Origin of the sequence: Pseudomonas sp. ES3-33 (assembly GCF_000952175.1) — a bacterium.
In the GTDB taxonomy this organism is placed as follows: domain Bacteria; phylum Pseudomonadota; class Gammaproteobacteria; order Pseudomonadales; family Pseudomonadaceae; genus Aquipseudomonas; species Aquipseudomonas gregormendelii.
The window spans coordinates 56,062-113,732 of the sequence record NZ_JZRI01000008.1 but is presented as its reverse complement, the minus strand read 5'-3'; the positions used below and the strand labels follow the sequence as shown (position 1 = coordinate 113,732).

The 57,671-nt window shown below is 58.5% G+C and carries 51 protein-coding genes and 2 pseudogenes (2 of these 53 only partly in view); 17 read left to right on the top strand and 36 right to left on the bottom strand.

The genetic code is table 11. The features are described from left to right. From UB23_RS01280 to UB23_RS27960, 3 genes and pseudogenes are all read right to left on the bottom strand, one after another. A protein-coding gene (locus tag UB23_RS01280) for a hypothetical protein (RefSeq protein WP_045057523.1) crosses the window boundary here: on the bottom strand, window positions 1-371 show its 5' end (the start). Its footprint begins 2,152 nt before the window's first position; the window shows 371 of its 2,523 coding nt (coding positions 1-371); it begins with the start codon at window positions 369-371; the stop codon falls past the left edge of the window. Beyond that, the gene (locus tag UB23_RS01275; protein ID WP_152644219.1) at window positions 368-2,995 is read right to left on the bottom strand and encodes a hypothetical protein; all 2,628 of its coding nucleotides are present in this window, start codon (window positions 2,993-2,995) and stop codon (window positions 368-370) included. The genes UB23_RS01280 and UB23_RS01275 overlap by 4 nt, the downstream gene beginning before the upstream one ends. Before the next feature lie 215 nt (window positions 2,996-3,210). Then, window positions 3,211-3,694, bottom strand: a pseudogene (locus UB23_RS27960) (nuclease-related domain-containing protein). 384 nt (window positions 3,695-4,078) lie between these two features. Here UB23_RS27960 and UB23_RS01260 point away from each other — a divergent pair. Both UB23_RS01260 and UB23_RS01255 read left to right on the top strand, forming a co-directional pair. Further along, the gene (locus UB23_RS01260) at window positions 4,079-6,979 is read left to right on the top strand and encodes an ATP-binding protein (protein WP_236695813.1); all 2,901 of its coding nucleotides are present in this window, start codon (window positions 4,079-4,081) and stop codon (window positions 6,977-6,979) included. 583 nt (window positions 6,980-7,562) lie between these two features. Then, a complete protein-coding gene (locus UB23_RS01255; protein ID WP_045057522.1) occupies window positions 7,563-7,817 on the top strand; it encodes a helix-turn-helix domain-containing protein in 255 nt (84 codons plus the stop codon). A gap of 45 nt (window positions 7,818-7,862) precedes the next feature. On the opposite strand, the gene UB23_RS29030 is transcribed toward UB23_RS01255, so the two are convergent. The 3 genes from UB23_RS29030 to UB23_RS01245 form a co-directional block, all read right to left on the bottom strand. Then, window positions 7,863-8,096: a hypothetical protein gene (locus tag UB23_RS29030; protein ID WP_152644218.1), complete on the bottom strand. Its 234-nt coding sequence runs from the start codon at window positions 8,094-8,096 to the stop codon at window positions 7,863-7,865. A gap of 2 nt (window positions 8,097-8,098) precedes the next feature. Next, window positions 8,099-9,319 carry an MFS transporter gene (locus UB23_RS28155; RefSeq protein ID WP_160298057.1) on the bottom strand — a complete coding sequence of 407 codons (1,221 nt, stop codon included), beginning with the start codon at window positions 9,317-9,319 and terminating at the stop codon, window positions 8,099-8,101. 226 nt (window positions 9,320-9,545) lie between these two features. Then, a complete protein-coding gene (locus UB23_RS01245) occupies window positions 9,546-10,283 on the bottom strand; it encodes a response regulator transcription factor (protein WP_236695812.1) in 738 nt (245 codons plus the stop codon). Window positions 10,284-10,687: 404 nt separating this feature from the next. Between UB23_RS01245 and UB23_RS01240 the strand changes: the two genes are divergently transcribed. Continuing rightward, a complete protein-coding gene (locus UB23_RS01240; RefSeq protein ID WP_052672955.1) occupies window positions 10,688-11,098 on the top strand; it encodes a hypothetical protein in 411 nt (136 codons plus the stop codon). A gap of 157 nt (window positions 11,099-11,255) precedes the next feature. Here UB23_RS01240 and UB23_RS01235 read toward each other — a convergent pair whose 3' ends face one another. The 10 genes from UB23_RS01235 to UB23_RS01190 all read right to left on the bottom strand — a co-directional run bounded on the left by UB23_RS01235 (window position 11,256) and on the right by UB23_RS01190 (window position 22,920). Continuing rightward, a complete protein-coding gene (locus UB23_RS01235) occupies window positions 11,256-13,688 on the bottom strand; it encodes an ATP-binding protein (RefSeq protein WP_236695811.1) in 2,433 nt (810 codons plus the stop codon). A gap of 112 nt (window positions 13,689-13,800) precedes the next feature. Then, window positions 13,801-14,799: a hypothetical protein gene (locus UB23_RS01230; protein ID WP_052672954.1), complete on the bottom strand. Its 999-nt coding sequence runs from the start codon at window positions 14,797-14,799 to the stop codon at window positions 13,801-13,803. 23 nt (window positions 14,800-14,822) lie between these two features. Continuing rightward, a complete protein-coding gene (locus UB23_RS01225) occupies window positions 14,823-15,308 on the bottom strand; it encodes a CS1 type fimbrial major subunit (protein ID WP_045057520.1) in 486 nt (161 codons plus the stop codon). Window positions 15,309-15,357: 49 nt separating this feature from the next. Beyond that, on the bottom strand, window positions 15,358-16,098 hold the full coding sequence (locus UB23_RS01220; protein WP_045057519.1) for a pilus assembly protein: 741 nt from the start codon (window positions 16,096-16,098) through the stop codon (window positions 15,358-15,360). Between the two features lie 38 nt (window positions 16,099-16,136). After that, window positions 16,137-17,282 (bottom strand): hypothetical protein, encoded by a 1,146-nt coding sequence (locus UB23_RS01215; RefSeq protein ID WP_236695810.1) that lies wholly within the window; start codon window positions 17,280-17,282, stop codon window positions 16,137-16,139. A 124-nt stretch (window positions 17,283-17,406) separates the two neighbouring features. Then, the gene (locus tag UB23_RS01210) at window positions 17,407-19,929 is read right to left on the bottom strand and encodes a TcfC E-set like domain-containing protein (RefSeq protein ID WP_045057517.1); all 2,523 of its coding nucleotides are present in this window, start codon (window positions 19,927-19,929) and stop codon (window positions 17,407-17,409) included. A gap of 109 nt (window positions 19,930-20,038) precedes the next feature. Then, the gene (locus UB23_RS01205; protein WP_052672953.1) at window positions 20,039-20,539 is read right to left on the bottom strand and encodes a CS1 type fimbrial major subunit; all 501 of its coding nucleotides are present in this window, start codon (window positions 20,537-20,539) and stop codon (window positions 20,039-20,041) included. Window positions 20,540-21,092: 553 nt separating this feature from the next. Next, entirely contained in the window at window positions 21,093-21,338 is a 246-nt protein-coding gene (locus UB23_RS30040; protein ID WP_269082863.1) for a YceK/YidQ family lipoprotein, read from the bottom strand. A 132-nt stretch (window positions 21,339-21,470) separates the two neighbouring features. After that, entirely contained in the window at window positions 21,471-21,941 is a 471-nt protein-coding gene (locus tag UB23_RS01195; protein WP_082069100.1) for a GNAT family N-acetyltransferase, read from the bottom strand. Between the two features lie 550 nt (window positions 21,942-22,491). Continuing rightward, window positions 22,492-22,920 carry a hypothetical protein gene (locus UB23_RS01190; protein ID WP_045057514.1) on the bottom strand — a complete coding sequence of 143 codons (429 nt, stop codon included), beginning with the start codon at window positions 22,918-22,920 and terminating at the stop codon, window positions 22,492-22,494. A 479-nt stretch (window positions 22,921-23,399) separates the two neighbouring features. Between UB23_RS01190 and UB23_RS01185 the strand changes: the two are divergent. After that, a pseudogene (locus tag UB23_RS01185) lies at window positions 23,400-24,460 on the top strand (PDDEXK nuclease domain-containing protein). A 66-nt stretch (window positions 24,461-24,526) separates the two neighbouring features. Here the strand turns inward: UB23_RS01185 and UB23_RS01180 are convergent. The 6 genes from UB23_RS01180 to UB23_RS01155 are packed head-to-tail and all read right to left on the bottom strand — an operon-like array spanning window position 24,527 to window position 34,695. After that, window positions 24,527-25,333 carry a YfaP family protein gene (locus tag UB23_RS01180; protein WP_045057513.1) on the bottom strand — a complete coding sequence of 269 codons (807 nt, stop codon included), beginning with the start codon at window positions 25,331-25,333 and terminating at the stop codon, window positions 24,527-24,529. 3 nt (window positions 25,334-25,336) lie between these two features. Beyond that, window positions 25,337-26,956 carry a DUF2300 domain-containing protein gene (locus UB23_RS01175; protein WP_045057512.1) on the bottom strand — a complete coding sequence of 540 codons (1,620 nt, stop codon included), beginning with the start codon at window positions 26,954-26,956 and terminating at the stop codon, window positions 25,337-25,339. Between the two features lies 1 nt (window position 26,957). Then, a complete protein-coding gene (locus UB23_RS01170; RefSeq protein WP_082069099.1) occupies window positions 26,958-31,523 on the bottom strand; it encodes an alpha-2-macroglobulin family protein in 4,566 nt (1,521 codons plus the stop codon). After that, entirely contained in the window at window positions 31,520-32,122 is a 603-nt protein-coding gene (locus UB23_RS01165) for a DUF1175 domain-containing protein (protein ID WP_177328520.1), read from the bottom strand. The genes UB23_RS01170 and UB23_RS01165 overlap by 4 nt, the downstream gene beginning before the upstream one ends. 32 nt (window positions 32,123-32,154) lie before the next feature. Continuing rightward, a complete protein-coding gene (locus UB23_RS01160) occupies window positions 32,155-33,852 on the bottom strand; it encodes a DUF2138 domain-containing protein (RefSeq protein WP_045057510.1) in 1,698 nt (565 codons plus the stop codon). A 51-nt stretch (window positions 33,853-33,903) separates the two neighbouring features. Next, window positions 33,904-34,695 (bottom strand): YfaP family protein, encoded by a 792-nt coding sequence (locus UB23_RS01155; protein WP_045057509.1) that lies wholly within the window; start codon window positions 34,693-34,695, stop codon window positions 33,904-33,906. 276 nt (window positions 34,696-34,971) lie between these two features. Here UB23_RS01155 and UB23_RS01145 point away from each other — a divergent pair, with 276 nt between their 5' ends. The 5 genes from UB23_RS01145 to UB23_RS01125 all read left to right on the top strand — a co-directional run bounded on the left by UB23_RS01145 (window position 34,972) and on the right by UB23_RS01125 (window position 41,391). Then, window positions 34,972-36,117, top strand: coding sequence for a Fic family protein (locus tag UB23_RS01145; RefSeq protein WP_045057507.1), 1,146 nt, complete (start codon window positions 34,972-34,974; stop codon window positions 36,115-36,117). Window positions 36,118-36,248: 131 nt separating this feature from the next. Beyond that, window positions 36,249-36,491, top strand: a complete 243-nt coding sequence (locus UB23_RS01140) for an exodeoxyribonuclease VII small subunit (RefSeq protein WP_003228627.1) — start codon at window positions 36,249-36,251, stop codon at window positions 36,489-36,491. Then, window positions 36,488-37,375, top strand: a complete 888-nt coding sequence (gene ispA / locus UB23_RS01135) for a (2E,6E)-farnesyl diphosphate synthase (RefSeq protein WP_045057506.1) — start codon at window positions 36,488-36,490, stop codon at window positions 37,373-37,375. Before UB23_RS01140 ends, ispA begins: the two co-directional genes overlap by 4 nt. A gap of 92 nt (window positions 37,376-37,467) precedes the next feature. Further along, window positions 37,468-39,366, top strand: a complete 1,899-nt coding sequence (gene dxs, locus UB23_RS01130) for a 1-deoxy-D-xylulose-5-phosphate synthase (RefSeq protein ID WP_045057505.1) — start codon at window positions 37,468-37,470, stop codon at window positions 39,364-39,366. Between the two features lie 141 nt (window positions 39,367-39,507). Then, complete coding sequence (locus tag UB23_RS01125; protein WP_045057504.1) at window positions 39,508-41,391, top strand: TonB-dependent receptor domain-containing protein; 1,884 nt, start codon at window positions 39,508-39,510, stop codon at window positions 41,389-41,391. Between the two features lie 125 nt (window positions 41,392-41,516). On the opposite strand, the gene UB23_RS01120 is transcribed toward UB23_RS01125, so the two are convergent. The 12 genes from UB23_RS01120 to nrdR form a co-directional block, all read right to left on the bottom strand. Further along, a complete protein-coding gene (locus UB23_RS01120; protein ID WP_045057503.1) occupies window positions 41,517-42,317 on the bottom strand; it encodes a cobalamin-binding protein in 801 nt (266 codons plus the stop codon). Continuing rightward, on the bottom strand, window positions 42,317-42,736 hold the full coding sequence (locus UB23_RS01115; protein ID WP_045057502.1) for a hypothetical protein: 420 nt from the start codon (window positions 42,734-42,736) through the stop codon (window positions 42,317-42,319). Before UB23_RS01115 ends, UB23_RS01120 begins: the two co-directional genes overlap by 1 nt. Beyond that, on the bottom strand, window positions 42,733-43,350 hold the full coding sequence (gene ribA, locus UB23_RS01110; RefSeq protein WP_045057501.1) for a GTP cyclohydrolase II: 618 nt from the start codon (window positions 43,348-43,350) through the stop codon (window positions 42,733-42,735). Before ribA ends, UB23_RS01115 begins: the two co-directional genes overlap by 4 nt. A 148-nt stretch (window positions 43,351-43,498) precedes the next feature. After that, the gene (locus UB23_RS01105) at window positions 43,499-44,224 is read right to left on the bottom strand and encodes a substrate-binding periplasmic protein (protein ID WP_045057500.1); all 726 of its coding nucleotides are present in this window, start codon (window positions 44,222-44,224) and stop codon (window positions 43,499-43,501) included. 23 nt (window positions 44,225-44,247) lie between these two features. Then, window positions 44,248-44,751, bottom strand: a complete 504-nt coding sequence (locus tag UB23_RS01100) for a phosphatidylglycerophosphatase A family protein (RefSeq protein WP_045057499.1) — start codon at window positions 44,749-44,751, stop codon at window positions 44,248-44,250. Next, the gene (gene thiL, locus UB23_RS01095; RefSeq protein ID WP_045057498.1) at window positions 44,748-45,713 is read right to left on the bottom strand and encodes a thiamine-phosphate kinase; all 966 of its coding nucleotides are present in this window, start codon (window positions 45,711-45,713) and stop codon (window positions 44,748-44,750) included. Before thiL ends, UB23_RS01100 begins: the two co-directional genes overlap by 4 nt. A gap of 18 nt (window positions 45,714-45,731) precedes the next feature. Further along, window positions 45,732-46,232, bottom strand: a complete 501-nt coding sequence (nusB, locus tag UB23_RS01090) for a transcription antitermination factor NusB (RefSeq protein WP_045057497.1) — start codon at window positions 46,230-46,232, stop codon at window positions 45,732-45,734. Then, a complete protein-coding gene (gene ribH / locus UB23_RS01085; protein ID WP_003185938.1) occupies window positions 46,229-46,705 on the bottom strand; it encodes a 6,7-dimethyl-8-ribityllumazine synthase in 477 nt (158 codons plus the stop codon). Before ribH ends, nusB begins: the two co-directional genes overlap by 4 nt. Window positions 46,706-46,796: 91 nt before the next feature. Next, on the bottom strand, window positions 46,797-47,888 hold the full coding sequence (ribBA, locus tag UB23_RS01080; protein WP_045057496.1) for a bifunctional 3,4-dihydroxy-2-butanone-4-phosphate synthase/GTP cyclohydrolase II: 1,092 nt from the start codon (window positions 47,886-47,888) through the stop codon (window positions 46,797-46,799). A 30-nt stretch (window positions 47,889-47,918) separates the two neighbouring features. Further along, a complete protein-coding gene (locus UB23_RS01075) occupies window positions 47,919-48,584 on the bottom strand; it encodes a riboflavin synthase (RefSeq protein WP_045057495.1) in 666 nt (221 codons plus the stop codon). A gap of 46 nt (window positions 48,585-48,630) precedes the next feature. Then, window positions 48,631-49,764, bottom strand: a complete 1,134-nt coding sequence (ribD, locus tag UB23_RS01070) for a bifunctional diaminohydroxyphosphoribosylaminopyrimidine deaminase/5-amino-6-(5-phosphoribosylamino)uracil reductase RibD (RefSeq protein ID WP_045057494.1) — start codon at window positions 49,762-49,764, stop codon at window positions 48,631-48,633. Further along, complete coding sequence (nrdR, locus tag UB23_RS01065) at window positions 49,761-50,225, bottom strand: transcriptional regulator NrdR (protein WP_003228656.1); 465 nt, start codon at window positions 50,223-50,225, stop codon at window positions 49,761-49,763. The genes ribD and nrdR overlap by 4 nt, the downstream gene beginning before the upstream one ends. A 128-nt stretch (window positions 50,226-50,353) precedes the next feature. Between nrdR and UB23_RS01060 the strand changes: the two genes are divergently transcribed. The 3 genes from UB23_RS01060 (at window position 50,354) to trxA (ending at window position 52,516) form a co-directional block, all read left to right on the top strand. Beyond that, entirely contained in the window at window positions 50,354-50,818 is a 465-nt protein-coding gene (locus UB23_RS01060; protein ID WP_045057533.1) for a YbaY family lipoprotein, read from the top strand. Beyond that, window positions 50,815-51,474 (top strand): class I SAM-dependent methyltransferase, encoded by a 660-nt coding sequence (locus tag UB23_RS01055; protein WP_045057493.1) that lies wholly within the window; start codon window positions 50,815-50,817, stop codon window positions 51,472-51,474. The genes UB23_RS01060 and UB23_RS01055 overlap by 4 nt, the downstream gene beginning before the upstream one ends. A 169-nt stretch (window positions 51,475-51,643) precedes the next feature. Next, a complete protein-coding gene (trxA, locus tag UB23_RS01050) occupies window positions 51,644-52,516 on the top strand; it encodes a thioredoxin (protein ID WP_045057492.1) in 873 nt (290 codons plus the stop codon). 95 nt (window positions 52,517-52,611) lie between these two features. Here the strand turns inward: trxA and UB23_RS01045 are convergent, their stop codons facing one another. Then, complete coding sequence (locus tag UB23_RS01045; RefSeq protein WP_045057491.1) at window positions 52,612-52,956, bottom strand: hypothetical protein; 345 nt, start codon at window positions 52,954-52,956, stop codon at window positions 52,612-52,614. Window positions 52,957-53,085: 129 nt separating this feature from the next. Here UB23_RS01045 and UB23_RS01040 point away from each other — a divergent pair, with 129 nt between their 5' ends. From UB23_RS01040 to UB23_RS01020, 5 genes are all read left to right on the top strand, one after another. After that, entirely contained in the window at window positions 53,086-53,688 is a 603-nt protein-coding gene (locus UB23_RS01040; RefSeq protein WP_045057490.1) for a DUF2796 domain-containing protein, read from the top strand. 138 nt (window positions 53,689-53,826) lie between these two features. Continuing rightward, on the top strand, window positions 53,827-54,537 hold the full coding sequence (locus UB23_RS01035) for an ABC transporter ATP-binding protein (RefSeq protein ID WP_045057489.1): 711 nt from the start codon (window positions 53,827-53,829) through the stop codon (window positions 54,535-54,537). Between the two features lies 1 nt (window position 54,538). After that, window positions 54,539-55,804 carry an ABC transporter permease gene (locus UB23_RS01030; protein ID WP_045057488.1) on the top strand — a complete coding sequence of 422 codons (1,266 nt, stop codon included), beginning with the start codon at window positions 54,539-54,541 and terminating at the stop codon, window positions 55,802-55,804. 11 nt (window positions 55,805-55,815) lie between these two features. Continuing rightward, window positions 55,816-56,334, top strand: coding sequence for a DUF3299 domain-containing protein (locus UB23_RS01025; RefSeq protein WP_045057487.1), 519 nt, complete (start codon window positions 55,816-55,818; stop codon window positions 56,332-56,334). Window positions 56,335-56,581: 247 nt separating this feature from the next. Continuing rightward, window positions 56,582-57,280, top strand: coding sequence for an OmpW/AlkL family protein (locus tag UB23_RS01020; protein ID WP_045057486.1), 699 nt, complete (start codon window positions 56,582-56,584; stop codon window positions 57,278-57,280). 94 nt (window positions 57,281-57,374) lie between these two features. Here the strand turns inward: UB23_RS01020 and UB23_RS01015 are convergent, their stop codons facing one another. Continuing rightward, window positions 57,375-57,671: the 3' end of an NAD-dependent epimerase/dehydratase family protein gene (locus UB23_RS01015; protein WP_045057485.1), read on the bottom strand. The gene runs 633 nt beyond the window's last position; 297 of the gene's 930 nt are visible here — the last part of the coding sequence; its start codon lies off the right edge, out of view — the gene reads right to left on this strand; the stop codon is at window positions 57,375-57,377.

Genomic DNA, 57,671 nt, shown 5'->3' with positions numbered 1-57,671 from the left:
TCAGCTGCTGCTTGGATTGGGAGCGAAGAAAGCCTGCTGGCAACGCCTTGCTGCCAGGAGCCGAATAGATCGCGATGGACACGCAACTCGCCATGCCGCAGGCTCAGGAACTCATCGACCAGGGCCTTGAGCGCATTGATTAGGACGCCATTTTCAGGCTGCTGCCCTGCCAGGAAGCGCCATGCCGAATCGAACACATGATCCGGAAAGCGTGCAGCCCAAGGCTGGTATGCGAGATAGGCGGGCTCCCGTAACTTAGACCAATCCAACTGCTGGGCGAAGGGCGTCTCCCAAGAGAGACGCAGGATCCTGTAGTCCGACAGCAGTAGCGTCGAGAGGAGCGAGCCGATGGAGGCGGCTTGGGCACTCATTCGTGAGTGGCCTCACCAGCACCACGAGATGCAGTTTGTCGGGACCGAGACTCGCCCGTTACGGAAACTTTCTGCATGAGCTCCTTAAGCTCTTTCGGGCACAACAAACCCTTGATCGCCGCTTCATTCATGTCATCAGGAAACAACGGTTTCAACGCTTGGGCATAATCCAGTTCAGTGTCCAGAAGCCCCAGGAGCAAGGGGCATGTCGCCATGATTGCGGTAAATGGGAAATCAACTCTTTGAGGTTTAGCTGAGTTGAGCTTGTCGACAAACCAGCTAGCCGAGGTTCGGGGGTTGTTCCTGTCGATCCTCGAAATAGTCTTCGACGCATCTGACGTATCAAGCAGGTGGTGTTCAGCCTCCTCGACCAAGAATGCGTTAATGACGCAGAGTGAAAAAATCTCCATCACCGTGTCGAATTTAGCACTGGGTTTCAGATCCTCGGCCGCGTTCTGCAGACTGAAGAAGAGTCGTGTCCAGACCTTGCCTAGAAAAATGCCTGAAGGCATGGTCTTCTTAAACAAATCACGCACGCTTTCGAGCCAAGTATTAATGCTCCTCCATAGGGCTTCTTGTTTCGCCCACTCATTCGACTCAGCCAGTGCGCGTTGCTTATCTTCGTCGTCCTCATCTTCCGGTGTAGCGTCGCCTTGGCGCGACCAACTGGGGCCAGAAACGGTTAAAGACGGATAAGCCCGCTCATAGACCGTCCGGGCTTCCAGATCACCCTGGTTATCTGCCGACAGCAATTTCTCGATGAGGCCGATTAACGTAAAGATGGACCCATAGGTACGCGGATTGGTAGCACTCACTACGTTGACCATGCTTAGCGCAAACACGGGCAAATGCGGAATCGCTGTATTATCAACAGCACGTTGGATCACGGCCCGAGCGATTAGCTCGCCCTTTCTCCCTTTCGTACCTCGACGCAGCCCCACAACACCGGGCAAAACGACACGGGGTTTGTAGTTCACGCTGTAGGGCATTGCGATGACTGCTGTCGCGCGCCGAGCCCAGTCAAGGCTGTCTTCTCTACGACCGATGCCCATGTAAGACTTGAATTGGTGGACGCGACCCAATGAAGACGTTGAGTCCTTATCGCTGAGGTGAGAGTTGGCAAGGTTGTAGAGCGACACACTGCCGGGCCCACGCAACAGATACCGAAGAGCTGTTCCCGGCTTGCCGGCGCAGAAATTCGGCACCTCCGCTGCCAGTGCAGCAAAACAAGCCTTGATGTCCTGTTCCGCCGACATTGGCCGGAGATATGGAGCGGTATCAATGTCCCCGTCCTCCAGTGAGAGGTCGAAAACGGCCAGCGTTAAAGCTGGCAACTCTTTTGCGGCAATCGCATCGGTATCGACGGAGAACTTATAGAGGCTTGTCAGCGCTAGGGCCTGTAAGGAGCGGCTGAGCTCACTGGTCAGATCAAATGACCAAACCCCTGACTTTAAGTCGGCAGAAGACGATATCTCCAGATGCGGTGCGCAACTGGATAGCACCTGTAAAACTGAACGCAGAGGTTGCTTGAGCAGGAATTCGGTATATGTGGACACGTCAGAGCTGGCTTTAACACGCAGACCGCGCTGCACTATTGCTTGGACTACATCCTCTACCGATATCTCGTTCTGGCCCCAAGCAGGATGGGTAGCGTGGCAATTATCAAGAAGCTTGATATTCCACAATGGCTTCAACTGCATGCGCCGCCGTATCGGGAAGAGTTTGAGCAAGTACTGCTCTTCCATATGGTCAATCATGCGTAGATATTGGCCCGAGCGGTCTCCTTGCTTTGAACTGCGCTGAAGGTCCAGAGCTGCCTCGGGTCTGCCTGCGACCGTTGTTGCGAAGTGTTGACGCACGAGCAGCGAATAGAGCTCCATGTCACCTGTTACCAGCACCATTAAACGGGGGGTATCTAAGTATTTTCGGATGCACTCCAGCAGATTAATTGCGTGCGTGGAGTCTGTGTCAGCATCGTCGAACCCGAGCATCAGCCCTTGCACACCGAGAATGCGACACGCAGTCTCGAATAGATGGTGCAACTTTGTTCTCAAGCTAGTGCTGTCGCTTGTGCGCTCTAGGCCCCAGTCGAGAAAGAGCTCCGGATCCAGATCGTTGAGCGGGTGGTATTCTTTTGCGAATAAGCTGAGGCCGCCGGCGACGCCCTTGAACGCTCGGCGCCATTCGTCCCGAAGCTGTTCATTATGCATTTGGCGCAGCTCCTTGAGGGCCTCCTCGACCCGCTTGTTGAGATGCTGCAGGATGACGAGCAGGATGATCTCGCTATGCTCGATGCGACTTGGATCTATCAGAGCGATGAATGCCATCTGACTTTTCAGGTCAACATCGGCCTTCATGGCAGCCTTTACTGAGCTCAAGAAGGTTGACTTGCCTGCGCCTCGGGAACCATCAAGAAACTGCGTCCAACCACTGCCGTATGGGTAGTCCTGCTTGAGTGACTCTGCAGGCCTCAAGGTGGCTAGGTGTTCATTCACTTGATCCCGGAGAAGTTCGTAGTGCCGGCGCTGGACAAGCTCGTTGGCCGAGAGCGCCTTTGCGCTATCTCCTTGATCAAGATGAATAAGCACATCAAAGCTTCTCGTTGCGGGCGTTGGCTGGTTCAAGTTGGTATCTCCCTTGGTTTGCATCGTAAACATCGTCGGGAGCGCCTTGTCGGGTGAGCGCGCTACTCGATGGTTCACACTACGAAATTGTTCGATTGTCCTGCCTTGGCCTTTAACTTTCAGCCCAAGCTGCACATTTCTGTCAGACCATATTCGAAAGTTGGTTAAAAGCTGAGCATCACTCTGCACTTGGGAAACACTCAACAGCCCCAGAACTACTGTCCACCTTCAACCAGTTTTCACGTTCCGGGGCACGAGCGCACTTCCGAGTTTCGGGCGTTTCCGACCGGCTGCTGGATTGCTAGGGCGTTTCAAGTTCGGTACATGCTCGCGGTGAGTAACGAGGAGTAGAGAGCGCCAGCCGGCTTGCATTGCATGCATGGGGGCGTCGACTTCGGCCACGCGGAATACCATCGACTGAAATGACTTGATGTAGCAGGTGAAGCCAATGCCCTCGGTGCCGTAATGCGAGAGTAGTACGTGGTCGATCTGCGTGGTGCTATCGGGCGTACTCAGGATGACGTTGTGCAGATGGCGGTAGGTCTGCGTATCCAACTGCCAATGTGCGAACAGACGCACCAGAAGTTCGTCGGCCTCCCCCTTGGCCCAAGGCGACTTGAGCGTGCCGTTTTGCAGCATCAGCGGAATAAACCAGCCAAGCGCACCCCAGAGCTTGGCGATGATGGGGGTGAAGTCCATTTCCTACCTTCAGCAGTCCTGAGAGATTCCGGATATTACCGAAAGTAAGTGTAAATGGACGAAATTAATGCGCGTCTAGCTTGGGCCTTTGCCGCTAATGCGTGCATCGCCCCTGTTTTCGAAGATAGATGTGAATGGCTGCCTTTGGCCGTTACCTACCGATGCGAACGGCTGTATGCGCTGGCCACGTCGAACGCCAATAGGTGGTCAAGTCGAATGCAAACGCCTGGTCAAGTGGGGTGCAATTCGTACCGCAGCCAGAATTTTAGGCAACTCCAGAAAAGTGGGTGAGTATTGAGGTTCCATTGGGTAAAAATTCTTGACGGTAAAGTGGCCAGCTTCCAAACCCGAAGGCTGAGCCCGGTTCGTTAGCGGACTGATTCAATGATCCGTATCGACGCGATCTGGCTGACCACCGAGCCCACGGACATGCGCGCCCGCACCGACACTGCTCTGGCCAGAGTCGTGGCCATTGTCGGTGCAACGCAGCTGCACTTTGCTTACCCGTGGCGGGACTCAACGTATCATCGAACCCGGCCACTCAAATTGGCCAAAGGATCGAAGTCAACCAAGGACAATACAATGACATCCGCATTCCCCACCCTCGATGAAGCTCAAGAAAAACGAATTGCTGCTGTTCATGGCGGCTTTCTCTATCAACATCTGTTCGCGGTCGGCTGCATGCTTAAGGCTCAAGCCGCGAACGTCGTTCAAGTGGTAATCGAGCGCGATGAGGATGTTGAAATTGTCCTATCAAACTGCCGCGTCTATGTTCAGATCAAGACACGTAGCAATCCACTCATACCCAGTGACATAGACACCGCCTTCGAACGATTTGAGAAGCTTCGCCTCGAACACACGGAAGGTCGGCGTCAAGGTAAAGCTCTTTTCGTAGTCGCCTCGAACCAACCGCCGGGGCCTAAATTGACACGCAGCATAGCAACAGGTGACATAGCTGACGACGTACAGTTTTTGTATCCCGGCCAACCGGCACCTCAGGAACTGACATGCTTGCCAGAGTGCTGGAAAGACCTTAAGGACGCGGTTGAAGGGTGCACCAAGCTGGCTTCGCAAGTACCTCATGCGATGCTGATCCCTGACTCGCTGGTTTGGAAGTTGGCCGGCCGAGTATTGGCAGCTGCTACAGGCAGCAAAGCTCTCGGTGGATACGCTTTTGATTCGGAAATCTTGCCAGAGTTGTTTGAGCAGTTGCTGACACAACTGCAAGGTTTCCCTGCCCCGCTGCCTGGGTACCGACCACAGATTGATGAGCCTGCGTTCATCAGTGACCACCGTATACGGATCGTTTGCGGCTTCTCGGGGGCAGGTAAAACGTCTTGGTGCGCGCATACAGCAATGCACAGCCCAGAACGCTGCATTTACTTCAATGCCAGTGAGACTGCTGGCGCCGCGGTAACCAGCTCTTTAGTACGTGAGATAGGAGGAAGCCTCACCGATCGGCCTCATGAAATCAGGGAAATGTTTGCTCCCGGTGCATCCGGTGTGGATGGGCTGAATGCCCTTGATCGCTATCTCCAAGCACAAGGCATGCGGCCGATTGTCGTGATCGATAACGCTCACGAAATCCCAGCGAAGGATTTGCTGACGGTTTTCGCCAACACTGCGAATCTGCGCTTCATCATCCTGTGCCAACCTACGGGATCAACTCAGGAAATCGAACAGCTCAGTGGCGTACGAAGAGAGGTACTCCTGGGGTGGGATCTGGACACCTTGGCATCAGAGGCAGCCCAACTGGGCGCTTACGGCAACGTCGCAACGATGGAACGGCTGCGACAAATGACAGGAGGGCTGCCTCTTTACCTTCAGAGTGCATCTAGGCTCGCAGCCCAGGATTATGGCGGTGATCTCGATAGCCTCTGCGATGCTCTGGACGATCAAAGCACCCTCGACACCACTGCGCAGCAGATCATCCTTACGCGCGTGTTCGCAGGTCTACCAGAGGCAAGTCAGCAAGTAGTTTCTTTTTTGAGCATGGTGGACGTTGTCATCACGACCGCCGAACTGAACACCCTCATGCGTGACTATAAGCAGATGACCCCGCGTGAGGTTGCAGGCGCGATCCGTAGCCTTCGACCATTGGGTATTTTGGAAGTCTTTGGTAGCCAAGAGCTAAAGATTCACGACGCCATGCGGATCGTTGGAGCTAGCTGTTTGCTTGAGGCGCCTGAAGATACTGTCATCCGAGCAAAAACGGTACTGAAGGATTTCTTGCACGATTCGCTGGTTAATGAACAGAATCGCCACCGATTTTCCTTATACGTTCGTACCTTGGTTGACGTTGGTGAAACCGAAATCATCATCGATCTGGCAGGCGAAGAAATGTTCCAGGAAATGGGATTGGGAGAAATTTTCGGGGCGTCGTTGGAGGCAGCCTCGTCGTCACTCGACCTCTCTGCGGAGTCACGTTTTTGGGCACTGGACGCTCTTATTTTCATGATTCGGCCACCAAGCGACCCTCACAAGATCTTAGGATACCTCGCATGCATGGCTCAGTTGATGTCGGAAAATCAGCTATCAGATAGGGCAGTCATGTCGTATCACCAAAAAAATATGTCGTGGCACGGCTTTCAGAAAAACGTCAGTGGCGTCTACGAATCGATCGAACGAGCCAAACAAAGCCCGCTGCTATCCGCAGGACATCTGAGGATACTTTACTACAATGCTGCGGTCGCGCTCTGGCGGTCGGGTGAGAATTCTAAATCCGAGGCAATAGTGTCAAAGGTCATCCAAGAGTACCTAGACCTGCTGGGTATCAGCGAGACTTGGATCTTGGGACGGGCTGCGGACAAAGTCGCCCATTTTTTTGAACAGTCCTCAGCTGATTCGGACGACGTTAAACACCTCGCAGATGCCTTTGAAATGAAGTCCATTCTCATGAAAGAGCGTCGTACAAACCCAATTACATTCCGCCTTTTTGCTTTCAAACTCTACATCTGTATCAGTGCCTACAGTTCGGCCGTCAGGCTTGGACTTGATGCAGCACAGGACATGCTGGATCGACATGATTTTGATGCTGCTAGAGGAATGCTCGCTGACACAGTTCTTCCGCTTATACGCCACGCTAAACTCCTCGACGAACTCAACAGCGCCAGGAGTTTTTACGCGGTCATTTTGGCTTATTGTTCGCAATTCGACGCTGCCGAGCAGGAGATGGCCCGCATTGAGCCTTACCGTGGCGGGTTTACGGAAGCTCAAAGGGAGGAGTTCGACGGTCAGGATGCGCTCATCAAAGAGCTTCGCAACGCGAGCCTGCAGATACGCTGAAACGACTTTCACCTGCTGGAATATAGGGGCAATCGAGGTATCAAGCTGGGCGCACTCGGCAATGATCAGGGTCTTGAAGGGCTTGGAATAGGAGCGGCGTTCTGCGGCATTGGCGTCTGCTCAAAAGGGCCGAAAAGGATGCCCACTAAAATTGGGCGGACACCATCGCCTCAAGCGAAGGGGCCAGGCAGGTATGTTGCCCGGACGGTTACATTGATACTTAGCTATGTGAACGTTAAGCTCAGCGCTAGCTACTTCTGATGCGGCCCCTCAAAACCAACCACGCAAAGTCAGCCTGGGGGGACAAATGGGGGGACAGAAATATCAAGCCTTATAACACCCAGCAATTAAAGGCAAAAATCCAAAAACAAAGCCGCCCACAAGCCGGCTTTTTAATGCCTGAAATAAACCTGTCCGCTTTGGCATCCTTCCTGATTGCTCTTGTACTGGTCTACGCCACGACATGCTCCCAACGTCTGCGACGAAAACAGAATCCACCACAAAACTAGAACCGGTTAAACCCGTTTTGGGATAAACCTGAAAAAGGTTTATTTGATCTGTTGGTAAAAATCGGCAGACCCGCATGAAGACGATTCACACAGCACCGTATCAACACTTTCTCGCGCTTTTGGTCGAGGCACGGAAGACCTCGCAACTCACTCAGCAAGAGCTGTCCGAAAAGCTGGGCCGACCTCAGTCCTACGTATCGAAGTATGAGCGTGGAGAGCGCAGGCTCGACGTGATTGAATTTCTTGAGGTCTCCGTGAATCTGGGTGCTGACCCGCACCGCATCCTGACCGAGATAGAACAAATGCTAATCAGGAACCGCCATGCCTAGAGCGAGCGGCCACTACATGCGCGTACTTGCCACTGGACGCCCGATTTATGCCGGATTGGCTTTTACATTATGAAAATCAAGATCCAAACGAGCGTTGCCGCGCCCATCGGTGAAACCTGGAAGGCGTTCAATAATCCCGGGGATATCCTGCAATGGGACGCCACTGATGATTGGCGCACCACTCATGCAGCGAATGATCTGACGGTGGGGGGACAACTGTTGTTGCGTATTGAGGGTAATGACGCAAGCCTGGGTTTCTCTGTCGAACGACGGAGGCAAACTCACATCATTTGTGATTCTGCATTTTCGATGCGCTTCGACACACACTGGAAATAAATCGCCAATACTGCAGTGAGCAAAGTTAATGTAGAAGCCAAAATAAAAGGTGAGGCCCGACCAAACATTGAAATAAGCAGACTACCTAATATTGGGCCTAAGACGATACAGAGCATTTGCAGGCTTCTGAATGACGCTGAAACCCTTCCTAACTTTTCTGCTGGACAGAGATTTTGAAGTATGACATTAGAAGATATAATCAATAGCTCGTAGCCAAATCCATTTAGAAGCCAAGAGACCATAAAATAAGCAGGGTGGATAACAGGAGAGAAATACAAAATAATACATGCAGACAAGACCCCGGCACTAAAAAAAACCAACCCAAGAGTCCGCAACTTTATTTCATTAAACTTTATTATTTTAAATTTAACCGCAATGGCAGCACATACAGCACCCGCTGCGGTAGAGGATACTATTAAGGAAAAAACAATCGCTGGAAATTGAAGAGACGTTATGAGCGATGCAAGGTGAGGGTCGTAGCTAGCCAAAGCGAGAGATGTTAAGAGCGAGTAAAAAAAACCTATTTTTAACTGAAAGTCTAAGGATCGAAAGATTTTAACTCCGTTTATAAGGTCGATAAAAACTGATCTTATAGTAAGCACAGCATTTGGCAGAGTTGGCTGCAAGCTAGGCCATATAAATCTTAAAAAGGGCACAGCCGCAAGTAGAAGTGCGACTGAAACCAAAAATATTGATTGCACAGGCAGAAAAATAGTGAGTACTCCAGCGAGAAGTGGAGTGGATATTTTTGTAAGTTGATCAAGCAGGCTAGAGTAACTAAAGAAATCTGTTCGACAGTCCGCTGACACTAGCTGCTTAATTGATATCGCTAATGCTGGAAAATATAGCATATTAGCTAGACCTTTAAGCACGGCCATTATTACAAACCACTCGAAGCTAGGCGCGAGAAAAAATCCTAATGTAGTGAGAATCCGCAATGACATTCCCGAAAGAAAGCTGACTCTAATATGTATACGATCTAGAATAATGCCCGCTATGGGCCCCACGAATAGTGAAGCTGCACCCAAGGAGAAGGCTAGAATCGCAATTTCAGAGGGTGATGCCTGCCATAAATAAATAGGCACTAAAAAAATGAGAAAAAAATCAATCCACAGCGAAAGTGATGATAGGGCGCTTATAGTCAGAAGCGCTCTCACATTGTTCATTTTCATGCACCTTAACGGCTTCGCGCGATACGTCGATCGGCAATTCACCACTTAGTAAATACTAAGCCTATGAGGTAGCCCCTTAATCAATGACGCCTTCGCGTTCTCGCCCTGCCCATACCCCCCGCATTATGTACGTCATTTCGTCGTGTGCATTCAGACCTGTCAGTAAAAAGCGGTGGCCGCAGTGACAGGCCGGCACGCTGTAACACAATGACCCGCCGCACTACCAACCCTCAAACTGCGAACGCACCTTGAACAATTCGTTGTCATTGCGAATCCCGAGCTTTCTATAGGCAGAATGCTTTTGGGTGCTGATGGTCTTGACGCTGCGCGTGAATTTCTGGGCGATTTGCGTCACCGACAAGCCATCCAGGCAACAACGCAATACTTCCCGCTCACGAACCGAAAGCTCGCTGGATGTGATCAACGTGTTCAACCCCAAAGGGTTCGCCAGATCTTCCTGGCTCTCCTTGGCGATTGACACCTGATTGTCCCGCAGTTCGTTTTCCATCATGGGATGCAGGTAATCACGCCCGCTGGCGACACGACGAATCGCTATCAGCAACTGCTCCTTTGCCGTTTCCTTGCCCAGGAAACCCTTTGCACCGCAGCGCATCGCCATGGCCACCGTAGCCGGGGCGTGCAGTGCGGAAATCACCAGAAGGCTCACCTTGGGAAACTTGATCCGCAAGCCGCGAATCAGGTTTAGTCCGTCCACCTCGCCCGGACTCAGGGAATAGTCCATGAGGACCACATCCACCTCCTGTTGACTCAATGCGTCGATCAATTTCTGGCTCTGGGTAAAATACCCAAGCACAGTTATATCCCGCTCTTCCCTGACATTCTCGGAGATGCCTTGCAGAATAAGCGCATGGTCATCCAGCACCATAAGGCGAATGGGACGAAACAATGAAACCATGAAAAATTCCTTTGCCTCAGGACAAGCAAAATGGCCGCTCATGTCTTGAGCACAAGCCCATACGTTTCCCAAGGTTACTATGACTGGAACAAGCAGAGCCAAGAATACAGAGAACCAGCGCCCAAACAAAATAGGAATATTCCTAAATTTTTAGAGTTTCGGATTAATCCCATGGTGCGAAAAATGCTGGTATCGGCACGTTAATCATCCATACCAAAAATCAATCCACTTCGAACTCGAAAAAATCCCAACATGTAAAAACATCATCAACCCAACCGTCATTAATCATCCATACCAAAGACCCACCTTGGCGCCTGCAAAAAATTTTCAACATGTACAGTTGTTATATTCAGATACTTTACAGCAATTGACCCCAACCCTATCTCAACTTAGGTTTGCGTTGCCCTGTAAATTATTGGCAGGCACCACATTTCTGGAGGCACACTATGAACCCAAATAAAGTATTGCGAAATTCTGCCCTGCTGGCCGTACTAAGCATCAGCTGCACAGCATTCTCAGCCCATGCAGAAAATGAGTACTTTACCGCCTCGATCAGCAAAGAGGGAAAAGTACTCAGTCAGTCATCGGAATGGATCGATAGCGTAAAATACTTTTCCCAAAAAGATTGGTTTGCAAACTACGAAATTAATTTCAAGCCCGACACCTATAAAGAAGCACCCGCATTTTGCTCGGCATCCACGACTGCCAGCGAGGGCGAAGATGATCTGCTCTATGGGATAGCGAAACTGGGTGCAGCACCACGGCACGATCGCGTCACCGTAATCACATCATATATGGGTAAGGCAGGCCCTTCAGGCGATACCTCTCAAAGCTTTATGCTGATCTGCTTCAAATAAAACCCGAATGACAGGACGAATGACTTTCGCCCCGTCATTAGTGCAAGTCAACCTCCAGACCGCGCCCGCCAATCGAAGGCCTTGATCGCCCAGGGACAGGTACCCAAGGGCAACAGAGGGCGCCTATCGACAACACCGGTTTGCCGGCCACGGCGAATCACCCAATGTCAAAGCATGACAAAGAGTTAACTGTTGCTCGCAGGCGTTCGATTGCCGCCGCAATGCCCTGGGCGTCCCCTGCCTCTGCTGCCAGGTACTCGACCTCCTGCGCAGCAGCAGCCACATCGGTTACCCCGAGCATCATGGCGGCCCCGGAAATACGATGGGCCAGGCGGGCCACCTGAAACCAGTCACTGGCGCCAAGGGCCTGGAACATATACCCAAGGTCCATGCTGGAGGTCGCAATAAATGCCTGTTGCAAATCAACTTCAACGCCAGGCGGCTCGTCTGCATCGACCGTCGCCAGCGGCGTGACATCACACCACAGGTCAATGATTTGCCCCAGTTGGTCGATTCTCAATGGCTTGGCCAGTACGCCATCCATACCAGCCTCGAAACAAACACTCATGTGCTCGGGGCCGACCAGCGCCGAGATCGCTATGATCGGCACACGCTCCAGGGTCTCGACCTCCCGTCGACGAACACGCGCGGCAAATGCGTAGCCATCTATGTCTGGCAAATTGCAGTCCAGCAGGATGATGTCGAACGTCGAACGGGCGTGCAGGCTGAGCCCCAGTTCCCCGGTTTCTGCCTGCGTAACGCAGTGCCCCAGTGCCTGCAGCTGGCGCTTGATGACAAACTGGTTTTCCGGATGATCCTCTACCACCAGCACACTTAGCGCACGCCGCTCCCCCGTCGACAACGGAGCGGTATGCCCTTCGTGCATCGGGTTGTTCAAAGGCGGGACCAAGGGCGCACTCAACAGCACCTCTACCTGGGTACCACGCCCGAACTGACTCTCCAGTCGAATGGAGCCACCCATCAACTTCAGCAGGCTGGCGCAGATCGTAAGCCCCAAACCGGAACCGCCAAACTTGCGCGTGACGGATTCATCCACTTGGGAAAACGCCTGGAACAGCCGCAGCTGTTGGCGCCTGGTGATACCCATCCCGGTGTCCGACACCACTAAACGCAGCCGACCGGTTCCGCAGATAAGCGGGTCGACCGTCACTTCAGCCTCGACGCTGACCAAGCCCGCCTCGGTAAACTTGATCGCATTAGACAACAGATTGATCAGCACCTGACGTACCCGCTGGGCGTCGATGACCAGCCACAGTGGCGAATCCAGCCGCACCGACATGCTCAACCGCAGGCGTTTTTCCTGGGCCCGCGACTCGACGATACTCAACGCGTCCTGAATCAGAGCCTGCAAATCAGTCGGCAGACAGCGCAACTCCAGCTTGTCGGCTTCGAGCTTGGAAAAATCCAGCACATCGTCCAGCAGCCCCAGCAGGGAATTGGCGCTGGTGACGGCGACCTTGGCCAACAACGCGTCGTCAGGCGACAACTTGCTGCGCCCCAGCAACTCCACCGACGACAGGACGGCATTCATCGGCGTACGGATTTCATGGCTCATGACCGCAAGGAACATGGCCTTGTCGCGCTCGCTGCGCTCGGCACGGCGTCGAGCCCTGTACGCTCTCAACAACAGGAAAACGAAGGCGAGCAACAAGATGACGGCGAGTGCCAGCTCCCACACGTAGTAATGCAGCATCGTCGACCACGAAGGCAGCTTGTAATTGGTGGTGCTTACCCATTGCGCCAGCATCAGGTCGGTCTCCTTCGCGGTCAGCGAAGCCAGCGACTTGTCGATGATGGAGATCAACAACTGATCTCCAATGCGCGTACCAATCCTGACCACCGCGAGCATATCCGGAAGAGAACCCGCCACGTGCAGGGTATCGAAGTAGCGTTTCTGCAGGATCGGAATCAGTGCCGCTTCGATATCGACCGCCGCGTAGGCGTGGCCTATGGCGACCTGCTCCAGCGCTTGAGCAGGACTATCAACTACCACCAGGTCGATGTCGGGGTAACTCGCGCGCAAGCTTTGTTCGTAACTGCCCCCGCCCTTGACGGCAACCCGTTTACCGCTGAGTTGGCGCGGATCAAAGATAACCGGCGAACTCGCCTGGGTGACGATCAGGGTCGAGCCGACAAAGTACGGTTCGCTGTAAGCGATCCGTTGCCGCAGCTTCGGAGGCGCCAGCCATTCGGAAACAGCCGGAAGCAGATCGACACGTCCCTCAAGCAGTGCCTCGGTAGCACTCGCCCAGCCTACCGGCGGTGCCAGGCGAAACTCCAGCCCGGACACTCTGGCGACCGCCTTCATATACTCGGCGCTGAGCCCCCTGTAGACGCCGTCCCCCATGTATTCGATGGGACGCCACTCGGGGTCGATGCCAATGGTCAACACCGGATGCGCAGCTATCCAGGCCAGTTCCTGCTCGGTAAACAAGTCGCTGGACTGGCTCCAGGCCTCCCCCTGAAAACCGGCGATCATCAACACCAGTATCCGCAGGAAACCACGCAACAATCCCTTGCCCGACGCCTGTTCACCCTGGGCCCCTGGCATCTCAAGATTGCGCCGCATACCGGCCGCACCTGACCACTTCATCCATCATTCCCTGTCATAAAGACTCATACACCGCCATCAATAAGATCGATGGGTGGAACTTATTGTAAGACTCTTTAATTCGGACACTTCATGAAATATGTTTACGAAATCGTAATGAGTGCATGGTTGGAGTAGCGCCGCTTATGGAACAACGCGACGCGTTACCGAAATCACAAAACACCGACACCCGGAAAGGCCCGGTCGTTGAAAAATGAAAGGGCTGCGTTCTTTCTATTTCTTTCGGCACACGCTGCGTTTGTAACCAGCGCTGCCACCCCCCACGTGGGAGTAACTCAATGCGATTACCGCCAGGCGGAAGATCAATATCGACCTTCAGATCATGCTCCACCCTAAGAGTGAACTCAAACGTGATCTGTGAGTCGGACGGCAACATGATGTCACCCATATCGAAATCCTGATGCGGCCCCAAGGTGTAGCTGATGCGCCCAGTATAGGTGCCGTTGAACATCGTCTTCGCTTTGGGCAGACGCAACTCATAGCCAATGTCGAATTGATCGTAACTGAGGTCAGGAATCGGGTATCTGGCGCGTTTGGTACACGTTTCCGGAGACTGCATTTTCCAGAATATTTGGTATGAGGTCGCATCCCAGGAGTGCTGTCCAGTCATCTCGCAGGGCGCTGCGGCATAACCCCAACCCCCTCCGTACCACAACTTATTGTGAGCATCGAGCACCCCTGAAGAGCCGGGAACCAATTCAGTAACGCTTTGATTAAATCGCTGCTTCACGCCGACACCTGAAATTCTGACATCAATGGACGATACTTCATTATCCTCAACATTGGTCAGCTGCACCGTCTTCCACAGGGTGGGCGCGCTAAACATGGGGCCCTGGCGGACATCATGATCAGCCGCAATAGGCCCTCCAGAAAATTTAACAGGCAGCCTTATGCAGTTAGCCACCTCTGACCCGCAAGCGCTATCGAAAACCGAGGGCGTTTCATTAACCAACTTACCGGTCGCCCCATAGAATACCAAATTTATTTCTTTGGTCACGGCACTGACCGTTGGCGCCCAGACTAAAGAAATAAACACCGCCCAAAAAGAAACCTTAAATAAACTCTTCATAGATAGGTCGCTCAAAATCCCATTCAAGCGCCAGGAGCAGTGGCATTAAAAATCATATTAACGTTACCGTAGTAACTCCCCGGCTTGTACCCCCCAGCCGTCATCTGCGGGATAATTTCCAACTGCACCCGACTCCCCACCTTGGCATCCTGCGCCGAGACAACTTGTTTGTACGTTTGCGCATCAAGCTCTACCCCGTTGAACTTCACTTTCAACTGGATATTGTCCCGCGCATTACCATTGGATAAATACGGCGCACTCACCAACTTGGCGCTCACCGCACCGCCGTCATTAAGCACGTCAAACTCCTTGCGCAAACCGCCCAGGGTCGACCTGCGCACATCCCAGGGCAGTACCTGCTCCTGGTGCATCCAGCCGGGGTCGGTGGGGGTCACGTAGAACTGCAAGGTCGGGACGCGCACCGAGACCTCGAACTCGTGTTCCTGGCGGGCGGCCAGCGCAAAGGTGCTGGTCAACAGCAGCACGGCGGTGATCAGTGTCTTGAACATGGCAAATACCTGTGACTTCAGGGCACCTCGCCAATGCGAGGCGCCGGGATCAACCCTTGACCTCGATGGTCTTTTTCTTCTCGCCTTCAACCAGCTTGAAGCGGTATTCGCGACCGGCCTGTTTGTCGAACTTGAACTCGCGCCCGGCCAGGATGTGGTGCTTGGTCACCGGGTTGCAGTCCTGTTCACTCTTGCTTGAACAGTCCTTGAACTGATCGACGATCACCACGCTGTTGCCGTTATTGCGCAGCGTGTAATGGGTCTTGCTGTCGTCGACCTTGGTATCAAAGCGCGTGTGCTTGGGGCGCACGAAAAAGATCGTGCCGTAACCGGCGAGGATATTGACCCCGGCCGACAACTCCTTTTTGTACTCTTCGCGATCTTCACTCGACACCGCAAACTGGTCTTCCTGCTCCGGCACCACCGGGATAAAGCGCACGCGGAAGTAACGTTCCTGCTCACGCTCGCCCATATACAGCAAGCGGGTGCCTTGCATGCCATTGGCCGGCACGATCAGGCGCGCCGGGCTGGCCATCAGGCCATCGCGGGCCACCACATCGGCCTGGTTCTTGACCGGCACTTCCTGGGGCTTGCCCTCGGCGTCGTAGACGATTTCCAGGATATTGACCTTGACGAAGGCCGTGGCGTCGCCGCCGTTGAACACCCGCTTGAGGTAGGTGCTTTTTTCGCCGTCGAGGTAGTCGTAGACCACGCCGACATTGATTTGCGGGCCGGCGTGGGCAAGTAAAGGAAAACAGCAAAAACCAAATAGCATTATCAGGCGATTCATGAGTGAGCCTCGTTCGTTGTATAAAAACTAGAGATCAATTAAACCTCCGAATCCCAGATAACCGTAACGGTGCCTGAGTAGGTAGTACCCGGGTGGTTCGTGAGCATGTTTTTTACTTGCGCCCCCCTAACCTCAAAGTATAATTTTGCTGCACCCCGCACTACATAAAACCCGGGATAAAACACATTATCGGAATGATTCTTATAAAGCGCCCTTCGACTTATTGACAGCCCTTGATTATCGGTAAAACCACTTGGCAAACTAACCCTTACATCCAAAGGCACCTGATCATTGCGCTCATTTTTTAAACTACACAGCGAGGGATTATCCGCTGAACTCTCGCATGCCAGGTACATTTTGAAAGGTGAAAATGTCCATATATGGAATGTTTGATCCCGAAATAACTTACCCGGGAGCCGAGCGGGATTTTGCAACCACGCCTGCCAGCCCCCCTCAGGCAACAGTTCCACCCGATTACCACCCGGCGGAATTTCAACGTGCAGTACATGCCTTACATCCAACGTGAAATTCATCGTGAGCGTATCATCGCTTGGAATCATCACGTCGCCCATATCAAAATGACCACCGGGGCCGATTGTTAAATTTAACTGCCCGCCATATTTCCCCGAGGACATATCCAAAGGAGACGGCAGATCCAGCTCGTAGTTAATATCCAGATAGTTATAATTCATCCAGGGTATAGCGAATGCGGCCGTTTTAGCACAAACGCCTGCCACCGGTGTTTGCCAAAAAAAACCAAAGATGTATTCATTACTATAACCAACCCCACCATCACGGCATGGGCGCGGGGCGCCTTGCCAGCCCCTTTGCAACCACAGTTTCTGATGGGACTCACGAAAATCGCCACCACCCACTAAACCATTGACATCATCGGCCACATATTCTGAACCTATACCAGCGATTCGGATTTTTACAAACTTCGATTCCCCCGTTATTTTGTGGCGAATCTCAACAGCCTGCCAATCACTCGGCACTTTAAACATCGGCCCTCGGCGAACCGAATGCCGGACCACAATTTCAGCATTGGACTCAAACTTGATTGGCAACCTTAGGCATTGATTGCGAAACGCACACCAGCCACTGTTCGGCGTCGTATTTTTGAATTTATTCATGTACGGATTTGCAGGATCCGGTGCAAATTTTGCGGTGATATCGATCTGCATAGCCGAAGCCGGAATAACGAAACAGGTCAACCCACCACGCAATAACCAACGGCAAACTCTCGCAACAAAAGTACTTAAACTAGCCAATGGAAATACCCTTTAACAACACTCATGAGGAAAATCATCACCCAGCCTTCTCTGCTTTATAAGTCGCATCCGCCAGGGTCTCCGGCGAACAGCGCAAATCACCAATCATCAACACATCCTGCTCGGTCGGTTGCGCCGCCGGGTCGAGTCGGAACTGGCACAGCAACTGGTCGTTGTGGCGCACTTCCAGGGTCGGGGCGCTGGCGCTCATTTCCATCGAGAAGAAGCCATCGACTTCGGTGACGCCACGGCTGGCGTGGTTGATCACGTGGTGGCCCTTGAGCGGGTGGCCTTGCGGGTCGAGCAGCCGGCCAAGCACGGTCAGGGTCTTGCTGACGGTGATCTTGCGGTACTCAACGCCGCCCTTGTTCAGGTGATAGCGTGTACGCACCGGCTGGATGCTGGCGGCCGGCACGTTATTGCCTTCAAAATCGAAGCTGACCGTGCTGTTGCGGTAGGCGGTGATCGGCACGAAGTTGCGCCCCGGGTGCAACCGGATACTGCCGCCGCTGAGGTCGTCGGCGCGCAGGGCGATGTGTTCGAGGTCGGATTCGACGTCGATGATCATGCCGGCGCCATCGCCCCTGGACTGGCTGGTCATGACCATCTGCAGGCCGCTCATGGCGAAGGTGCTGTCCAGGTTCAGGCCGCCGGTGAAGTTGCCGTTATAGGACGAGCGCTGGGCAAAGGCATCGCCGCTGACCGCCTCGGTGAGGAAGCTCGCGGTGCCGGATACGCCGACGCCATAGGTATCGGTGCTGGCGGTGGCGGAGACGCTTTGCAGCAGGTGATCCTGCAGGGTCTTGCGATAGGTGACCGAGGCATTGTTGTCGCGGGCGCCGTCACGGGAGGTGCGCGAGCCGATACTGGCGCTGATCTGCTGGCCGGGGCCACCGAGGGCCAGGTTGAGGCTCAGGTCGACACCGCGATTGCGCTGGTTGCCGCTGCTGGAACTGCCCGGGCGGTCAAACAGCGACAGGCGCCAGTTGCCATCGCTGCCAAACAGGTAGGTGCGCTGGTTCCAGCCCACGTCCAGGCCGACGCCTTCGGTGTAGCCGTCGCTGTGGGAAATTCGCGCATTGAGCGAGCTTTTCTGGCTGACGCGGTGGTTGACCGACAGCGAGGAGTTGCTGGTCTGGCCGGTGAACACGTTGCGCTGGCGAATGCGCGTGCCGTCGGGCAGGGTTTCGTAGGTGTTGCGGGTGTCCAGCCAACTGCGGGTATGGCTGGCGATAATACTGCCGGTACCGTAGCTGTAGAGGCCTTGCAGATCGACGCCGGTGCCGTAGTCCTGGGTTTGATAGAGGTTGGCATAGAGGCTGACGCTGTCGGCCAGGCTCCAGTCGACCGAGGTGCCATATTGCAGGGTGTCGCGGACCTGGCGCCCGGACAGGCCGACCACCACCCGCGGGTGCAGCAGGTAGTTCAACGCGACACCGGCGGTCATGGCGTCGTTCTTGTCGTCTTCCCAGTTACTCAGCAGTTTGGTCTCGCGCCCGGCGAACAGGTTGTAGCGCCAGCGTTCGTCTGGGTTGCGCCAGTTGTTGGGCTTGTACACCAGCTCCTGGCTGGTCGAAGTGATCTGCCCGTCTTCGACCAGGCGCACTTCGACTTCATAGATACCGCCGGGCAGCGACCGGGTATCGAGGGTCTGCAAGCCGGCGGGCACCGGCTGGGTGTTGATCAACAGGCCGTCGCGGTAGATCTCCACCGAGCCCAGGCGATTGGCGGTGACATAGATCGGGTAGACGCTGGGGGTCGGGGTGTCGATGGCCAGGCTGTCAGAGCTGCCGTACATGACGCCCAGGGCGGTGTCCGGGCTGTTGCCGAAAGTCCGCGGCTGGCGGCTCAAGCCTTCGGAGGCGGGCGTGAAATAGCCCAGGCGCAGGAAGTTGCCCTGCAGCTCGCGCTGGCTGTAGAGCTCGTGCACCGAGTGATAGAGCTGGTCATCGCCGCCACCCATGCGCGCCAATTGCATGTTGAAGTTCTGGGTCCAGTTGCCCAGGCTGCTGCTGGCCTCCAGGCCGTAGCGCCCGCCCAGGTCCTGCTGCTGGCCGCCGTTGAGGTTCAACTGGTTGCGCACGATCAGGCCGGTACTGCCAGCGCGTGGCTGGTCGTAGAAACGCGGCGTCTCGCTGTCACGTTCGGCGCGCTCGGTGGCAATCGACACCAGCGAGTTTTCCAGGCTGTAGTGCACCGCGAGCATCTGCTCCGTGCAACTGCCGGCACAGGCCCCCAGCGGTACGCCCTGTTGCAGGTAGGCCGCCCAGGTGTCGCGCTCATTGGCCGGGACCCGACTGTCGGCGACGTCGGTAAAGTCCAGCAGGGTGATGCGATCATCGCGCGACAGCACGATCATCGCCTCACCGAGAAATTGTTGATCGACCTCGACGCGAACCGCCAGCGGCACATCGAAAAAGTGTTCCTCGAATTCACTGGGCAGACCCTTGGCCTGGGCCATTAAACTGCGAGGCGTAGTGCCGATGGCAGAGGGGGCCGCGAGTGCACCGGCACAGAAAAAAAGCGCAAGCGCCGCCGCGATGGGCGTCATCGGGAACATGCAGGGAATTCTCTTGGCGGAAAATAAAGTTAAAAAACGGGCTGGCGGAGCCAAGTGGCTCCCCAGCCGCGTAAGGCAGTCGTTAATCAAACGCTTAGTTAGCGGCGTCTCAAGGATTGGAGACGGCGGCGGGCTCGAAGATCAGCGCCACGGTGCCGGTGTAGTTGCCTTCGGGATGACGACCCGAGCCGGCGAGCGGCACTGGCTTGATTTCAAATGCTACTTGGCGGCCCGCCAAGGCATCTGCAGCGTTAACCACTTCGTCGCTGGTGGTTTTTACTTTAGTGCCGTGGACAAACACGTCGAGCTTGATCTTGTTGGAGCCGCTGATCAGCTCCGGCTCGGAGACCAGCTTGGCATTGATGCCGGCCGTGGTACTCAAGACCTCGAGGTTTTTGCTCCAGTCAATCAGTTGCTTGCGCTGGGCATCCCAGCGAATTTCCTGCACGGTGGTCCAGTCTTCGCTCGCTGGCGGACGGACATGGAAAGTCGGACCCGGCACATTGGCCTTGAGTTGAATAGTGATAGCCTCTTCCGTTGCGGCCATGGCCAGGGAAGAATTCATCAGTACAGCAACCGAGGAAAGGGTGAACGCAAGTTTTCTGAACATATTTCACTACCTGTGATTGAGAGAATCGCTAGTTAAGTCAAAACGATCCAGCCATGTAAAACGGGCACGTTAGATCCACGGAAAACTTCAAGATGTTCCAGATGGCAAACCACCACATATAAAAATTTCAGACCGTCGATATAACGAATATTCCCCATTGGCTGTTTGACCCCACAAAGATAAGCAGAGCGCACCAAGGCGCCTTTAGGAAAAGTCCTAGAAAGCAAATAATAAAAAATACCAATCTTTTACTTACAATCTATTCTGACAGACAAGTACTACACGCCCCCAAAATCTAGTACTTGTCTTATCCAAGATATGCCTATTATCCGCTTGCGCAGCGGCAAGATAGAGTAATTATTCAAATTAGAGTATTTGTACAAAATACCGACGTCGACCATATGATAATGGTGATTTGCAGCACCTTTCGGAATTAGGTTAAATCGCGCAGCGCGGTGAAATGACCAAGTCTGAACGAGACGCCTGCAGGCCCGATCAGACAGCGCAGCTGAGGCAGTGGCCTGCCGCGCCAACGTCGCCTGAGTCAAAAAAACTAATGGAGCTCAAGATTGCCGTGAGCAACCTGGTAATAAGCCGTATAAGGCAACAAGACAACATCAAATACGGCCGAAGCCATGATATCGAACAGTATAAAGGGCGTGTCATTGACATGTAGTCCACGCACACCGGCTTCAGCGCGCGGAGGGCCATTCAACACACATAAATCATAAACAAAGCCACTGAATACGCGAGGCAAGGCGGCACAATTGGTCTGTGACCACTTGAGCGTAGAGACCACTACAGGATCAGGAACAAAGACACTGTTGATAGTCCCGCACCCTGAGAGGCCAAACAGCAAACAACATAGGGATAAAAATCTCACGCGGACACCTGCACTATCATTGACGACATTTGATCAAGGCTTAAAAAGTCATAACATTTTACGCATGCTTTGGCTGGTCACCTGATAGCCCGACTCATCGTAAAGGCGCCGCGCACCCGCATTATCAAAGTAAACCTCCAGCGCAATCGAGCGCACGTCCAGGGTCACAAAAAAAGCTTCGATTTCCCGCATCGCCAATTTTGCATAGCCTTGGCGCCGGTAGGGTTCATGGATCACCAGGTCGAATATGAAACCTTCACGCCGTTCCTCTTCGACCACCCCAGCCCAGATGGCGCCTACGCACTCACCCAGGGCCCTGTCCTTGATATCGAACAGATAGTTGTCCGCAGTCAGCAAACCCTCGGGCAGCAACTGGGCAAAGGACGCCTCGGCCAGGGCCGGCGCCCGATCAATTTCCCACTCGCCGGTGCGCTGCATCTGCGCGGCGAAATCGGCAATGCTGTAAGCCTTGAAGCGCTCGAATGAAGCGGCGGACATGGGTTCCAGGACTATCATCATGTTGCTCCCAGGCAGAAACTCTTCAGTAGGAAAACAGGAGTGGCTACAGCCAAACACGATACACAACTAAAACAGAAGAAACCAATACAGCAAGTGATTACATATTACTTTATATTTACTGCCTCACCCCCGTAGAACATAACGAGTGCTATCGCAGAACATGACTTGCATCTATAAGATTATTCTTAACCCCGAACCTACACAGGATTTAAATGTGAATGATGCCCAAGCTGCCTACTGCACTGATAAGCATGTAGACGGCCGTTATCGCAGTAATGAATGGGTACATCAGAAAGACAATGGGTGGCAGTCAGGCTGCCTTCGCTGGCAAGCCAGCTCCCACAGGGATCGCACCCACGCTGAACGTATTCACGCCATCGCGGGAAACACAACTTACCCAAAACCTGTAGAAGCCAGCTTGCTGGCGATGGACTCAAGTACGCCGCATTCAGCCAGCCCACACGCGTTATCGTTAACGACCATCGCCAGCAAGCTGGCTCCTACAGGGGAACGCGTACAACAAGCCAACCTTTAGCCTGTCGGCAACGTGTCAGCGACTCGCCGCATCCAGCGTATAGCGCCCGGTGTTTTGGCGAACGTCCGGCTTGATGGGGCCGTTCTGCTGGCTGAAGACAAAAGTGCCACGCTGGTTGGATTCACACACCAGGGTCCATGTGTAGTTCACCGGCTCACCCTGATAAGTTTCTCGCATGACCAACTGCCCCAGGTCGCGCGCATGTTTACGGTAGACATATTCGCCTGTGGACACGATCGGCGTCCCGAGCACCTCAAGTTGATAACTTCCATCGTTGAGCGTTAACCGAACTTGATTACCGGCATTGGGATTACTCGGCGAATAAAGTGGATCGGCCACATTGATCATGGTCTGATTGACCAGTGAGTCCGGCATGTCACAGCTGGCATTGACCTGAGACGCCAGGCCGGCGAGCAATGATAGGGTTATGACGCGCGATAGCATCAGAGAATCTCCAAGCAAGTAGGGAACGTTTTTAGAACGATGGTAGAAAAAATGTGGCGAACATCTGGATGGTATTTTAATTTCCATGCAGCGTTGCGCACCGGCAAACCTGACGAGCATTAGCGTAAACATTCTTTATATCTATAGGATTTTGCTTACTTCTTGAGGTTTGCACGCGGCCGCGTCGCCAAAGGAATACTTTCAGCAACACTGCCGAAATCCCCTCACGGACAACTAAACCTTTTAACCAACGTCAACTTTCCCTCCGCCCGCATCGGCACCACAAACGCGCATTGAGCAATAATGGCCTGAAAGTAAGCATTTTCGCTTTCTTTTGAAGGAAACTTCCGAGAAAGCCCCAACTGCTTGCGCCTGACAATTGGGCTGACTAATCTTCGACCTTCACGACTGACCTCTAAACCGGCATAGCGGCACACGTGGCGAAGGCCGCGCCGAAAAAAATCATCAGGGAAAAACGCATGAGCGACCACCCCGCTAGCCTGAGCACGCCACCCGAAGGCTATGGTGATTGGCTGGCCGACCTCAAAGCCCGAATCCATCACGCCCAACAGCGCGCCACTCTGGCGGTGAACCGCGAACTGGTGCTGCTCTACTGGCAGATCGGTAAGGATATTTTGGCGCGTCAAGCGCAACAGGGCTGGGGTACCAAGGTGGTCGACCGTTTGGCTCAGGATCTGCGCGCTACCTTTCCTGATATGAAGGGGTTTTCTCCACGCAATCTCAAATACATGCGCGCGTTTGCCGAGGCGTGGCCAGACGCGGAATTTGTGCAACAAGCTGCTGCACAATTGCCTTGGGGTCACAATCTGATGTTGATAGACAAGCTTCACGACCCTAAACTCGCCGCTGGTATGCCGCACAAGCTATCGAGCACAATTGGTCGCGCAATATTTTGGTGATGCAGATCGAGACTGGTCTACTGGAGCGCAGCGGCAAGGCGGTCAGTAACTTCGATAGCCAGTTGCCCAAACCGCAATCCGACCTTGCCCGCGAATCACTGAAAGATCCTTACCGTTTAGACTTCCTGGGCCTGACGCTTGATGCCCAGGAGCGCGAGATCGAAAACGCGCTGATTAAACACGTCACCGACTTTTTACTGGAACTGGGGGCGGGTTTTGCCTTTGTAGGCAAGCAAGTGCTACTGGACGTAGGCGGTGACGAATTCTTTATCGACCTGTTGTTTTATCACCTCAAACTACGTTGCTATGTGGTGATCGAACTCAAGGCTGGCAAGTTCAAACCTGAACATCTGGGTCAGCTTGGTTTTTACTTGACTGCCGTGGATGCCCAACTCAAGCACCCGCTAGACGGCCCGACCATCGGTCTTCTGCTGTGCAAGAGCAAGAACAAGGTCGTGGCCGAATATGCCCTGCGTGATAACGCCCGCCCCATCGGCGTGGCCGAGTACCAATTAGTGGAATCCCTGCCGGCCGAGTTGCAAACCAGCCTGCCGAGCATCGAACAGATCGAGCGCGAGCTGGCGAGTGATGACTCATCCTCAGAGGACGATGTTCAATGAGGGAACAGACTTACAAATTTGATGGGCGCAACCGCCTGTAAACGCTGCGGTTGCACTATCCGAGCCTTACGGATAACTAAACCCCTTAACCAACGTCAACTCCCCCACCGCCCGCATCGGCACCACAAACGTCTGCATCTTCTCGTTCGGCGTCCCTTCCTCGGTAATCACCGTCACCTGCGCCGTCGTCAGCGGCTGCACGGCATCTTCCTGACCTTCGTCATCGCTGCGGTACCCGCCGCCGAAGTAATTCACGTAAACCAGGTATTGCCCCTTGATCGGTGCCGGCATGGCGAAGATTTCCGGGCCGTAGCCGGTGGTAACGTCGACGTCGAGCGCCGCGCCGTTCGGGACGGCGCGGTCGCCGTACCAGATGTGGGCGCCGTCCGGGGTGATGAGGTGCAGGTCCAGGTCGGTGTTGTCGCTGTCCCATGCCAGCAGCACCCGCAGCTTGGCCGGGGTGGCGCCGCCGCTGGTGTTGAGGAATTGAGTGCGGTGGCGCTGCTGGCCGTCGGGGCTGCGGACTTCGACGCTGTTGCTGCCGTTGGGGAATGAGAACGGGCGATCGAAGCGGCCGGCGTCGTCGATCTTCAGGGGCATGCTGACGCCGTTGACGATCAGGCGGCCTGGCTCGGTGGATTTGGGGGTGGCCTTGATCTGGCCGCTGATGCGGGCGGTGTTGGCCTGGCCGGCTGGCGTGTTGACCGACGAAGCCGGGTAGTTGACGGTCTGGCGGAAACGCTCGCCCTCCCCCTCGGGCGCGCCGGTGCGCCAGCCGCCGACGGGGGTGTCGAGTTTCACGGCGCTCTGGGCCGCCACCATTGTCGGCAACAGGCAGAGGAACAGGATGATCGGTGAATAACGGAGTTTCATGGCCTATTCCAGCAGCAGGTGACGGGCAAGCCCTTCGATGTAGGTTTCGTCCTGGCCGTTGGGATGTACTTCAAAGGCCAGGTGCAGGTATTCATGAGTCAGGTCGAGACGATCCTGCAGCGACAGCACGCCGCGCACATAGAGCCGCTGGCGTTCGCGGTCGACGTAGGGGCGGCCGAACGCCAGGCGGCAGACGGCGAAAGTGCTGACTTCGTTGTAGCCGACCTCGCTGTCCAGCCGCGCACGCCAGCCTCGCCGCTGTTTTTGCAGCCAGTCCTGGGCGGCGGGCAGGGCTTCACAGGACGCGACGGGGTTGTCCCAGCGGCTGAGGCTGGCGCGCGGGTAGGCGTGCAGCAGGATGGCGTCGTAGCGCTGGCCGGCGTTGGCTTGTTCGACGGCTTGTTGCCAGGAGAGCTTGTCCGGGCCGGGCTGGTCGGAGTGATAGGTGACGGTACTGCCGGCCAGGACCAGGTCGCTGGTCCACGCGGCGATGTTGCGCGATTCGGCGGTGGCCGGGCGTGGGGCGACACGTTGACGAGTGCTGCTGTCGTCGATGCTCAGGCAGTCGCCGCTGCGGGTGGCGTTTTGCAGCAGGTAGGTGCGGATCGCGATGGCCAGGGCTTTGGCAGCCTCAACAGGTTCGGACTTGGCTTCTCGTTGCAGGACACGGGCGACGTATTCTTCGCGGTCCAGGCGCGCAACGAGTTTGTCCTTGAGCAGAAACAGCTCACCGTCGCTGTGGATATCCAGCTGATTGCCATTAGCGAACTCAACGCGATAGTCGCCCTGCAATGGCCCATCGGCAACCACCCGATCCGCCGCCAGAACGCGCCCGATCGGATAGCGTGAAAACAGACCAACCTCAACGCAACGTCCCGCATCCAACGGCCAACCCACCGGCAACACTGCGGCCAGGGCCTGGCCATGTTTGCGCAGAACCATCTGACTGGTGCCGCGCCCACCGGCCCAGATCGGCGTGCCATCCACTGTCCATCCGGCAAAACCACCCTGGCGCGACGACGGATCCTGATCGCCCAGCCAGCTCCAGGTTTTCACCCGCAACCGGCCGCCGAGTTCACCGACGACATTGCCGTCCGCCGCGTTCAACACCACATCGAGCAACACCCGCCGCGCCTGATCCTGCGCGGGCATTACGGCCAGCATCCGCAGCAAGTCAACGACCGGAACCCGGGTCGAAGGCTGCAACGACGGCAAGTTCAGCAACCACTGCGGTGCCTGCCGTGCCTGCCAATACGTGCGCCATTCAGCGCCCGCAATGCCCAACCGCGCAGGCTCAAAGTACAGCCCGCAGGACTTCACCAACGCCTGATCACGCCCGATCTTGCCGCCAGCCGTGCAGCAATACACTTCTTCCTTCGACTGCCCGCGACATTCATAAGGTGATTCATGGGCGCCGGTATCCACCAGCCAGGCGTAGACAAATAGCTTCCACACACTGCCTAACGGCGTCTGCAGATCTGAAGGCAACGGCTCGCGGGAGATCAATTGCGTCCGGCTCAACGACAGCAAGTCACCTTTGAAGCCCAGCCGCAGCGGTTCGTCCTGCGCTGTCGCCAGCGCAGGGAGCAAACACAGCAGTAGCCAGACCAGAGGCCGGGTCATGTCAGTGGACCATGACCTGGCCAAGCGCCGGTTTCTGTTCCTCGGCCTGGTGCTGTGGCGCGTAGATCTGGGTGAACCGCACTGGCGGCAGGTTGAACTGGCCTTTCTGCGAGAAGCGCACCAGGTGACGCACGCGCAATTCGCCGCTCAAGGCATCCACCGGAATCGCGTAAGCCATTTGCCCCGGTTCGAAACGCGCCTTCTCCAGCGAAGTCGGTTCGGTGCCGGCCTTGCCCATCAACTTGATGCCCCAGGTGGTGCGCTCGACATCGGCGCCCGGTGGCAGCGGCACTTCGATCATGCCGTAGCGCAGCGGTTTCGACGCTTTGCTGGTGATGATCACTTCGTCCAGGTACAGGCTGTCGCTGGACAACGGCTTGCCGTTCACCGGCTCGAGCTTGAAGGTGAAGGCTTCGTCACCGGGCACCAGTCGTGACAAACGGCGGGTAACGGTCACGGCCAATGGATCGGCTGGCGGCTGCCGCGTCTGGAAACTCAGCGCGGCTTTTAACGGCCGCTCCTGTGTCCCGGACAACGTCAGCACTGTCGGCACCGGCGTAGCGCCCTGCCACGTCCAGTACAGCTCACCGGTAGCGCTATGCTGTTTCTTCCAGCCGTCTCCCGGTGCCAGCGCGATGGTGGGCGAGGCCTGTTCAATGCTGCGCGCCAGCCAGGTCAGCGCCAAAGCGCGTTCCAGGGTGGATTGTTGCGGCAGCAGGCGTTGCAGCAAGGCTTGCGCCTGGGTCTGATCGAAGGGTTGCAGCAACAGGTTCAATGCTTCGACAAAGGATTGTGAACTGACCTCCAGGCGCTGCCGGGAGTCCGCCAGCTGACGATTGAACGCCTCCGGCAGGCTGACCTTCAGCTGGTTGGCCAGGGACGCCGCCAGCACTCGAGCCACCGACAGGCCCAACGCCGAATCCGGATCGCCCATGACCAGGCTGTCTTGAGCGTCGTCGAGCATGTTCGCTGCCGGCCCCTCGCCTGCTTGTGTCAGGTCTTCCAGCAACCCGCTGAGCAAGGTGTTCACCGGCAATTGCATCTGCTTGGCGAAAGCCAGAATCAGCGCCCGCTGCAGCAGTGGCGTGTTCTTCGCTTGCTTGGCGTAAACCTCGAGCACCCGCTGCCAATGCTCCGGCGGCAGGGTCAGTTCCAGCGCTTTGCTGGCGTACCAGTCGGCGTAATAGGCATAAGCGGTAAGAAAGGCGTCCGGCTCCCCGTCCTGGCCCCACCAGGTGAAACTCGCCGAAGGACCGGCCATTTGCACCAGGCGCAGACGGCTGTTTTGCATGATCAGGCGCAAGCGATCGCGGACCTGAGGGTTCGACGACAGCGATGGATAGGCGATGCTCAATGGCAACAACTGGCTGGCGGTTTGCTCGACGCCGCCGTACGGATAACTCAACAAATCATCGAGCGCCGAGCGGAACAACGCCTGCGGACTGTCATCCAGGCGCAGGCGAATATCCGTCGCGTCCGCCGGCAAGGTCAGCGCTGTATCACCGCTGAGCGCATCCACGACCTGGCTCTGGGTGACCTGCCAACCTTCACCGGTCGCGGTCAGGCGCACGGCAAGGGCGTCGGCGGTTTTACCGTCCTGCACCAGTTCGGCGGTCCAGTCGCCACTCACAAGCGCAAACGCCGGCAACGCGATGTAGTTGATGCCGTTGTTCAGGGTCACCGGCACGCGCTGGTCGGCGCCGCCGTAATGAATCACCAGCTCAGCCTTGACCGGTTTTTCGGCCTGGCTGAAGGCGAACACACCGAGATCCGGTTTATCGCCGGTACGGAATCGGGCCGGGCCGCTCCACTTCAGGTACAGCGGTTTTTCCGAGCGCACGAATTGTTTCTTTTGCCCGACCTGCCCGTCATCAGCGATGGCCCGGGCGGTGATACGCCAGCGAGTCAGCGAGTCCGGCATCTTGAAGGTGAAACGGGTTTTGCCGCTGGCATCGGTCACCAATTCCGGCTGCCAGGCGGCCGTGTCGACGTCTTCACGACGCGGGCGCTCCAGCACTTTCACCCCGCGTTCGCTGCGGTTGGCTTTGCCCGGCGCGCCTGGGCTGCCGGGCAATGCCACGTCGTAGCTGATGAACGACAGGCTGGCGCTGGTACGCACGTTGTTGCGGCGCGGGTGGTAGAAGAACTGGTCGATGGTCGGCGCGACTTCCGGTTGCAGCGCGTAGATCATTTCATCGACGACGCTGACCGTCAGGTGCGCCGCAATTGGCTTGCCTGCGAACTGCGTGGACAGGTCAACCGCCACGGTATCGCCCGGCTGGTACGTCTCTTTATCGGTGGCAATCGCCACGTCGATTTGCGGCGTCACCACTTTGATCCCGGCGTTCTGGAAACTGTACTGACCGCCCTTGGTGTAGAGCACGGAGAATGTCAGGTTCGGTGCAAAGTTATCCTTCACCGGGATACGCGCGCGGTACTGGGTCTCGCTGAGTTTTTCCATCTTCAGCCAGTCACCGCCCCGGGACAGCAACGCGGTGGCCTCGACCTTGTCACGCTCCAGGGACAGCAGTGCATCGCTGACCGGTTCCGGGAAGGTGATCAAGGCGAGGGCTTCTTCGCCGGTCTTGTACTCGGGTTTATCGAGGACAATTTCCACAGTGCCCGGCACGGCTTTGACGCCCTCGCCGGTGACCGAATGACCGGTGGCGCCGACGACGCGGCCATGCGCATCCTTCAGCGTCAGGTTGTAGGTGCCCGGACGGTCGAAAGCGATAGTGAAGCCTTGGTCTTTGGCGCCGAGTTTGCCGTCGCCGGTGGTCTGGTCTTCCAGGCGCACCCAGCTGTAGCTGCTCGGGGTCACGGCTTTGCTTTGCTCGCCAGCACTTTCGTTGGCGTAGCCGAAGGCAACCTTGTCGCCGACTGCGCTGAAGCGCTGCGGTGCACGCAAGCTGAAACTTGCAGCACCACGGTCGATGAGGATTTCCTTGGTGGTCCTGACCCGATACGCCGCGCCATCGCTGGCGAACACCGTGAGCATGTAGCGGCTCGGTTTGTCGGCGGCCGGCAGGTCGAGGGTCGCGTTGCCCTTGGCATCGGTGGTCAGTTCGGTGCTGGTCAGCTCGATCGGGAACTGCCCGAGGTATTGCAGCTCGTTGTCGACCATCGACAACTGCTGGGCGCGCAGGCTCAGGGTCAACTTGGCGTTGGCCACCGGTTTGCCGTCCGGGTACAACAGCACGAGACTGCCCTTCACCGGCTCGCCCGTGCGGTAATCCTGCTTGGCCAGGTTCAGCGAGATTTCGAAGTGCGGCTTGATGTATTCGGCGACGCGAAAGGCACTGCTGTAGGCCTGATCCTTGTAGCTGAAACGCAATTCATAACCGCCCGCCACTGCGTTTTCCGGCAGCTGGAAACGACCCTGGGTACCGGATTTGGAGTCGAGCTTCAGAGCCAGCGATTGCAGCGCCGTGCCGGTGGCGTCAAGCACGGTCAAGTTGACGTCGGCAGCAGTCGGCGCCAGAGAATCCCGGGCGTTCTTGAACTCGCGGCCGACGATTTTCAGCGACACCCAATCCCCTGGCCGGTAAAGCGGCCGGTCGGTAAACGCATAGAGTTTGGTGTCGTAGATTTCGCTGTCGTAATAGAAGTTCTCGGAGACGAAAACACCGCCCTCCTCGTCCTCGCCGATCACGAACGAACGCTCAGGGCTGACGTGTTGCAGGCGCAGCAAACCGTCGGCGTCGGTAGCGCCGCTGCTCATCACGCCGAGACCATCGGTCCACAGCACGTTAACCTTCGGCACCGAGCTGCCTTCGTGTTTGCGCGCCGCCCAGACCACCAATTCATCACCGGCAATTTTGCTCACGGCCACGGTGTTGGAGACGAACACCATGGTGGTTGCGCGGTACTTGCCGATCAGCGCCTCCACCAGGTAAAGACCCGGCTTCAAATGACCCAGCGGGATGTAGACGTTGCCCGTAGCGACGCTGACAAAATCGCTGGAGGAACCGGCCAGGTTGACGCCTGGCGGCGGCTGGATCGGCTTGGCTTCCCACAGCGGATAGCGGAACTGGCTGACCACCGGCAAGCCCGGAATCAGGGCGAACTGCGGCTGGGCATCGTAGGGCGTGGGCGCAGCCATGGCGGCGCCCATCTTCAGCTCCGGTACTTGCTCGGTGACCTGTTTACGCGACTCGTAGGAAAACGCTCGCTGCATCACCCGACGGGACTTGCGATACCAGTTATCCCACAGGTACGCGAGGGTGTTCGACAGGCCTTCGCCCTTGAACTGGCCATCACTGACCACTCGGTGCAGGTTCTTCTGGCGCTTGAGAAAGTCCAGCGGCTTGTCGATGCGATACACCCGGATATCCGCGCCGCCATAGGGCTCCATGCGAAACCGGCGGTAATCGCGCCCGGGGGCTTCGAGCCGAACCACTGCGGGTTCGTCGCTGGCAAAACTGCTGTCGGCCAGCAGGAAAAAACTTTCGCCGGCCACCGGCGTGTAGCCACTTGGCTGGACGCTGTCTTCAGCATGAGCCACCGGGAAAGGCAGCATCACAACCAACAGCAAAGGCAGAAAGCGCAGCATGCGGGCACCGATCATTGGGAGAGAAAATTCAGTCGATAGACGCCGATGAAGTTGGGATTGGCTGCGTCGGGTATCCATCGGGTGTCCTTCCATGTCATGAGTTGCTGCAGGCTCGCGGAGCGCATGCCGTTGTCAGTCGGGGTGGTGGTGCCAGTGTGATAGGCAATGTGGCGGCCCATCCAGATCATCAGGTGCTGGTCGTCACCCTGATCAAAAAACATCAGGTCGCCGGGCCGGGCCTGAGCCACGTCACGGCCAACCAGATGACTGTTGAACTGGATCAGCTTGATCGCGTTGACGTAGGGCCCGACCTTGCCGCCACCTTGCTGCCACTGCCGGGCCAGGCCACGTTGCGCCTCACTCAGTTGCAATTCCGGCGGCAGGTAGCGATTGGACAGGCCATTGCTGCGCAGCCATTTGTCGTCATGCACCTTCAGGGCTTCGTTGGCGGCAAATCGAACCAGCCCGGCGCAGTCCTGCTGATACCAGCGGGGGCTTGGGCCCTGCACCAACTGTTCCTGGGCGATGCGTACGAACCAGGCGCGAAACACTTGGGATTGCTGTGGATCGAGCGAGGCCGCGTCGCTGGCGAACACGTGAGTGCCCAAGAGCATCGCCACCAGGCCAAGACTGCGGACAAGCAAGGTCACAGGGCTTTCCACTGCAGCGGCAGCCACTGCCAATGGCCGTTGGGCTCACTGCCTTCGGGCAAGGTCAGGGCGTATTTACCGTAGCCGCCCAGCGTGCGCAGTTTGGGCATCAGGTAAGTCTGGGCGGCGTTGTAAAACACCGGTTCCATGTCCTGTGGCAGGCTGTCGAGGGTTTCCTGCTGCATCAGTTGCGCCATGGCATCGGGGCCGAAATACACCGGCATCAACAGGTCTTTGGGCACCAGGTCGGCCATCGGCGGAAAACGCTTGTCGAGGGTGTCGAGGGCTTTGTCGACGAGTTTGTCGTCGAGGGAGAACAGCAGCGTCGAGCCATGGCGCGCCAGACTCACTCGCATGAACGCCTTGCCGGTGATCGCCGCCGGTTGCTCGGCCTCGCTGGCAGCATAGGGGCCGAAGTTGGAGCTGACCTGACGCTGCCACTGGCGGGTTTCACCCTGCTGTTTCTCCACCACAGGGAAAGCATGCTCATCGACCTTGCCTTCATAGGCACCGACCATCGAGCCGAACAAAGTGCCCAGGTCGCCGTCGAGTCTGGCGCTGTCATCATCGTCCAGGCTCGCCACCATCAACGGTGTGTACAGCCGCGAATCGGCGTACCAGCACAGGCCGGCAGCACCTGCCATGTGTCCGGTCAACGCCTCGGCCACCTTGTCGTCGGCGCCGAGCTTCACCAGTAAGGGTTGCTGTTGCTCGGCGGCCAGCGGCAAGGCCACACAGGCGCTGGCGCCCATGGGCATGGCCTGCCAGATCGGCTTGAAATCGAAGTCCGGCTGGTTGTCCAGTTCGTCCATGGCGAGGAAGCTGTGCCAGCCCTGGTCGTCCATGTCGAACCGCAGCCCGGCAAAGTTGGGGATGAATCGCTGGTAGCCCATGGCCAAAACACTGGAATTCACCGACAGCCGCTGTTTCACCTCCGGGGCTCGGGGTTGCAGGCCAAATGCTTCGGGGAACAGTTTTTCGCCATTGAGCAAGGCCGCGATGGCCTGGCTGGAAACGCCGCCCGGCTCTGGCGCTGCACCATCTTCGGGGTCTTGCAGGCGGACCGGATTGGACAGCACCACCAATTTGTCGCCATGAGAAGCGAATAGCAACGCCTTGGTAGCGTTATAGGTCAGCTGGTACAGCGCGACATCGTCGGCTCCGACTTTCACCTCAGCGACCTTGCTCAACTGCGTATCATCCAGCGCCACCTTGGCCAGCGGCTCCAGCACTTTGGCCAGGCCTCCACGATCCATCACCAGCAGAAAATCCTTCAGGCGACCATCTGCCCCGCGCCACAGTGCAATGTCTGCCGGCTGATCGAACAGCTGCTCGATGAGGCTGTCCTGTAATTTCAGGTCATGCTCGTAGATGATCCGCCGCAGGCTGCCGATCAAGCCCAGGCGATCGGCATGGGTCTCGTAATAGAAGACGAAATCCTCAGTCAGGGTTTCCTTGAGGAACGGCACGGCCAGCAGGTCTTTGGGCAACTGACTCAGGGAATGGGTTTCGAGCAGGCCGTCCGGCCGGCTCATCCCCAGCTTGTCGCTGGCCAGCAGCGCCATCGGCGCCTTGGGTTTGTACATGAACCAACCCATGGCGCCGGCCACGCCAGCCACTACGCACAGCCCGATCAACAGTGCCGGCCAGCGACGCGGGGGATTGGCTGACGCAGGTACAGTGTTATCGCTCATATTCACGCTCATGTTCCCGAGGCTCAGCTGTTCATCCGTGGAGCGGGATGCTTAATAGTTGAAAGTCTTGACCAGCAGCAGGTCACCAATCGCGCGCAGGGGCACGATGAAGGTTTCGCGTTTTTCGTTGACGGTGTTCTCGTTCAGCACCAGGTTGATTTGCGAGGTGATGACCTCGTTCTGGTTACTGGTCTCATCGAAGTTATAGCCGCCGCTACCGAAGTTGCCCCAATAGTTGACGTAAACCAGATAGGTGCCATGCATCGGCGCGGTCATGGTGAACATTTCCGGGCCGGGACCGTCCACCCCGTCCGGGTCCAGGCCGCCCCCGTTGGATAACGCCGGATGCGACCAGAACGCATGCTGGCCATCGGGTGTGACGATGTGCAGGTCGAGCTCGGCTTTCGGATCGTCCCAGCCCAGCACCACGCGAATCTGCGCCGGGGTGCGCAGGCTGTTGGCTTCATAGAATTGAACGCGCTTGAGGGATTTGCCTTCGGCACTGCGCACTTCTACACTATTGGAGCCGGCACCGAACGCATAGGGCCGGGCGAAGCGGCCCTGGTCGTCGGTGTACAGATTCAGGGGATTGCCGTTGACGGCCAGGGTATGCGGCCCGCGCTGGGTGCCGATGGCCTTGAGCTGGCCCTGGATCATGGTGCGATTGCGCTGCACGCCCCGGTCGATGGGTGGCGTCGGATAGGCAACCTGAGGATATTCACTGCGATCGAGCAAGCCGTTGTAGCGCCAGCCACCGACCGGTTCTGACAATTGCGCCGTCGGCTCGGCCAAGGCAGCGCAGGCCCAGCCCAGCAGCATCAGCAGTGAAAGAAAACAACGCATGTGACGCCTCCTGCCATGCATAACGAAACCTGGCACCCGATCCTCGGTGCGTTACAGATCCAAAAATTGCGTTTCGTCAGAATGACCCGCGAATATCGGGTCAAGGATGGCGCGAGGTTAGACAGTCGGGCAGTTTTTAACAATCAGGTCCGGTTGATTTGCAGTAGGAATCGCGACCAAGGGGTGGACGGTGAGCCGAATAAACGCCATATTCGGCTCATCATATGAGCCGAATAGACTCTCTAATCGGCTCACACATCTCAAAAGGACCGGATTATGGCCCTGAACTGGATCTGGCAGCAGCCGGATTGGCCTGACTTCAACTGGCAAACCGAACGCCTCGCACCTTTGCTGCGCGACTGCGTACAGGTGCAAGGACAGTTGATGGGCATGTCGAGCTCGGTGAGTCATTCGCTGAGCGCGCAGAGCGAACTGGATGCTTTGCTGCAAAACATCGTCACCTCTTCCGCCATTGAGGGTGAGCAACTGAATGTCGGGTCGGTACGGTCGTCGCTGGCGCGACGCTTGGGGCTGGAGTTGATCGACGGCAATAACGTGAGCCAGCGCAGTGAAGGCTTGGCGCAACTGATGCTTGATGCCACCCGGCATTTTGACCAGCCGCTGACATTGGCACGCCTTTTTGATTGGCACCAGTGGCTATTTCCCGAGCAGGACTCCAACCTGTCCGCCCGACCGATCCGTGTCGGCGCGTTACGCGGCGATGACCCGATGCAAGTGGTGTCAGGACGAATCGACAAGCCCACCGTGCACTTTGAAGCTCCGCCCAGGCTCGGTCTTGAACAGCATCTGCAGACTTTCCTGGCGTGGTTTGAAGCCAGCCGTAGCCAAGCGAATCTCGATCCACTACTGCGGGCGGGCATTGCGCACTTCTGGTTTGTCACTCTGCATCCCTTCGACGACGGTAACGGTCGGCTGACGCGAACGATCACCGATCTTGCGCTGGCCCAGGGTGAGGCGCAGGCCATTCGGTTTTATGCGATGTCAGCGAGCATTCTTGAAGACCGTTCGGGGTACTACCGGGTACTGGAAAACAGCCAGAAGGCGACGGTTGATATCACAGAGTGGCTGGAGTGGTTTCTGAAAACCCTGTTGCGCAGCTTGCGGCAGGCCATGGTGAGGATCGAATCGGTGCTGGGCAAGGCGCGGTTCTGGCAGGCGCACCGGGAGTCTGCACTGACGGTAGAACAAACCAAGGTATTGAACCGTTTGCTCGATGGTGGGGAGCACGGTTTCGAAGGCGGGATTAGCGCGGCGCAGTATCAGGCTGTGGCGAAGGTGTCCAAGGCGACTGCCACTCGTCACCTATCCGAACTGCTGGAGAGGGGTTATCTGAGGCGACTGCCCGGCGGCGGGCGTAACACTCGATATCAAATCAATTTTCCAGACCCTTCAACACAATGACCTGTTGAAACACACTCCTGTGGGAGTGTGTCAATGCCCCTGAAACAGGGCATAAAACCCCCGTTCATTTGCCCATAACCCCCATGTCTGCTAGTGTCGCGCCGGTTTAACGTCAACCGGAAATAGCCGCCATGGCCCGCAAAAAAGCTGCACTGGATTTCGAACAATCCCTCGCTGACCTGCAAACACTGGTCGAGCGACTGGAGAACGGCGAGTTGTCGCTGGAAGATTCGCTGACGGCTTTCGAGCAGGGCATCGGGCTGACTCGCGATTGCCAGGCGGCGCTGGCTCAGGCCGAGCAAAAGGTGCAGGTGCTGCTTGAGCGCGATGGCGAACTCGCCGAGGAACCCTTCGACGCGGAACAGCCGGAATGATTGCCGCCTATTCGGCCAACAGCCAGGCGCGTGTCAATGCGGCACTGGAGACCTTGTTCATCGCCCCAAGCCCCGAACTCGGGCGTTTGTACGAAGCCATGCGTTACAGCGTGATGAACGGCGGCAAACGCGTTCGCCCATTGCTGGCCTATGCCGCCTGCGAAGCACTGGGTGGCAAGGTCGAGCAGGCCAATGGTGCGGCCTGTGCGGTTGAGCTGATCCACGCCTACTCCCTGGTGCACGACGATTTGCCGGCCATGGACGACGACGATCTGCGTCGCGGCCAGCCGACTACGCACAAGAAATTCGATGAAGCGTGCGCCATTCTGGCCGGTGATGGCTTGCAGAGCCTGGCGTTCAGCGCCCTTCTCGATCCGCAGCTGAGCAGCGCCGATGCTGACATCCGCCTGCAGATGGTCAGCGCCCTGGCGTTGGCCGCAGGCCCGGCCGGCATGGTGGGTGGCCAGGCCATCGACCTCGGCTCGGTCGGCCTGAAGCTCGATCAGAAGGCGCTCGAATACATGCACCGGCACAAGACCGGCGCGTTGATCGAAGCCAGCGTCAAGCTTGGCGCCCTGGCCAGCGGTCGTGCCGAAAAGGACAAACTGAATTTCCTGCAGACTTATGCGCAGGCCATCGGCCTGGCGTTTCAGGTGCAGGACGACATTCTTGACGTCGAAAGTGATACCGCTACCCTGGGCAAACGCCAGGGCGCCGATATTGCGCGCGACAAACCGACCTATCCCGCCCTGCTCGGCCTCGACGCGGCCAAGGCTTACGCCCTGGAACTGCGCGATCAGGCCCTGCACGCCCTGCGACCGTTTGACGCGGCAGCGGAGCCGTTGCGCGACCTGGCCCGCTATATTGTCGAGCGCCGCAGCTGAAGGCGTATCCGCCAAGTTAAAACCAACGCGTGGGCAGGGGGCGATGCATCAGGTAAACTGCCGCATCTTCTATACCTATAACGATTCGCCTGATGCCCACGACGTTTCATGAGATTCCCCGCAAGCGCCCGACCACGCCCCTGCTCGACCGTGCCAACACGCCGGACGGCCTGCGCCGGTTAGGCGAAGCCGAGCTGGAAACCCTGGCCGATGAGTTGCGCCTGGAATTGCTCTATACGGTCGGACAGACCGGTGGGCATTTCGGTGCCGGCCTGGGCGTCATCGAGCTGACCATCGCGTTGCATTACGTATTCGACACCCCGGATGACCGGCTGGTGTGGGACGTGGGTCATCAGGCTTATCCGCACAAGATCCTCACCGGCCGCCGCGAGCGCATGGCCACCTTGCGCCAGAAGGACGGCGTTGCTGCGTTCCCGCGTCGCTCCGAAAGCGAGTACGACACCTTTGGCGTCGGCCACTCCAGCACCTCGATCAGTGCCGCGCTGGGCATGGCCATCGCCGCCCGCCTGCAGAACAGTGATCGCAAGGCGATCGCGGTGATCGGCGACGGCGCACTGACCGCCGGCATGGCCTTCGAAGCGCTGAACCACGCGCCGGAAGTGAACGCCGACATGCTGGTGATCCTCAACGACAACGACATGTCGATTTCGCGCAACGTCGGCGGCCTGTCGAATTACCTGGCGAAGATCCTGTCGAGCCGCACTTACGCGAGCATGCGTGAAGGCAGCAAGAAGGTCCTGTCGCGCCTGCCCGGTGCCTGGGAAATCGCTCGTCGTACTGAGGAATATGCCAAGGGCATGCTGGTCCCCGGTACGTTGTTCGAGGAATTGGGCTGGAACTACATCGGACCGATCGACGGCCACGACCTGCCGACCCTGATCGCGACCCTGCGCAACATGCGCGACCTCAAGGGCCCGCAGTTCCTGCACGTGGTCACCAAGAAAGGCAAAGGCTTCGCTCCGGCAGAAGTCGACCCGATCGGCTATCACGCAATCACCAAGCTGGAGCCGGTCGACGCACCGGCGGCGGCACCGAAGAAAGCCGGCGGCCCCAAGTATTCGGGCGTATTCGGCGAGTGGCTGTGCGACATGGCCGCCGAAGACCCGCGACTGGTCGGCATCACTCCGGCCATGAAGGAAGGCTCGGACCTGGTGGCGTTCAGCGAACGGTTCCCGGAGCGCTATTTCGACGTGGCGATTGCCGAACAGCACGCCGTGACCTTGGCGGCAGGCATGGCTTGCGAAGGTTCAAAACCAGTGGTGGCGATCTACTCGACCTTCCTGCAACGTGGCTACGACCAGCTCGTGCATGATGTGGCGGTGCAGAACCTCGACGTACTGTTTGCTATCGACCGTGCCGGCCTGGTGGGCGAAGACGGTCCGACCCACGCGGGCAGCTTCGACCTGTCGTTTCTGCGCTGCATCCCCGGCATGCTGGTGATGACACCGAGCGACGAAAACGAACTGCGCAAGATGCTCACCACCGGCCACCTGTACAACGGTCCGGCTGCAGTGCGCTACCCACGCGGCACTGGCCCGAATGCTGCGATAGAAAAAACCCTGGAGCCGATCGACATCGGCAAGGGCATCGTTCGCCGCCAGGGCAGCAAGGTCGCCCTGCTGGTGTTTGGCGTGCAACTGGCCGAAGCGTTAAAGGTCGCCGAGACGCTGGATGCAACCGTGGTCGACATGCGTTTCGTCAAGCCACTGGATGAAGCCCTGGTCCGTGAAATTGCCGGCCGTCACGACTTGCTGGTGACCGTCGAGGAAAACGCGATCATGGGCGGCGCTGGCGGCGCGGTCAGCGAATTTCTGGCTCGGGAAAATATCCTCAAGTCCATGCTGCACCTGGGCTTGCCGGACCTTTACGTCGAGCACGCGAAGCCGGCGCAGATGCTGGCTGAGTGTGGACTGGATGAGGCCGGGATCGAAGCTTCCATTCGCCAGCGCCTGCAGTTGTTCAATTTGTAACCACCCCGCGTAGGAGCTGCCGAAAGCTGAGATCCTTTGATCTTGCCCTTCGCCAGCTCCTGATCTGCCAAAACACAATCAAAAGATCGCAGCCTTCGGCAGCTCCTACAGGGCGTTGTGCCGCATCACCTCGGATCCTCCATGAAACTCTCCTCGCTCGCCCTGGCGCTGACCCTCCTGCCAGCCGGTCCGCTCCTGGCCGACACCTTTGAACGCGACCAGGCCCTGAAGCTTCCCGACGTGCTGATCAGCGCCAACCGCCAGGTCGAAGCGCGCAACGACAGCAGCGCCGCCAACACTGTGTTCACCCGCGAAGATATCGACCGCCTGCAACCGGCCAGTGTCACCGACCTGCTGCGGCGCGTGCCGGGGGTACAGGTCGGACAAACCGGCGGGCGCGGCAGCCTGCCGGGGATCTACATTCGCGGCACCCGGTCGGCGCAGAGCCTGGTGCTGGTGGATGGCCAGCGCATCGGCAACTCGACTTCCGGCGACAGCAACCTGCAGCACATCAACATCGAGCAGGTTGAGCGAGTGGAAGTGTTGCGTGGCTCCCGGTCGGTGATTTACGGCAGCGATGCCATTGGCGGGGTGATCCAGATTTTCCCCCGCCGCGGCGGCGAGCCGGGCCTGAAGGCGCGCCTGCACGCCGGCGTTGGCAGCAATCAGACCTGGGAACGCAGCCTTGGCTTGTCTGGCGGTGACGAGAAAACCCGTTTCGACCTCGGGGCCAGTCTCGATGAGACCGCCGGCATCGATCGCACCCACGAGTCATACCCCAGCGATGGCGACCATGATGAGTACCGTAACAAGTCGGTGAGCATGAGCCTCAGCCATGCGCTGACCGATGACATCGAAGTCGGCGCCAACCTGTTGGATAACCGCGGCAAAAGCGCGTTTGACAACCCGTTTGGCCGCTTCGACCTGGATACGTTTGAATCATTTCAACAGCAACCCTACAGCGACTTTGCCGTCAGCAGCTTCAGCAGCTACGTCGATGCCAGGGTCAACGACCGCTGGAAAACCCGGGTCGAACTGGGGCACAGCGAGAACCGCGAGAAGACGCTCGACAAGCTCAGCGACGAGCGCAGCGTCTTCAACACCTACCGCGACTCGGTGAACTGGCAGAACGACCTGACGCTCAATGACCGCAACAGCCTGATCCTTGGCGGCGACTGGTATGAAGACCGGATCAACAGCATCACGCCGTTCGATGAAGACAGTCGCTGGAATCGTGCTGCGTTCATTCAGCACCGCTACCAGGCGCAGAGTTTTTCCACGGAGCTGGGCTTGCGCCGGGACCAGAACCAGCAGTTTGGCGGCCAGAACAGCTGGAGTGGCACCTTTACCCTGCCGCTGAATCCGGACAATGACCTGTTGCTGAGCTACAGCGAAGGTTTCCGCGCACCGACCTTCAACGACCTGTATTACCCGGATTTCAGCAACCCGGATCTCAAGCCGGAAACCTCGAAGAGCTACGAACTGCAGTGGCGCAGCCAGTTAAGCGACACCAGTCGCCTGGAGGCGTCGCTGTATCGCACCGACCTGGAGGACGCGATCATTTTCGGCAGCAATTCACGCCCGCAGAACGTCGCATCGGCGCGAATCAACGGGTTCGAGGCTGCGTTGAAGCAGGAACTGTTCGGCTGGCAAGGCAACCTGGGCCTAGCGATCATTGATCCGCAGGATCGCGACACCGGCCATACCCTGGCCCGCCGCGCTCGACGCACCCTGAGCCTGGACCTGGATCGACAGTTTGACCGGCTGGGCGTCGGCGCCAGCTGGCAGGCCGTGAGCAGCAGTTACGACGACGAGACTAACCAGCAGCCCTTAGGTGGTTATGCGCTGCTGGGGTTGCGCAGCAGCTGGGAGTTGAATCGCGAGATCAGGCTTGAACTGAAGGTGGACAACCTGCTGGACAAGGGTTACAGCCGGGTGCTGTACAGCTATGACGGGAGTCAATACGGGTATCGCGAGGAAGGCCGGGCGTGGATGTTCGGGGTGAGCTGGACGCCGGAGCTCTGACCCAACGTTGCCTGGGCTGGCCTCATCGCGGGCAAGTCGAACCGTCGAACCGCCGCTCCCACAGGTTTCAGGTAAGGCACAAAACCTGTGGGAGCGTGGCTTGCCCGCGATGCAGGCGACTCGGTTTAGCGCTCCGGCGCAATTAGCCGACACAATGCGGCCGTCGCCTCGACCATCTGCCCGCTAGGCCGCTCCAGCCCCTTATCCACCACGCGCAACAACCGCCCGTGCGCCACGGCCGCGACCTGGGGCCAGGCCCTCCATGCCTCAAGCTGTGCCTGATCCCCGGCCAGAATGACCTCGGGATTGCGCTGCAGCACCGCCTCCACGCTCACCTGCGGCGCCGGCAGCTGCAGGTCGGCAAACACATTGCGCGCCCCACACACCTCAAGCGCATCACTGATGATCTGCCCGCCACCCACGGTATACATCGGTCGATCCCAGACCTGATAAAACACCCGCAACGGTTCATCCCTTCGGTATCGCTGGCGCAACTCAGCCAGGCGAGCTCGCAGACTTGCAGCCAGCGCCAGACCCCGCTCCGGTCGCCCGAGCTGGCGGGCTATCGCTTCGATCTGTGCCGCAAGTTGTTGCAGGTCATGCGGTTCGGCAACATAAGTGGGGATATTCAGGCGCTTGAGCTGTTCGCGCTGGGCCGGGCGGACGCTGCCGGGCCATAACAACAGCAAATCCGGCTTGAGACTGAGCAGGCGCTCCATGTCCAGCTGGCCGTAGCGGCCGACCGAAGCCAGATGATTCAGTGCAGCGGGGCGCTCGCCGGCATCCAGTACGCCCACGAGGAGATCTGCGGAATTCAACTCAACGACGATTTCAGTCAGGGATGGCGCCAGGCTGACAACCCGCTCGACCGCCGCAGCGTTGCCGCTCACGGCCAGCAGCAGTACCGCCAGCCAATTACGCCACATCAGCCAAGCTGACGCGGGATGCGGTAGAGGTAGAACAACACGGCGGTCGACAGCGCCAGCAGAAACAGCGGCACCGCTTCCAGGCCGACAAACACCGCCAGGGCGCCGATCCAGGCAGGCAAACCGGCGACCAGGAACGCCGTGCGGCGCTTGGCGGCCAGGGCGATCCAGGCGGCGGGCTCTTCAGGGGTATCGAGGGCTTTTTGCGTGGCGATCAGCGCGTGCTTGTAGGCACCGAAGAATTTCAGGCTGACAAACATCGAGGCGACGCCGGCAATGAACAAAGGCATCGCCAACACCGGCAGGATGGGCTCCATTTGGCCGAACACGCCGTTGATCACGAACAATGGCACCAGCGCCAGCGCCATGTATTGCCACCAGTTGACGGACAGTCGCCGCCGCACCTGACCTCGGGTCACGCCCGATCCGCCTCGCCCTGATGCTCGTTGCCCATCATGTGGTCGAGCTTGCTGGCCTTGGTGGCCAGGTACAGTTTGTTGTGCGGGTTATGCCCGGTGTGCAGCGGCACGCGCTCGGCGACCACGATGCCCATGTCGGTCAAGGCTTTGACCTTGCGTGGGTTGTTGGTCATCAGGCGCAGGGATTTCACTCCCAGATGTTCCAGCATCGGCAGGCACATGGCGTAGTCACGCTGGTCAGCGGCAAAGCCCAGGCGCTCGTTGGCTTCGACGGTGTCGGCGCCCCCGTCCTGCAGTTCATAGGCCCGGATCTTGTTCAGCAGGCCGATGCCGCGACCTTCCTGGCGCAGGTACAGCAATACGCCACGGCCTTCACGGGCGATGGCCTGCAAGGCTGCCTCAAGCTGCGAACCACAGTCGCAGCGCTGACTGAACAAGGCATCGCCGGTCAGGCATTCGGAGTGCAAGCGACCGAGTACCGGGGCACCGTCATCGAACTCACCCAGGCTCAGGACTACGTGCTCGCGCCCGTTCTCTTCGTCGAGGAAGCCGTGCATGGTGAATTGCGCAAAAGGCGTTGGCAGTTTGGAAGCGGCGACAAAAACGACAGGCACCGGTGTGCTCCTGATCTATAGGTACTGGAGATTCGCAGACGCGGCATTGTAACAGCAGGTTCCAGCGGACGCTTAGGCTGAATTATGGGGCATAACAATCAAAATGTTTGATCAACGGTCGTGCGATCAGCTCCTACAAGGCTGGACGTTAGAAGGGGTAGGGTTGCTTCCAGCGTTCGAAGATCGGTTTCAACTGGCCGTTCTTCACCAGCACTTCCATGCGCTGATCAAACAACGCCATCAGCCCGCGCGCCCTGGGGTTGTCGGCAAAGCACAGGTACAACGGCAACTCGGCGACATGGGTACGGCGAAACTGCGCAGGATCCTTGGCCCGGCTGACCACGTAATCCACCTCGGTGAGGGCATCGATGTAGTAGTCGGCACGGTTGTGCAGCAGCATCGACAGGATGCCGGTGCGCCGGACCACTTCGTTGTAGCGGCTGATATTGGGCAGGTAAAGTTGAAACTGGTAGCCACGCACCCAGGCCAGCCGGTAGTTGCCCAGGGTATCGGGGGTAGGCGCGGGATTACTGGCCAGCCCCAAGGCATAGATGTGATCGGTGTCGTAGCTCCACCGCGGATAAAGCAGGTCGCTGACTTCGTCACGATAGCCGCCGACACAGGCATCCACTTCACCGCGCTGGGCCAGGCCGATGGAGCGGGTATAGGGTTCGGTACGGATATCCAGCTTGACGCCCGCCGGCTCGAACACTTCGCGCAAGACTTCCCAGGCCAGGCCATGGCCATCGGCAGCGGTATAGTCTTCCCACTCTTCGCTGGCCAGATGAATCACCGAGGGTGGCGCCAGGTCACCCGCTTGCACCCACGAGCACAGCATCGCCAAAATCATTAACGCCAAACCACGCCGAGCCATTCCCTGTCCCCCTGGTCAGTCCCTCAAGCCAATAACCACACCAACCCCTGCATCGCCAGCCAGGCAAATACACCGGCCAGTACGTCATCAAGCATGATCCCGACGCCGCCATGCACGTGCCGGTCGATCCAGCGAATCGGCCACGGCTTGAGAATGTCGAAGAAGCGGAACACCAGGAAGCCCGCCAGTAACCAGTACCAGCCCTCCGGCACCAGCCACAGCGTGATCCACATTCCGACCATCTCGTCCCAGACGATACCTTCGTGGTCGTGCACGCGTAAATCGTCGGCCACCTTGCCGCACAGCCAGAAGCCGAACAGCATGGTGATGCCCAGCATCAGCCAGTAACCCCAATCGGGCAGCATCTGCCATAAGGGGATGAAAGGTAGCGCAACTAATGACCCCCAGGTGCCCGGCGCCTTTGGCAAGGTGCCCGAGCCAAAGCCGAAGGCCAGGAAATGCCATGGATTGCGCCAGACCGACGGCGGTACGAATTCCGCCGGAACCTGCTTGGGATGATCTGTCACGTTGTCTCCCGAAAATGTTGGTAGCCCCGGGTTTGCGGGGTGATGTCTCGTCCGTCGGCATCCAGCAGGGTCACGCCCTGACCACTGACTACACGTCCGACCACATGGATCGGCCAGCCGTCGGCCAACAGGCCGGGTAACTCGACGGACGGTAGGGTAAAGGCCAGCACGTAATCGTCGCCACCGCTCAAGGCCGCCTCTTGCGCGCCCGCCTGGCCGAGGAAGGCCACCAGGGGCGCAGAGACCGGCAGCTTACTCTGCTCGACCTGAATGCCTACCTTCGAGGCGAGCGCCAGGTGACCGCAGTCCGCCAGCAGGCCGTCGGAGATATCCAGCGCCGAGGTCGCCTTGCCCCGTAGCGCTCGACCCAGGGCCAGCTGAGGCTGGGGCGACCAGTAATGTGCCAGCAACGGATCGGCAATCGACGCTTCGGCCGTTCGCTGGCCGAGCACCAGCGGCAAGGCCCCGGCAGCGTTGCCCAGCTCACCGCCAACACACACCAGGTCACCCGGCTGCGCGCCGCTTCGCACCAGGGCCTGACCGCTGGGCACTCGGCCAAACACGGTCATGGTCAGGCTCAGCGGGCCGCGGGTGGTATCCCCGCCCACCAGCGCCACGCCGCAGCCCTGGGCCATGAGGTTCAAACCGCGGGCATAGCTTTGCAGCCAATCGGCAGTCACCGTCGGCAAGGTCAGGGCAAGGGTAAAGGCAACCGGCGTGGCGCCCATGGCGGCCAGATCGCTGACAGCCACCGCCAGCGAACGCTGGCCGAGCAGAAAAGGGTCGCAAGGATCTGCGAAATGCACACCTGCAACCAGGGTGTCGGTGGAAATGGCCAGCTGCTCCCCGGGGGAAACAGCCAGCAAGGCACAATCGTCGCCGATTCCCAGAGCAACGCCTTCGCCGCCTTGCGCACAAGGCGCGGCGGCGAAGAAATTGCGGATCAGCTCAAACTCGCCCATAGCGATACCAAACGCCGGTTAGCGCTTGAACGCCTTCACTTCAGCTTCACGCAGACGCGGGGCCAGCTTGTCGAGTACGCCGTTGACGAACTTGTGGCCGTCGGTGGAACCGAAGACCTTCGCCAGCTCGATACCTTCGTTGATCACAACGCGGTACGGCACGTCGACGCGCTCGAGCAGCTCCCAGGTGGACAGGCGCAGCACGGCCAGTTCAACCGGGTCCAGCTCTTCGATGGTGATGTCCAGGCAAGGCGCCAGTGCGGCATCGATGCGGTCTCTTTGTGCCGGAACGCCGTGCAGGATTTCACGGAAGTAGGCACCGTCGACATCACTGAAATCGTTATCGACCCGGAACTGCGCTTCGATCTCGTTCAGCGACTGCCTGGCCATGTGCCATTGGTACAGCGCCTGGGTCGCGAGCTGACGGGCTTCGCGACGCTTGACGCTTTTCGATGGCTTGCCGGCATCCGCAGGCTTTGGATCGCGCGGGTTGAAACGATCGCTTTCGTCGCTAATCACTTGGCCTCCAACTGCGCCAGCAGGCTGACCATTTCCAGGGCGGACAGGGCAGCTTCAGCACCTTTGTTACCGGCCTTGGTGCCGGAACGCTCGATGGCTTGTTCGATGGAATCAACGGTCAGGACGCCGAAAGCGACCGGTACGCCGAACTCCATGGACACCTGGGCCAGGCCCTTGGTGCATTCGCCAGCGACGTATTCGAAATGCGGGGTACCGCCACGAATGACTGCGCCCAGTGCGATGATTGCAGCGTACTCGCCCTTCTGGGCGACTTTCTGTGCAACCAGCGGAATTTCGAAGGCGCCAGGGGCGCGGATGATGGTGATGTCGCTTTCGCTCACGCCATGGCGAACCAGGGCATCAACTGCACCGCTGACCAGGCTTTCAACGACGAAGCTGTTGAAACGGCCGACTACCAGGGCGTAGCGGCCTTTAGGGGCGATGAAGGTACCTTCGATGGTCTTCAGGGTCATTCGTTAGATCTCTTAAAGAGCCGGGACGCGTTTTCTACGCGTCCCTCAGTGATGTGTTAACCGCGAATCAAGGACTGGAAACAACCGGTCTTTATTCGGAGGGCACGTATTCTACAACTTCCAGATCGAAACCGGATATCGCATTAAATTTCATTGGCGCACTCATCAGGCGCATTTTGCGCACGCCAAGGTCCCGAAGGATCTGCGAACCGGCACCGACGATGCTGTAGGTGGTCGGTTTTTTCACAGGCGTCTGGTCCGCCGTTTCACGGATATGCGCAAGCAAAACGTCGCCATCGAGCGGGTGACCGAGCAGCAGCACCACCCCGCTACCGGCCTCGGCAACCGCCGCCATCGCAGCGCGCAGGCTCCATCGGCCCGGTTGCTTGACCATCAGCAGGTCACGCAGCGGGTCCATGTTGTGCACGCGAACCAGCGTCGGCTCGTCGGCGCACACGGTGCCCAGGGTCAGCGCCATGTGCACGTCGCCTTCCACGGAATCACGATAGGTCACCAGGTTGAATTGGCCCAGTTCGCTGTCCAGCGGCTGCTCGGCAATCCGCTGAACGGTACGTTCGTGGATCATCCGGTAGTGGATCAGGTCGGCGATGGTACCGATCTTGATGTTGTGTTCGGCAGCGAAGGCTTCCAGCTCGGCACGACGGGACATGGTGCCGTCATCGTTCATGACTTCGCAGATCACCCCGCTCGGCTCGAAACCGGCCATGCGCGCCAGATCACACGCGGCCTCGGTGTGGCCAGCACGGGCCAGGGTGCCGCCGGCCTGGGCCATCAGCGGGAAGATGTGGCCGGGGCTGACAATGTCTTCCGCCCTGGCGTCTTTCGCTGCAGCCGCCTGCACGGTGCGGGCACGGTCTGCGGCAGAGATGCCGGTGGTGACGCCAGTGGCCGCTTCGATGGACACGGTAAACTTGGTGCCAAAACCGGAACCGTTGCGCGGGGCCATCAAGGGCAGCTTCAACAGTTCGCAGCGTTCGCGGCTCATCGGCATGCAGATGAGGCCGCGGGCGTGCTTGGCCATGAAGTTGATGTGTTCTGGCTGGCAGCACTCGGCGGCCATGATCAGGTCGCCTTCGTTCTCGCGGTCTTCGTCATCCATGAGGATGACCATCTTGCCTTGGCGGATGTCTTCAACCAGTTCTTCGATGCTATTGAGCGCCACAAGGCACCCCCCTTCTTTCGAAATTAGAGCTCAGGATTTGAGGTAGCCGTTTTGGGCCAGGAAGCTTTCAGTAATGGTGCTGCCGGCGGCTGGCTCTGCGGCCTTGTCGCCCAGCAGCAAGCGCTCCAGGTAACGGGCCAGCAAGTCCACCTCCAGGTTCACCCGGCGACCTGGCTGATACGACGCCATGATGGTTTCGCTCAGGGTGTGGGGAATGATCGTCAGCATGAACTCGGCGCCATCGACCGCGTTCACGGTCAGGCTGGTGCCGTCGACGGTGATCGAGCCTTTGTGGGCGATGTACTTGGCCAGCTCCTTCGGGGCGCGGATGCGAAACTCCACGGCACGGGCGTTTTCGGTGCGTGCAACCACTTCGCCGACGCCGTCGACGTGACCGCTGACCAGATGACCGCCAAGGCGGGTGGTCGGGGTCAGGGCTTTTTCCAGATTGACCGGGCTGCCGCTTTTGAGGTCGTTCATGGCGGTGCAGTCGAGGGTTTCGCGACTGACGTCGGCGGCAAAACCATTGCCTGGCAGCTCAACTGCGGTCAGGCACACGCCATTGACCGCGATGCTGTCACCCAGCTTGACGTCGCTCAAATCGAGCTTGCCGGTTTCTACGTGAACCCGCACATCTCCGCCTTTTGGGGTCAATGCACGAATACTGCCGATGGATTCGATGATGCCGGTAAACATGGAGTCCTCCTCGAGAACGGGCCAGCGTTGTAGCGATGGCCGGGAATTATACGCTCGCTGCTGGCACAGGAATGGCAGTGACCCGCCAGTCATCGCCAACCGCACGAATTTCGGTGATTTTGAGTGCTGGCGCGTCTTTCATCTGCGCCAGTGGCCAATCCAGCAGGGGGCGTGCCGAGGAACCAAGGAACTTGCCAGCGATGAAAATCTGGAACTCGTCCACCAGCCCCTGTTGCGCGAAAGCTCCGGCCAGACGCGGCCCCGCTTCCACCAGCACTTCGTTGACCCCGCGGGCAGCCAGCTCGACCAGCAGCTTGCGCAGGTCGACCAAGCCATCCTCGCCCGCAACGATCAAGCACTCCGGGCCATTGGCATATTGCTCTTCGATCGCCATGCACGTAGCGACCAGCGCCGGGCCGGCCTTGAAGAACGGCGCGTCCAGCGGCACTCGCAGACGGCCGTCGATCAACACGCGCAACGGCGGCCGGCTCATGGCCAGCGCGGTTTGCTCGGCATCCAGGCCCAGCTCATCGGCGCGCACGGTCAAGCGGGCATTATCGGCCAGCACCGTGTCGGCGCCCGTCAGCACCACGCTGGCCTGGGCACGCAGGCGTTGTACCGCCGAACGCGCTGCCGGGCCGGTAATCCATTGGCTTTCGCCGCTTTCCATCGCCGTGCGACCGTCGAGGCTCATCGCCAGCTTGACCCGCACGAACGGCAAGCCGTGTTCCATGCGTTTGAGAAAGCCTTCGTTGAGCTTGCGCGCCTCGCCTTCGAGCACGCCGCTTTCAGTGGCAATACCGGCTTGAGACAGACGCTGCATGCCGCGACCGGCAACCGCCGGGTTCGGGTCCTGCATGGCCGCAACGACCCTGGCCAGGCCCGCATGCACCAGCGCATCGGCGCAGGGCGGCGTACGGCCGTGGTGGCTGCACGGTTCGAGCGTGACGTAGGCGGTGGCGCCCCGGGCCTTGTCGCCAGCGGCGCGCAAGGCGTGGACTTCGGCGTGAGGCTCGCCGGTGCGCTCGTGCCAGCCTTCGCCGACAATTTGCCCGTCGCGCACGATCACACAGCCGACCCGCGGGTTGGGGTGGGTGGTGTAGTGACCTTTGCGCGCCAGTTCCAGGGCGCGGGCCATGTAGTGGGCGTCGAGGACGGTTTGCTCTGCGGATGTGCTCATTCTTTCACCGGCTCACGGGCCAGGCGATCGATCTCTTCGCGGAACTCATTGAGGTCCTGGAAGCGTCGATACACGGAGGCGAAACGAATGTAGGCGACTTCGTCGAGCTTTTGCAGCTCGGCCATCACCAGTTCACCGACCACGAGAGACTTGACCTCACGTTCGCCGGTGGCTCGCAATTTGTGTTTGATGTGCACCAGCGACGATTCGAGGCGTTCGACACTCACCGGACGCTTTTCGAGGGCACGCTGCATGCCGGCGCGGAGTTTTTCTTCGTCGAACGGCTGACGACTGCCGTCGGTTTTGATCAGGCGCGGCAACACCAGTTCAGCCGTCTCGAACGTCGTGAAACGTTCGCCGCAGGCCAGGCATTCACGCCGGCGGCGCACCTGTTCGCCCTCGGCGACCAGACGCGAGTCGATGACCTTGGTGTCGTTGGCACCGCAGAAGGGACAGTGCATGGTGGCAGGCAACAAAAAAAGGGAGGGCCATGGTAGCGCATCCCCGTGGCAAGACAAGCCATAGGGTTTGCGGTATACAGACTGGCTATATCGAACGATCCATGGATTTCACCCTGCTGGAGCCGCAAATGCCACTAAAACCGCTCGTTTTACTCAGCCTTCTCAGCCTGCTGGTGGCCTGCGGCACTGATGCGCCCAAGCCGCAACCGCCGACCCCGGGCCCCGCACCGCAACAGGCGCAGAAAAAAGCCCGGGAGTCGGCCCAGCTTGGTCCACTGCCCGCTTACCAGCGCGAACTGAGCGGCACGCTGCAAGGCGTACCGGCCGGCGCCGAAGTCGAACTGGCTTTGCTGGTAATCGACGACAAGGACCGCCCACAGCAGTTGCTCGCCAGTTCCAGCCTGATTGGTACCAATCAGGTCCTGCCGTTCCACCTGCGATTCAACCCGGAATCCTTTCCGGCGGGCCAGCGGGTTGAACTGCGTGGCCGCGCCAGCCAGTCGGGGCAGCTGATTCTGCATCTGCCGTCGCAGGTCATTACCCAACCGACGACCCAGGCCATGGGTCAGCTGCAATTTATCAAAGCACCATGATTGCACCGCTCGACCTGCAGCAGTCGCTGGGGCAATTGCTGGGTGATGCGCAGCTGGTGCCTGTGGCGTTGCCCGGAACACAGCTAAAGCTCTGGCTGATCGACGGCGACAACATGGACCGCGCCTTCAGCCCGGAGGAAACCCGGCGGATCCTGCATGAGCCGCCGTACTGGAGTTTCTGCTGGGCCAGTGGCCTGGCGGTGGCGCGCTACCTCGCCGAACACCCGCAGTGGGTCGCCGGCAAACGGGTGCTGGACTTCGGTGCCGGTTCCGGGGTGGCGGGCATTGCTGCGGTCAAGGCCGGGGCCCTGGAAGTGGTGGCCTGCGATCTCGACCCGCTGGCGATCGCAGCGTGCCGGGCGAATGCCGAGCTCAATGATGTGCAACTTGCCTACTCGACAGATTTCTTCGCCGAAGCAGATCGGTTCGACCTGATCCTGGTGGCCGACGTCCTGTACGACCGGGCGAACCTGCCATTACTCGATGAATTCCTGAGTCGTGGGCGCGAGGCGCTGGTGGCGGATTCGCGGGTGAGGGATTTTCGCCATCCGTTGTATCGGCGCATCGAGATGCTGGAAGCGATGACCTTGCCGGATCTGGCCGAACCGGAAGAGTTTCGGCATGTGAGTCTCTACCACGCGCGGCGCCCTGTCTGACGCCATCGCCAGCAGGCTGGCTCCCACAGTTGACCGCATTCCATGGTGGGAGCCAGCTTGCTGGCGAAGCGTCAGATCAGGCGATACAACTCTCCCGGTCACACCCCGCTTCCGGCCACCCCCCGCCAAGCCTTATAGTGGCCCCATTCACGCTTTTACGAGATCCCCCATGAGTCAGGAAACGCCGTACATCTTCGACGCCACCACCGCCGATTTCGACCAGTCGGTGATCGAGAACTCATTCCACAAACCCGTCCTGGTGGATTTCTGGGCCGAATGGTGCGCGCCGTGCAAAGTGCTGATGCCGATGCTGCAGACCATCGCCGAGAGCTATCAGGGCGAGCTGTTGCTGGCCAAGGTCAACTGCGATCTGGAGCAGGACATCGTCGCCCGCTTTGGCATTCGCAGCCTGCCGACCGTGGTGCTGTTCAAGGACGGCCAGCCGGTGGACGGCTTTGCCGGCGCGCAGCCGGAGTCAGCCGTACGCACCATGCTCGAGCCGCATGTGCAGATGCCACCGCCGGCCGCCGCCGATCCGCTCGAACAGGCTCAGGCGTTGTTCGACGACAGCCGCTTCGCCGATGCCGAAGCCGTGCTCAAGGAGCTGCTGGGTGAGGACAATACCAACGCCAAGGCGCTGATTCTCTACGCCCGCTGCCTGACTGAACGTGGCGAGCTGGCTGATGCGCAATCGGTACTCGACTCGGTCAAGAGCGACGAACACAAAGCCGCCCTGGCCGGTGCCAAGGCGCAGATCCAGTTCCTCGGCCAGGCCAAGGACCTGCCGGATGCCGCAGACCTGAAGGCGCGCCTGGCGAAGAACCCTCTGGACGATGAGGCCGTCTATCAACTGGCCGTCCAGCAATTGGCCCGTCAGCAATACGATGCGGCGCTGGACGGATTGCTCAAGCTGTTCATCCGCAATCGCAGCTACAACGAAGGCCTGCCGCACAAGACCTTGTTGCAAGTCTTCGAGCTGCTGGGCAACGATCACCCGCTGGTGACCACGTACCGTCGCAAGTTGTTTGCTGCTCTTTATTGAAGACGCACAAGATCGCAGCCTCGTTTCACTCGACAGCTCCTACGGGTGCACAAGATTTCTTGTAGGAGCTGTCGAGCGAAGCGAGGCGGCGATATTCAATCGACCCAGCTGTAAAGCGGCGTATCTGCGCCGCTGATCACCTTCACGTCCGCACAATGGCGCAAGCGCACCAGCAAGCGCTTGCCCGCTGCCGCGCTGCCAGTCAGCCCTTCCAGCTGCTCCAGCAAATCCGGCCCGCTCAACTGCCCGGCCTGGCGCAACAGATCCTTGGCGACCTGCCACAGCGCATCGTCCTGGGTGACCGGTTTCGCCGCAGGCGTAGCGCTGGCGTCTACCGGAGCGACCTGCAACTGCGCGCCAAGCCGCGCCCAATCCGCGTCGTCCATCTCCAAAGTCAAATCCACCGGCCAGGCGCCGATGCTTCCGCGTATACGCAACATGAGTCTGCTCCCGCATTTTTCTTCTGCGCATGCTCCCACGGGACTTGTGCAACGCCAAGCAGGCAGTCAAACTCTGCATACGTTATAAGATCACATAACATTTCATTACCTTCCGCCCGGAGAGTCCCCATGCGTCGACTGTTGCTCGCTTTGCCATTCGCCCTGTTGCCGCTGGCCGATGCTTACGCCGCTCAAGCCCATGAACATGATCACGACCATGAACATAACGAAGAGCATGGCAGCCTCGAGGCCCATGAGCATGGCGTCGGCCGCTTGAACGCGGCCCTGGACGGTCAGACGCTGGAGTTGGAACTGCAAAGCCCGGCAATGAACCTGGTGGGTTTCGAACACCAGGCCACCACCGACGCCGACAAAGCCAGGGTCGCCGCTGCCCGGGCCGGGCTGGAAAAGCCCCTGGCCCTGTTCAGCCTGCCAGCCGCTGCCGGCTGCGTGGTAACCAGTCAAGCGCTGGAAAGCCCGCTGTTCGGTGACAAACCGGACGCCGATGATGATCACGAAGCGACGTCCAAGGGCGAGCATCACCACGATCACAGCGAAATTCACGCCCATTACCACTTCACCTGTTCGACACCGGCAGCACTGAAGTCCCTGGACCTGGCGAATATATTCAATACCTTCCCGGCCACCCAGAAAATTCAGGTACAACTGATCGGCCCGAGCGGCCAGCAGGGCGTTGAAGTGACGGCCAAGGCCGCTGCCCTGAAATTCTGAATCCACCCTGAATCCGTAGGAGCTGACGAGTGCAACGAGGCTGCGATCTTTTGATCTTGCTTTGAAAAATCAAAAGATCGCAGCCTCGTTGCACTCGGCAGCTCCTACGGGGGCATTCACGCTCACGAAACCGGTGTTATGACTCAACCTCTCATCGAACTGTCCAACCTGGGCTTCAGCTGGCCCGGTCATCCGCCCTTGCTCGACATCCCGGCGTTTCGCCTGGAAGCCGGCGAGAGCTTGTTTCTCAAGGGGCCCAGTGGCAGCGGCAAGACCACTCTGCTGGGGCTGCTCGGTGGCGTGCAGAAGCCCGATCGCGGCAGCATCCGCCTGCTCGGCCAGGAGCTGACCGAGCTGTCCGCCGGTGCGCGCGACACGTTTCGCGTCGATCACACCGGCTACATTTTCCAGCAGTTCAACCTGCTGCCATTCCTCTCGGTGCGCGAGAACGTCGAGTTGCCCTGCCATTTCTCCAGGTTGCGCGCCGAACGGGCAATCCAGCGTCACGGCAGCGTCGACCAGGCTGCCGTGACGCTGCTTGCCCACTTGGGCCTGAAAGATCAGAACCTGTTGAGCCGACGCGCCGACTCCCTTTCCATCGGTCAGCAACAGCGAGTTGCCGCCGCCCGTGCGCTGATCGGCCAGCCTGAACTGGTGATCGCCGACGAGCCGACTTCGGCGCTGGACTACGACGCCCGGGAAAACTTCATCCGCCTGCTGTTTGCCGAATGCCGCGAAGCCGGATCGAGCCTGTTGTTCGTCAGCCATGACCAGAGCCTGGCGCCGCTGTTCGACCGCCATCTGTCCCTGGCCGAACTCAACCGCGCCGCCACGTCCGAAGAGGTTTGAGATGTATCTGTTTCGTCTAGCCATGGCCAGCCTGGCTAATCGTCGCTTTACTGCGATCCTGACTGCATTCGCCATCGCCTTGTCGGTCTGCCTGCTGCTGGCCGTGGAACGGGTTCGTACCGAAGCCAAGGCCAGTTTCGCCAGCACCATCAGTGGCACCGACCTCATCGTCGGCGCACGCTCCGGTTCGGTGAATCTGCTGCTGTACTCGGTGTTTCGCATCGGCAATGCCACCAACAACATCCGCTGGGACAGCTTCGAGCACTTCGCCAACAACCCGAAAGTGAAGTGGGCCATCCCGATGTCCCTCGGCGACTCCCATCGCGGTTACCGGGTGATGGGCACCACCGAGGCGTACTTCGAGCACTATCAATACGGCCGCCAGCAGCACCTGGAACTGGCCGACGGTCGCGCATTCGCCACCGATCCGTTCGAAGTGGTACTCGGCGCCGAGGTGGCCGATGCGCTGCACTACAAACTCGGCGACAAACTGGTCCTGGCCCACGGCGTCGCGGTGATCAGCCTGGTCAAGCACGACGACAAACCATTCACTGTGGTCGGCGTCCTCAAACGCACGGGTACGCCCGTGGACCGCACGCTGCACATCAGCCTGGGTGGTATGGAAGCGATTCACGTCGACTGGCACAACGGCGTGCCGGCCCGGGGTAATGGGCGCATCAGTGCCGATCAGGCGCGCAACATGGACCTGACGCCGCAGGCGATCACCGCCTTCATGCTGGGCCTGAACAGCAAGATTTCCACCTTCGCCCTGCAGCGTGAGATCAATGAATTTCGCGGTGAGCCGATGCTTGCCATCCTGCCCGGCGTCGCCCTGCAGGAATTGTGGAGCCTGATGAGCACAGCGGAAAAAGCCTTGTTCGTGGTGTCGCTGTTCGTGGTACTGACCGGGTTGATCGGCATGCTCACGGCGATTCTCACCAGCCTCAACGAACGCCGGCGGGAGATGGCGATTCTGCGTTCGGTCGGCGCTCGCCCGTGGCATATCGCCTCGCTGCTGGTGCTGGAGGCGTTTGCCCTGGCGTTGTCCGGGGTGATTGCCGGCGTGGCCCTGTTGTATGTGTGTATCGCAGGCGCCCAGGGTTACGTGCAGGCCAACTACGGGTTGTATTTACCGTTGGCGTGGCCAAGTGAATATGAATGGACGCTGCTCGGTGGCATCCTGTGCGCTGCGTTACTGATGGGGAGCGTGCCGGCCTGGCGTGCGTATCGCCAATCCCTTGCCGATGGCCTGTCGATCCGTTTATGAGGAAGTCGAAGATGCCCCGCGTCCTGCTCGCGCTGTTGATGCTGTTCGCCCTGCCGCTGTGGGCAGCCCAGCCCAAGGACCTGACCTGGTCGGAGATGATCCCCCCGGACGCAGCACCGGAAGTGCCGGACATGACGCCGCTGCATGACCTGTCGCAGATGAGCAGTGCGCTGTCGGCCGAATCGGCACCCGCGGCGAAGCAGGACATGCCCAATGCCCCCGTGGTGCAGGGACTCGACGGCCAGAACATTCGCCTGCCGGGGTACATCGTGCCACTGGAAGTGAGTGAGGAAGGGCGCACCACGGAGTTTCTGCTGGTGCCGTATTTCGGCGCCTGCATCCACGTACCGCCACCGCCGTCGAACCAGATCGTGCATGTGAAAAGCGAGTTGGGCGTGAAGCTGGAGGAGCTGTATCAGCCTTACTGGATCGAGGGTGCGATGCAGGTGAAGGCGTCGACCAGCGAACTGGCGGATGCGGGGTATCAGATGGAGGCGGACAAGATTTATGCGTATGAGCTGCCGGAGTAAACCCCGGTAATTTTAGGCTGTTTGTAAGGGCCCCATCGCTGGCAAGCCAGCTCCCACAGGTTTCGTCGGTGACACAAAAAGTGTGAACGACTCGATCACTGTGGGAGCTGGCTTGCCAGCGATGGGGCCCTCAAAGGTTCCACGAAAAACCACCCCTTCACTGTTTCATTGAGCTGAATCAAAAGACCTGATTGTTAGCCGCCTTACCATTGGACATCGAAAATTTTTAACGTCCTTTGGAGCCCTCATGCACAAGTCCGCGCTCTGCGCTTCGCTGTTTGCCCTCGCGCTCGCAGCCCCGCTCGCCCATGCCCACGACGCTGGCGATATCATCGTTCGCGCTGGCGCTATCACCGTCAACCCGACAGCCGACAGCTCCAGCGTCAAGGTCGACCAGGGCCCACTGGCCGGGGCCGACCTGGGTGGCAAGGCGACCATGAGCAGCGACACGCAGCTGGGTTTGAACTTCGCGTACATGATCGACAGCCACTGGGGTATCGAATTGCTCGCCGCCTCCCCGTTCGAGCACGACGTGAAGATCAAAGGCACCGCCCTGGGTGCGGCCAACGGCAAACTCGGTTCGCTCAAACACCTGCCGCCGACCCTGAGCGTGGTGTACTACCCGCTGGATCACAAGTCGCTATTCCAGCCGTATGTGGGTGCCGGCATCAACTACACCTGGATCTACGACGAACACGTGGGCAGTGAAGCCAGCGCCAACGGTTTCAGCAACTTCAAGGCGGAAAACTCCTGGGGCATGGCGTTCCAGGTGGGTGCCGACTACATGATCACCGACAACATCATGCTCAACGCGCAGGTGCGCTACATCGACATCGACACCACCGCCACCGTGGAAAACAACGCAGTGGCACCGGGCACCCGGGCCAAGGTCGACGTGGATGTGGATCCGTTCATCTACATGGTTGGCCTGGGTTACAAGTTCTAAACCGCTTGGGTCGGAACGCTTTCGCGAGCAAGGTCAACACCCGTTCAGAAATGATAAAGGCGCCTTCGAGGCGCCTTTATCATTGCGGCAGGACTCAGCGCCCCAACAACCGCGCCAACCCCACGCTCATCGGCGTCTGCTCCGGGTAGGTAAACCGCTCCAGCAGCCGTCGATTGTTCGCCCGTGAATGACGAATATCCCCGGAGCGCGCCGGTGCGTAGCTCACCGGCGGCAACTGACCCACCACCACTTCCAGCGCCTGCAGCATCTGCTTGAGCGTAGTCGCCTGGTTCCAGCCAACATTAATCGCGCCCACCTCGACCTGCGGCTTCTCGATGGCCTGCACCAGCAGGTCGACGAGGTCTTCAACGTAAACAAAATCCCGAGTCTG

Coding starts and splice junctions, on each gene's coding strand:
- UB23_RS01260 (WP_236695813.1), top strand. CDS start 4,079: ATGATCCGTATCGACGCGATCTGGCTGACCACCGAGCCCACGGACATG.
- UB23_RS01255 (WP_045057522.1), top strand. CDS start 7,563: ATGAAGACGATTCACACAGCACCGTATCAACACTTTCTCGCGCTTTTG.
- UB23_RS28155 (WP_160298057.1), bottom strand. CDS start 9,319: ATGAACAATGTGAGAGCGCTTCTGACTATAAGCGCCCTATCATCACTT.
- UB23_RS01245 (WP_236695812.1), bottom strand. CDS start 10,283: ATGAGCGGCCATTTTGCTTGTCCTGAGGCAAAGGAATTTTTCATGGTT.
- UB23_RS01240 (WP_052672955.1), top strand. CDS start 10,688: ATGAACCCAAATAAAGTATTGCGAAATTCTGCCCTGCTGGCCGTACTA.
- UB23_RS01235 (WP_236695811.1), bottom strand. CDS start 13,688: ATGCGGCGCAATCTTGAGATGCCAGGGGCCCAGGGTGAACAGGCGTCG.
- UB23_RS01230 (WP_052672954.1), bottom strand. CDS start 14,799: ATGAAGAGTTTATTTAAGGTTTCTTTTTGGGCGGTGTTTATTTCTTTA.
- UB23_RS01225 (WP_045057520.1), bottom strand. CDS start 15,308: ATGTTCAAGACACTGATCACCGCCGTGCTGCTGTTGACCAGCACCTTT.
- UB23_RS01220 (WP_045057519.1), bottom strand. CDS start 16,098: ATGAATCGCCTGATAATGCTATTTGGTTTTTGCTGTTTTCCTTTACTT.
- UB23_RS01215 (WP_236695810.1), bottom strand. CDS start 17,282: ATGCAGATCGATATCACCGCAAAATTTGCACCGGATCCTGCAAATCCG.
- UB23_RS01210 (WP_045057517.1), bottom strand. CDS start 19,929: ATGTTCCCGATGACGCCCATCGCGGCGGCGCTTGCGCTTTTTTTCTGT.
- UB23_RS01205 (WP_052672953.1), bottom strand. CDS start 20,539: ATGTTCAGAAAACTTGCGTTCACCCTTTCCTCGGTTGCTGTACTGATG.
- UB23_RS01195 (WP_082069100.1), bottom strand. CDS start 21,941: ATGATGATAGTCCTGGAACCCATGTCCGCCGCTTCATTCGAGCGCTTC.
- UB23_RS01190 (WP_045057514.1), bottom strand. CDS start 22,920: ATGCTATCGCGCGTCATAACCCTATCATTGCTCGCCGGCCTGGCGTCT.
- UB23_RS01180 (WP_045057513.1), bottom strand. CDS start 25,333: ATGAAACTCCGTTATTCACCGATCATCCTGTTCCTCTGCCTGTTGCCG.
- UB23_RS01175 (WP_045057512.1), bottom strand. CDS start 26,956: ATGACCCGGCCTCTGGTCTGGCTACTGCTGTGTTTGCTCCCTGCGCTG.
- UB23_RS01170 (WP_082069099.1), bottom strand. CDS start 31,523: ATGATCGGTGCCCGCATGCTGCGCTTTCTGCCTTTGCTGTTGGTTGTG.
- UB23_RS01165 (WP_177328520.1), bottom strand. CDS start 32,122: ATGCTCTTGGGCACTCACGTGTTCGCCAGCGACGCGGCCTCGCTCGAT.
- UB23_RS01160 (WP_045057510.1), bottom strand. CDS start 33,852: ATGAGCGATAACACTGTACCTGCGTCAGCCAATCCCCCGCGTCGCTGG.
- UB23_RS01155 (WP_045057509.1), bottom strand. CDS start 34,695: ATGCGTTGTTTTCTTTCACTGCTGATGCTGCTGGGCTGGGCCTGCGCT.
- UB23_RS01145 (WP_045057507.1), top strand. CDS start 34,972: ATGGCCCTGAACTGGATCTGGCAGCAGCCGGATTGGCCTGACTTCAAC.
- UB23_RS01140 (WP_003228627.1), top strand. CDS start 36,249: ATGGCCCGCAAAAAAGCTGCACTGGATTTCGAACAATCCCTCGCTGAC.
- ispA (WP_045057506.1), top strand. CDS start 36,488: ATGATTGCCGCCTATTCGGCCAACAGCCAGGCGCGTGTCAATGCGGCA.
- dxs (WP_045057505.1), top strand. CDS start 37,468: ATGCCCACGACGTTTCATGAGATTCCCCGCAAGCGCCCGACCACGCCC.
- UB23_RS01125 (WP_045057504.1), top strand. CDS start 39,508: ATGAAACTCTCCTCGCTCGCCCTGGCGCTGACCCTCCTGCCAGCCGGT.
- UB23_RS01120 (WP_045057503.1), bottom strand. CDS start 42,317: ATGTGGCGTAATTGGCTGGCGGTACTGCTGCTGGCCGTGAGCGGCAAC.
- UB23_RS01105 (WP_045057500.1), bottom strand. CDS start 44,224: ATGGCTCGGCGTGGTTTGGCGTTAATGATTTTGGCGATGCTGTGCTCG.
- thiL (WP_045057498.1), bottom strand. CDS start 45,713: ATGGGCGAGTTTGAGCTGATCCGCAATTTCTTCGCCGCCGCGCCTTGT.
- ribH (WP_003185938.1), bottom strand. CDS start 46,705: ATGACCCTGAAGACCATCGAAGGTACCTTCATCGCCCCTAAAGGCCGC.
- UB23_RS01075 (WP_045057495.1), bottom strand. CDS start 48,584: ATGTTTACCGGCATCATCGAATCCATCGGCAGTATTCGTGCATTGACC.
- ribD (WP_045057494.1), bottom strand. CDS start 49,764: ATGAGCACATCCGCAGAGCAAACCGTCCTCGACGCCCACTACATGGCC.
- nrdR (WP_003228656.1), bottom strand. CDS start 50,225: ATGCACTGTCCCTTCTGCGGTGCCAACGACACCAAGGTCATCGACTCG.
- UB23_RS01060 (WP_045057533.1), top strand. CDS start 50,354: ATGCCACTAAAACCGCTCGTTTTACTCAGCCTTCTCAGCCTGCTGGTG.
- UB23_RS01055 (WP_045057493.1), top strand. CDS start 50,815: ATGATTGCACCGCTCGACCTGCAGCAGTCGCTGGGGCAATTGCTGGGT.
- trxA (WP_045057492.1), top strand. CDS start 51,644: ATGAGTCAGGAAACGCCGTACATCTTCGACGCCACCACCGCCGATTTC.
- UB23_RS01045 (WP_045057491.1), bottom strand. CDS start 52,956: ATGTTGCGTATACGCGGAAGCATCGGCGCCTGGCCGGTGGATTTGACT.
- UB23_RS01040 (WP_045057490.1), top strand. CDS start 53,086: ATGCGTCGACTGTTGCTCGCTTTGCCATTCGCCCTGTTGCCGCTGGCC.
- UB23_RS01035 (WP_045057489.1), top strand. CDS start 53,827: ATGACTCAACCTCTCATCGAACTGTCCAACCTGGGCTTCAGCTGGCCC.
- UB23_RS01030 (WP_045057488.1), top strand. CDS start 54,539: ATGTATCTGTTTCGTCTAGCCATGGCCAGCCTGGCTAATCGTCGCTTT.
- UB23_RS01025 (WP_045057487.1), top strand. CDS start 55,816: ATGCCCCGCGTCCTGCTCGCGCTGTTGATGCTGTTCGCCCTGCCGCTG.
- UB23_RS01020 (WP_045057486.1), top strand. CDS start 56,582: ATGCACAAGTCCGCGCTCTGCGCTTCGCTGTTTGCCCTCGCGCTCGCA.